This is a genomic window from Embleya sp. NPDC005971 (genome assembly GCF_040629175.1).
In the GTDB taxonomy this organism is placed as follows: Bacteria; Actinomycetota; Actinomycetes; order Streptomycetales; family Streptomycetaceae; genus Embleya.
This window is the reverse complement of the sequence record NZ_JBEXUX010000007.1, coordinates 1-56356: the sequence shown is the minus strand read 5'-3', so window position 1 is coordinate 56356 and position 56356 is coordinate 1. Positions and strand designations below refer to the sequence as shown.

The window sequence follows — 56356 nt, the reverse complement described above, 5'->3', positions numbered from 1 at the left end:
GGCCTCCTGCGGCGGTTGCCCACCGGGCTGCGGCACCGTACCGGCCACCGGGTTCGCCGAGGACTGCCCGCCCGGTCGGACCGGGATCGCGATCGTGAAGGGTGCGGTGCCCTCCTCGACCCGGCAACCGGTCGCTCCCGGTTCGAAGACCACCCGAGGCTGCGGGAACGGCAGGGTCTCCCGGTTGGGCACCGGGTTCCGTCCCTCGGCGTTGTGGCACCGATAGTTGTAGTCGTCGCCGGCGAGCCCGAGTTGCTTACCGTTCTGGTCGAAGAGCAGGACGTCCTTGAGCGGACGCCCCTGTGCGTCGAAGGGATAGATGTTCTTCAGCTGTTGTCCGTCCAGGGTGCCCAACAGGACGCCGGGGTCCAGTGGGTGGCCGTCCCCGGTCGAGCGGTATTCCGAGTACCGCGGGCTGGTGTCGCCCACGTACTGGATCGAGTCGGTTCCCGGCGTCAGTTGTCCCGCGCCGAGGATGCCGACCGCGCCCCCGATCACGAGCGCGTTGACCGGCAGCGCCACCCACAACAGCCGACGATCGTGCGCCGCGCGCGGGCCCAGCCACAACGACCCGGCCAGGGCCAGGACACCGGTGCAGACCGGCCACCACACGCCACCCGCCGCGACCCACGCGAGCGCCGCCACGATCAGCGCCCGAGCGACCCACCACGCGCTTTGCAGACCGATCAGAAAGCGCACCGGTTCCGCCCATCGGCCCGTGCGCAAGGACTCCCCGTAGGCCCCCAGGCGTTGGGTGATCGACAGCGCGGCGATCTCGGGCAGTCCCGGCCCGCGGCCGCGCATCCACAGTGCGTTCAGTGCCTCGACAGCCAGGCCCAGCAGACAGGGAAAGATCCACCACCGGCCCTGCGCGTCGTCCTGCGAACCGATCCCGAAGCCGGCCACGAGCGCCGAGCCGAGCACCACGAGCAGTCCCAGACACAGGAGTTCGACCTTGCCGAAGCGGGCCGAGCGCTTCGAACCGGGCGGCGTCAGCGGCGGATAGCCGGCCGCCGCGCGGAGTTCGGCCGCGTACTCGTGCGGGGTGCCCAGCCGGGTGCGCAGCGACTCGGAGGTGACCGCGCTGTCGAGTTCGGCGACCACCTCGCTCAGGTTCACCTCGACGTCGTCCAGGATCTCCTCCGCCTCGGCGGCCGGCAGGTCGGCCAGAATGCGGGCGACCTCGACGCGGTAGTCCTCCGCGACGGGGTGCAGTGCGGTGTCCTTCATCGGGTCTCCCCCACCAGTTCCGACATCGTCCGGGCGAACGAGTTCCACGTGTCGGTGGACTCCCGGAACCGCTCTCGGCCGGGCTCGTTCAAGGCGTAGTACTTACGGTTCGGGCCTTCGTCGCTGGCCACCACGTAGGACGTGAGGAGCCCGGCGTTGTACAGCCGCCGCAGCGTGCCGTAGACCGACGCGTCACCGACGTCGTCGAGGCCGGCCTTGCGCAACCTGCGCAGTACGTCGTAGCCGTAGCCGTCTTCTTCGCGCAGTACGGCGAGCACCGCGAGGTCCAGCACTCCCTTGAGCAACTGACTCGGATCCATGACCCCTCCAGCTCTTGTGCGTTGCACGGTACCACGCAATGCGTAGTAGTGGTCGAGGCAATCGCCCGGACCCGTTCGGCCGGCCGGCCGCACAGCAAATCGGGCTCCGGCGACGTTTGTTGGGTGTGGAGGCTTCCGAACAAGGGACGGGCAGAATGCGGTTCGAGGACTTCGCGGCGGCGCGACTGCCCGCCCTGCTGCGTTACGCGGTACTGCTGTGCGGCGATCGGGAACTGGCCCGCGACCTCGTGCAGGACGCGCTGACCAAGGCGCTGGTGCGCTGGAAACGCATCTCCGCCCTGGACCGACCGGACGCGTACGTACGCGCCATGGTCACCAACGAATTCCTGTCCCTGCGCCGACGCAAGGCGGTCCGCACCGTCGCGCTGACCCACGAGACGTCGGCCGGCCCCGATGCGCCGACCGTCCCCGACCACGCGCAACGCTTCGGCGTCGGCGAGGACCTGTGGCACCGCCTGGCCGAACTCCCGCGCCAACAGCGCGCCGTGCTGGTGCTCCGTTACTACGAGGACCTGGACGACGACGAGATCGCCGCCACCTTGAACTGCCGTCCCGGCACCGTACGCGGCTACGCCTCCCGAGCCCTGGCGACGCTGCGGCTGGAGCTGACCCGAACCCCGGCCCCGACCCACGGAGACACGACGTGACCGATCTCGAAGATCTCGCAGCCACCTTCACCGACCACGAACACCTCGCGCCGAGCGCCGACGGCCTGATCGAGGCGGCGCAGGCCGGCGCCCGTCGAATCCGCCGACGCCGGCGCACGGGCGTGGGCCTGGCCGCGGTGGCCGCGGTCGCCCTGGGGGCGCTGGTCCCCTGGACCCTGTCCGGATCCGATGGCGGCGACGCGACGAACCGGCCCGGCCCGGCGGCGATGCCCCGGCCGCCGGCCGTCGACATCGACACCGTTCCGGGCGCCGGCTACCTCCGCATCGGGTCGGGCTTCGACGGTCCACGCGCCTACGCCGGCTTCCTGGGCGGGGGTCGATTCCCGAGCGGTCGGGTCACCGTGCAGTCGGCGACCACCCTGGACACCGCGCTGCTGCGGGCCGGCGAACCGATCACGATCCAGGGCCGACCCGCCTTCTACCTACCGGGGTTCGTCTTCGCGGACGACGCCTCCCAGGGCCAGGAGTCCGCGAACAGCGGTCCGCTGCAACCGGGTTCGGTTGTCCCGAGCACACCCGCAGCGTCGCACAGCCGGGTCGCGGGTGCGGCGCCGAAGGCCCGCGACGTCACCGAACCGGTCATCGCGTGGGCCCACGACACCGACACCTGGGTGCTGGTCTTCGGGAGCACGGACCGTACCTCGCTGACCGACTTCGCCGAACGCATCCGAATCGCTCCGGGGCCGCGGACCCGCACCCCTTATCGGCTCGGCGCCCTGCCCGCCGGGTTCGTCCCGACGGCGGGCACGGGCACCCGGGAGTCCACCCTGGCCCTCGCCCCCGCGCCGGACCCGACCGCCGCGCGCCGGACGCCCTGGCAGCCGGGCGCCAACGCCAACCCCGGGACCTTGCAGATCCGGGTCGAATCACGCGGGCCCGACACCGGCCGACGCCCAACCCGCCCGGGGCCGGCGACCCTCGTTGCCGGCCACGACACCTGGTACCTCACCGAATCGGACGACAACACGCGGGTCCCCGCCGACGGCGCCGTGCTCCTCGCCGACATCGGCGCCTGCTCGTACACCCTGACCACGCGGGACCGGACCCTGATCCCCTACTCCGCCCTCACCCGCCTGATCGAGACCACCGAGTACCGCGACTGCGCCGACCCGAACACCTGGGTCGACCCGACGGGCTGATCACCAAGGTCACGCCGAAGACTGAACTCCCTTGCGGACAAGGGAGTTCAGCGAAATCCACCGACCGCGGCCGGCCCCGGATCCCGGTCGGCTTCAGCTCGCGCCCGCACCCACGTACGCGTGCAGCTCCGCCACATACCCGTCCCGCACGTCCTCCGGCAGCCACGAGATCGCGAACGCGTTGTACTCGAAGCGGGCCACCTCGGCGTGGGTCAGGTTCAGCGCAGCCTGGGTGCGCTCCAGGTTCTCCTGCACGTACGCGTCCATGTAGGCGGGGTCGTCCGAGTTGATGGTGACCAGGATGCCCTCGTCCAACATCCGCCGGATCTCCTGCTCCTTGATCCCGTCCACGACGAAGGAGTTCGACACCGGGCACACCGTCAGGCCGAGGCCGCGTTCCTTGATGGCCGCGACCAACTCGGGGTCCTCCAGCGCGTTCGAGCCGTGGTCGATGCGATCCACGCCGATGTCCTCGATCGCCTGGCGGATGTGCTCGACGCTGTTCTCCTGGTCGACGTCGCAGTGCATGGTCAGCCGGTATCCCTCGGCCCGGGCCCGGGCAAAGACCGCGGCGAACTTGGCCGGCGGGTTGCCGCGCTCGTCCGAGTCGAGCCCGATCCCCACGATCCACTCCCGGTACGCCAGCGACTGCACCAGCGTGGCCATCGCGTACTCGGCCTGGAAGTCGCGCAGGAAGCACATGATCAACTGGGCCCGGATGCCCAGTTCGCGCCGCGCGTCCCCGATCGCCCGGGTCAGCCCGCGCACGACCACGTCGAACGGCACGCCGCGGCCGGTGTGCGCCTGCGGGTCGAAGAACATCTCCACGTAGCGCACGTTCTGCGCCGCGGCCTTGCGCAGGTAGGCCATCGCCAGGTCGTAGAAGTCCGGCTCGTGCACGAGGACCCGCATGCCCTCGTAGTAGACGGTCAGGAACGAGGCGAGGCTGTCGAACCGATACGAGGCCCGCATCTCCTCGACCGAGGAGTACGGCAGCTCGATCCCGTTGCGCTCGGCCAGCGCGAACTTCAGCTCGGGCTCCAGCGTGCCCTCGATGTGCAGGTGCAGCTCGCACTTGGGCAGTCCGGCGATGAAGTCGCGCATCTCACGGGCGTCTTGCATGGGAGCAGTCCTTTGGGGTCGTAGTGGTGGTGCGCCGCCGAGCCAAGCACACCACCACCACTACGCGCGCATCACGCGGCCGGGGCGATCCGCACCATGCCGTTGATGATCCGGTCCATCGCGTCGCCGCCGCGCGGGTCGGTCAGGTTGGCCAGCATCTTGAGCACGAACTTCATCAACATCGGGTGCGGCAGGCCGTGCTTGGTGGCGAAGTTCATCACCCGCGGGTCGCCGATCAGCTTCACGAACATCCGACCCAGCGTGTAGTAGCCGCCGTAGGTCTGCTTGAGGATGCGCGGGTAGTCGTACAGCGCCCGCTCCCGGCCCTCGGGGGTGAGCCGGGCCACCGCCTGGGTGATCACCTGGGCGGCGATCTCACCGGACTCCATCGCGTAGGCGATGCCCTCGCCGTTGAACGGGTTGACCATCCCGCCCGCGTCACCGACCAGCAACAGGCCCTTGGTGTAGTGCGGTTGGCGGTTGAAGCCCATCGGGAGCGCGGCGCCCCGGATCGGGCCCTCCTGGTTCTCGTCGGTGTAGCCCCACTCCTCGGGCATGCCCGAGACCCAGCCCTTGAGCAGGTCGCGGTAGTCGATGTCCTTGAACGCGGACGAGGTGTTCAGCAGCCCCAGACCCACGTTCGAGGTACCGTCGCCCATGCCGAACACCCACCCGTAGCCGGGCAGCAGCTTCTCCTGGCCGTCCCGGCGGTCCCACAGCTCCAGCCACGACTCCAGGTAGTCGTCGTCGCTGCGCGGGGACTTGAAGTAGGTGCGCACCGCGACGCCCATCGGGCGGTCCTCGCGGCGGTGCAGTCCCATCGCGAGGGAGAGCCGGGTCGAGTTGCCGTCGGCGGCGACCACGATCGGCGCGCGGAAGACGGTCTCCTCCTTCGAGCCGTTCATCCGCACGTTGACGCCGACGATGCGGCCGGTGCGGTCGTCCAGGATCGGGCCGGTGACGTTGGCCCGCTCGTACAACTTGGCGCCGGCCGCGGACGCCTGGCGGGCCAGGATCTCGTCGAAGTCGGCGCGCTTGCGGACCAGGCCGTGCGCGGGGTAGCTGGCCAGGTCCGGCCAGTCCAGCTCCAGGCGCATGCCGCCGCCGAGGATCCGCAGACCCCGGTTCGGCAACCAGCCGGCCTCGACCGAGGTGTCCACGCCCATCGCGATCAGCTGCTTGGTGGCGCGCGGGGTGAGCCCGTCGCCGCAGACCTTCTCCCGGGGGAACGCGGTCTTCTCCAGCAGGATCACGCTGACCCCGGACTTGGCCAGGTGATACGCCGTGGTCGATCCGGCCGGACCGGCCCCGACCACGATGACGTCGGCCTCATGCGTCGAGTCGGCGCGCTTGGTGGTTGTGACGGGCGCTGCGTCGGTCACGGACGACTCCCCTGGAAGTCTCTGCGGCAGTGCCGAAACCGGGACGGTTTTGGCCGGACAAGTCTATGAGGCGCGGGCGCGAGGCCGGCCTGTGGCACTCGCCGAACGCGTGGCCGGCCTCGGGCTCACTCGGACGGTCGGAAGCCCCGGTGCAGTGCGACCACCCCGCCGGTGAGGTTGCGCCAGGCCGGATGCGCCCAGCCCGCCTTGCCGATCAGCGCCGCCAGACCGGGCTGGTCGGGCCAGGCCCGGATCGACTCGGCCAGGTAGACGTAGGCGTCCGGGTTGCTGCTGACCGCGGTGGCCACCGGCGGCAGCGCCCGCATCAGGTACTCCACGTACACGGTCTCGAACGGGCGCCAGGTGGGCCGGCTGAACTCGCAGACCACCAGTCGTCCGCCCGGCCGGGTCACCCGCAACATCTCGCGCAGCGCGCCCTCGGTGTCGCTGACGTTGCGCAGGCCGAACGAGATGGTCACCGCGTCGAAGGTGGCGTCCTTGAACGGCAGCCGGGTCGCGTCGCCCGCGGTGAACGGCAGCTCCGGGTGCTTGCGCTTGCCCTCGCGCAGCATGCCCACCGAGAAGTCGCACGGCACCACGTCCGCGCCCGCGTCCCGAAAGGGCAACGAGGAGGTGCCGGTGCCCGCCGCGAGGTCGAGCACCCGCTCTCCCGGGCGGGCGTCCACGGCGCGTGCGACGGCCTTGCGCCAGGACCGGTCCTGGCCCATGGAGAGCACGGTGTTGGTCAGGTCGTAGCGCGCCGCGACCGCGTCGAACATCGACGCGACTTCACGCGGTTGCTTGTCCAGGGAGGCTCGGGTCACCCGGCCATCATCTCGCGCCGGGCCGGGCGCGCGTGCCCGGGGCGGGCAACGCGGCGGGCGCGTCGGGTGGAATACCCGACCCGCCCGAAACCGTCGTGCCGTTCGTCGACGCCGCCGGACGGCCGACGCGAACCGCCGACGCCGCCTCGGCCGCACCGCCCTGCCGCGACGATCGTGCGACCACCGCCGACCACCACGCCCGCTCGCCGTCGCCGGCCTCAGCGCCGATGCACGAGCCGCCCGCCGAGCACCGTGGCCACGCACGACCCCGTGCCGTGTGCGACCAACGCCGCGTACGGATCGCCTTCCGTCGGCACGTCGAACACCGCGAGATCGGCCGAACCGCCCGGGCGCAGCGTGCCCACGCCGTCCAGGCCGCCCAGCGCCGCCGCGCCGCCGACGGTGACCGCCTCGACCAGCCGCCGATCCAGGTCGTCCCTGCGGTATCCCTGCCGGATCGCCAACTCCCGGACCGCCGCCGCCTCTTCCCACAGGTCGAGGGACGGCGAGGAGGCCAGCGAATCGGTGCCCAGCGCGATCGGCGCGCCCTCGGCGAGGTAGTCGGCGACCGGCGGCTCCCCCGCAGCCAGGATCGCGTTCGAACGCACGCACAACGCGACCGCCGTGCCGTGCTCGCGCAGCAGCGCACGATCCTCGGCGGCCAGATGCACCCCGTGCGCGACGTGCACGTCGGGGCCCAGCCCGTCGAATCCGGCCAGGTAGGCCGCCGGCCCGCCGCCGCTGCCGCCGTCGAGCAACTCCAGGGCCATGCCGATGGCCCGGTTCAACTCGGCGAACCGGCCGGTGCCGTGCCGGATGAACTCGGCCTCGTGCGCGGTCTCCGCCAGATGCGGGTGCAGCCGCAACCCACGCTCGCGCGCGATCGCCACACACTCCTCGAACACCGCCGTGCCGACCGTGAACGGGGTGTGCGGCGACACGCCCAGCGCGCGCCCACCGCTCGCCCCGTCCAGCGTGTCCAGGAACGCCGCGCGCCGCCCGCCCGCCCACATCGCGTCGTCCGCGATCACCTCGACGTAGCTGATCCCCCGCAATCCGGACCGGCCCACCGGCACGAGCACACACGGATCGGTGACCACATCCGCCGCCGCCGTCGTCCCGGACCGCAACATGTGATGCACCCCGCGCCGCGCGCTCTCCTGCCACATCACCTCGGAAAACTCGGCCCGCCGCGCGGTCAACACGCGAATCCACTCCGGAAAGGCCAGCCCGGACAACGCCAGATCCCCGAAGTCGGTGTACTGCAGGTGCGCGTGCGCGTTCACCAGCCCCGGCGTCAACACCCCACGCCACACCCGCTCCCGGGCCCCCGCCGTCGCCAACTCCCCCCGCGGACCCACCGCGACGATCCGCCCGTCCTCCACGAGCACGGCACCGTCACGAATCGGCTCCGCCCCGACCATCGACAGGACAACGGGCGCAACATGCAGGGTCGACGACATGCACCCATCATCCCAAGCCCCCCTTCGACGCACGGAACCGCCGTCGGGCCGGAGCCCGACGGCGGTTCGTGGCGCGATGTGTCGCGGTTACGCCCGGCGCGTCCCGCGGCGCTTGCGGGCGAAGAGCACGCCACCGGCACCGACCACCACGAGCGCGGCGGCGGCCCCGCCGATCACCGTGATGTCGTTGTCGTCGTCCGCGCCGGTCTCGGCCGGCTCGGGGCGCTTGGTCGGCTTGCTCACCGCGGGCGCGGCCGTGGTGGGCGTGCCCGTCGGCTTCACCTCGGTGGGCTTGGTGCTCGGCCCGGTCGGGTCGACCCGGTTCGACTACACCGTGCGAGTGATTCCCCACCCCTGCGGAAAACGGAAAACCCGCCCATTCGAAGGACCGGCGGGTCGTCCAATGGCAGAAGAAGGTCTACACAGGCCCAACCACCCCGTCAACCCCTGTCAGCGGGCGTCGACGACCTTCAATTCGGTGCGGCCGGTGGGGCCGTCGAGGGCGGTGGAGGAGAGGTGCGAGACCACCTTGTCGTCGACCGGGTCGTTCGCCGGGTCGTCGTGCACGATCAGGTGGTTGTAGGTGGTGTCGCGCTGGGCCGGGATGCGGCCGGCGGCGCGGATCAGGTGCAGCAGCTCCATCCGGTTGGAGCGGTGCCGGGCACCGGCCGAGGAGACCACGTTCTCCTCCAGCATGACCGAGCCCAGGTCGTCCGCACCGTAGTGCAGGGTGAGCTGGCCGGCCTCCTTGCCCGTGGTCAGCCACGAGCCCTGGATGTGCGCGACGTTGTGCAGGAACAGTCGGGCGACCGCGATCAGGCGCAGGTATTCGAGCAGGGTGGCCTGCGTCTGCCCCTTCAGGTGGTTGTTCTCCGGCTGGTAGGTGTACGGGATGAAGGCCCGGAAGCCGCCCGTGCGGTCCTGCACGTCGCGGATCATCCGCAGGTGCTCGATGCGCTCGGCGTTGGTCTCGCCGGTGCCCATCAGCATCGTCGAGGTGGACTCCACGCCCAGCCCGTGCGCGGTCTCCATGATCTCCAGCCAGCGCTCGCCGGACTCCTTGAGCGGCGCGATCGCCTTGCGCGGGCGCTCCGGGAGCAACTCCGCGCCGGCGCCCGCGAACGAGTCCAGGCCGGCCGCGTGGATCCGGGTGATGGCCTCCTCGATCCCCACCCCGGAGACCTTGGCCATGTGCGCGACCTCGGAGGCACCGAGCGAGTGGATGACCAGCTGCGGGAACTCGGCCTTGATCGCGGCGAACGAGCGCTCGTAGTACTCGACGCCGAAGTCGGGGTGGTGCCCGCCCTGGAACATGATCTGCGTGCCGCCGAGTTCGACCGTCTCCGCGCACCGGCGCAGGATGTCGTCGATCTCCCGGACCCAGCCCTTCTCGCTCTTGGGCGGGGCGTAGAACGCACAGAACTTGCACGCGGTGACGCACACGTTCGTGTAGTTGATGTTGCGCTCGATGATGTACGTCGCGATGTCGACGGTGTCCGCGTAGCGCGCACGTCGCGCGGCGTCGGCGGCCCGGCCGAGCGCGTGCAGCGGTGCGTGCACGTACAGGGCGAGTGCCTCGTCGGGCGTGATCCGCCCACCGCCGGCGGCCCGGTCCAGGACCGGCTGGAGATCGCTGATCACGGGGAAGCCTCCGCATGGAACGAATACGAGTGGAACGATCGCGCGTACGACGAGTGCGCATCGAGCGGACGAGCGCCGAGCCGGTGGGCACGGCAGGAATGCTCGGGAACGAGCCTATCCGGCGCGCTCACGAAAGCTGCGGGGCGTCGAGCAGCCGCACCCGCACATCGGCCGCGTATCCGGTGTCGTGCGCGGTCCGCCGGGCGAACTCGGCCATCCCCCGCAGGTGTCGCTCCCCGAGCGAGTAGTCCAGCGCCTCGGTGTAGTAGCGCTCCAGCGTGGCCGCGTCGAACGCCTCCCACCGGGCCACGTGCTCGCAGACCTTGTCCACCTCCTGCATGCACAGGTCGCGCGACTCCAGGAAGGCTTGATGCACCGCGTGCACCTCGTCCGGATACGCCTCCAGGAAGTCCCGGCGCGCGGCCCACACGGCGAACACGAACGGCAGCCCGGTCCACTGCTTCCACTCGTACGCGAGGTCGTAGACCAGCAGCCCCAGCCGCGGCGCGTCGTACAACGTCGCGCGCAGTGCGACGTCGCCGATCACCACCGCCGCCTCCGCCTCCTGCATCATCAGGCCCAGGTCGGGCGCCGAGGTGAAGAACTCGGGTCGCACCCCGTACTTCTCCTCCAGCAACAGCCGGGCCAGCCGAACCCCCGTACGACTTTGCGAACCCAGCGCGACCCGGGCGCCGTCGAGCCGGTCGATCGGCACCTGGCTGACCAACATCACCGACATCACCGGTCCGTCGGCGGCCACCGCGATGTCCGGGAGCACCACCAGGTCGTCCGCGTGGCGCAGGTACTCGACCACGCTGATCGGCGCGATGTCGAGGTCGCCGCGCACGAGGGCGTCGTTGAGGTTGTCCGGAGTGTCCTTGGTCAGGTCCAGATCCACCAACGAGCCCGTGCGGGCCAGGCCCCAGTAGATGGGCAGGCAGTTGAGGTACTGGATATGGCCTACCCGGGGTCGCCGGCGGCCGGCTTGCGGCGCGTTGTCCACAGTGTCCATCCCCGCAGGTTATGCCCGGGTGCGCGGATCGCCGGTACCGACCCGGGTGTCACCGAACAGGCACAACACCGCGCGCGCGGCGGTGGCAGCGGCGTGCGAGTGAGACTCTCGGATGCCGGGCCGATTCCACGGCGGTCCGACTACAACGACGGAGGAAGCGCGATGCACTCGTCCCCGGGCTCGTATCCGGGCCAGGGTGGCGGCTACCCGCCCCCGCCCCCGCCCTACGCGTCCACGCCCGCCCCGCCACCGCCCGCGTACGACCCGGGCGGCCCGTACCAACCGGGCGGCCCGGGCGGTGCCGGCTCCTACGGTCCGCCGCCGCGGCAGCCCGCGCGACCCGCGTACGGCGCGTTGCGCGGCACCGTCGCCGGGATCAGCCTGGTGCTCGCGGTGCTGCTGACCATCCCGGCGTTGTCCGCGCTGTGGTTGCGCTGGGAGGTGGTCTCCGAGCAGGGGTTCACCGACAACGCGGTCGCGCTGATCGACGAGTCGGCGATCCGAACCGAGGTCGCCCGGCTGATGACCGAAGAGGTGATCCGGCAACTCCCGCCGACCGTACGCGGCCAGGTGCCGCGTGACGTGGTGCAGAGCGCGGTGCTGGAGGAGATCGCCAAGCCCTCGTTCAAGGCGATCTGGAAGGACGGCATCTCCACCGCGCACGACGTGGTGATGTCCTCCATCCTCGGCCGGGACAGCAAGAACGTCACGACCGACGGCGACAAGGTGGTGGTCAACCTCAAGAGCCCGCTGGACGCGGTGGTGCCCAGGCTGAACAAGGCCGGGATCCCGGTGTCCAAGGCGAGCCTGCCCACCAGCATCCCGATCGACCTGGCCCAACTGCCGCACGCCTCCGAGGCCAAGCAGGGCCGGGACGCCTTCCAGGCCGTCGACGACGCGGGCAAGTGGCTGCCGATCCTGACCCTGGTGTTGTTGCTGGTCGGCCTCGCCGTCGCGGTGAACCGCTTCCGCGCGCTGATCATGACCGGGGTCGGTCTGTTGGTCACCAGCGGCCTGTTGCTGCTCCTGAGCTCCGCCGCGAGGGGACCGATCGCGGACGAGCTGGAAACCAGGAACACCCTGAACCGGGCCGGCATCGAGGCGATCTACGACGTGTTCACCGATTCGTTGACCACGATGGCCTGGTCGGTGTTGGCGGCCTCGATCGTCGCGATCGTGCTGGGCGCGGTCGGCCTGGGCCTGCGTGGTCGCCGGCGCTGACGAAACACCGACGTTCGAGCGGCACACAGGGCGGGCCCGGGGCGATCCCGGTCCCGCCCTGTGCACGCGGCGCGGCGCGGCTCGGAGCCGCCGCGCCCGGACTCACGCCAGGTTGCGCGAGGACGTGTCGTCGTCATCCTGCTCGATGTGGATGTCGTCCACGGAGATGTCCACCTCGACCACTTCCAGGCCGGTCATCCGCTCGATCGACTCGATCACGTGGTCGCGCACCGCGGCGGCGACCTCGGCGATCGGCGCGCCGTACTCCACCACCAGGCTCAGATCGACCGCGCACTGCTTCTCGCCGACTTCGACGCCGACGCCACGCGCGACGTCCGGACGCCCGCCCGGCACCGCCTTGCGCATCGCGGCGAAGGCCCGGGAGACGCCGCTGCCGAGCGCGTACACGCCCGGGATCTCGCGCGCCGCCAGCCCGGCGACCTTGGCCACCACCCCGTCTGCGATCGAAGTCCGCCCTCGGTCCGTGGCCAGCGCGGCCACCTCGGTGAGATGGCCGGAGCCGCTCGTGGATCGTTCGGTCCGTTCCGAGTGGGCGACGGTGCTCTTGTCGGGCGTGTGGGCGGGTGAGTCTGCCATGGCTGGAACCTCGTCTTTCGCCGCTTCGTGAGAGGTGGGGGCTCCTCTTCACATGAGGTGTGACCCCTTCCCGATCGATTCGTCACGCAATCCGGGCGAATTAATCCGATCGGCCGCGAAAGTGCACTGGAACATGTTTCATTTCACTCCCGGCCAACCGTTCAGGAGGCTTGCTCCTGCGTGTCGGAACCACTTGTGATGGGACCCGTACACCCCGTTCAAGGAGGAAACACTGTGGAGCGGTTCCAGGATCGGCGCATCATCGTCACCGGTGGCGGCTCGGGCATCGGCCAGGCCACGGTGCTGCGGCTGCTGAGCGAGGCGGGCACGGTACACGCGGCGGACGTCAACGCCGAAGGGTTGGAGAAGACCCGCGCGATGGCGGCGGAGAAGGGCGTGGACGCCCGACTGAGCACGGGCGTGCTGGACGTCTCGAACGAGGACGCGGTGGGCACCGGCGTGGCCGAGGTGGTCGAGCGCCTGGGCGGCCTGGACGTGCTGGTGAACGCGGCGGGGATCCTGCGGGCCGGTCACACCCACACGTTCCCGCTGGAGAAGTGGAACCAGATCATCACCGTCAACCTGACGGGCACGTTCCTGATGACCCGCGCCGCGTTGCCGCCGCTCCTGGAGACCGGCAACGGCGTGATCATCAACTTCAGTTCGACCTCGGCGAGCTTCGCCCACCCGTACATGGCGGCCTACGCGGCGAGCAAGGGCGCGATCGACGCGTTCACCCACGCGATCGCCCTGGAGTACAGCCGCCAGGGCCTGCGCGCGGTCAACGTCGCCCCCGGCAGCATCTCCAGCGGCATCGTCGACGACACCCCCAACCAGGTGCCGGACGACGCCGACTGGGAACTCTTCGGCAAGCTCATGCCCATCATCGGCGAAGGCATGGCCCACCCGGACGTCATCGCCGGCATGATCGCCGCCCTGGCCTCCGACGACGGCAAGTTCGTCACCGGCACGTCCCTCCGCATAGACGGCGGCACCCACGCCTGACCCCCTCACCGCCGGCCAGGCCCACCCGGCCCGGCCGGCGCCCGAGGCGAACCCACCCGGCCCGACACACGAGGCCCCCCTCAGCCCGGCCGGCGCTTGAGGCCACCCAGCCCCGCCGGCGCTTGAGGCGAAACAGCCCCGCCGGCGCTTGAGGCCACTCAGCCCCGCCGGCGCTTGAGGCGAACCAGCCTCGCCGGCGTTTGAGGCGAACCCAGCCCGGCCGGCGCATGAGGCCACCCAGCCCCGCCGGCGCTTGAGGCCACCCAGCCCCGCCGGCGCTTGAGGCCACCCAGCCCCGCCGGCGTTTGAGGCGAACCAGCCCGGCCGGCGCTTGAGGCGAAACAGCCTCGCCGGCGTTTGAGGCGAACCCAGCCCGGCCGGCGCATGAGGCCCGAATACACAACCCGAGAACGCCAAAGGGCGCCGCACCGGCCACCCGGCACAGCGCCCCACACGTGCAACCTCAGCCTTGGTTGAGGCAAACGTTCCCGAACGCCGGGTTCACCAGGCCAACGATGTTGACGCTGTTGCCACACAGGTTCAGCGGGACGTGCACCGGCACCTGGATGTTGTTCCCGGAGACGACACCCGGCGACCCGACGGCCGCACCGTCCGCGTCGGAGCTCGCGTTGGCAGCACCCATGCCCGCGGCGAGGATGCCACCGGCTGCGGCGGTGATGAAGGCCGCCTTCTTGACCGTGTTCATTCTTCCTCCATGTCACAGTGCCGCACGAACGGATGCGGCACGTGGGACAACGAAGCCCCCCGCCACCGAGCAACGCCCGACCGCCCGGTTGGCCCATGGTTCACCCCTGCGGGGACAGGCGCCTGCGCCGTACGCCGGCGCCGGGCGCCCCCGCACTCCCCGAGCGAACCCCCACCGCCAACGATCGACGCCCCGCAAAGCCGAGGCTTCGCGGGGCGTGCGGAACGAAAATGCGTACGGGTCTGCACAGGTCGGGGCCGCGCCCGGTCCTCACCCCGGACACGAACCGTCGGGACGTCAGGCGTCCTCGGCGTCCTCGTCGTCGTCCTCGGGCAGGTACTCGGCCCCCTCGGACTGCCAGCCGGCCTCGCTCAGCTCGGTGCCGGCGATGTCCTCGACGAGGCTGAACGGGTCGATCAGGTACGAGACCGACTCGGCCAGGTCGCTCTCGATCGCGGCGGTCGCGTCGGCCCGGTCGCCCGGTGACAGCTCCTCGTCCGCCTTGACGCTGTCCAGCGCAGCGGCCCGCAGCGCGTCGGCGTCGGTGACCTCCAGCACGATTTCGAGGTTGAGCCGGATGTAGCGGGTCGTGGAGTCGGTGGAAGTCGCGTTTTCCATGAGCGCGAGCCTACGGGCCCGCGCCCGACCGCCGGCGCGCTGACGCGCCGCGCACTCAGCGGTGGCCGTAGGTCACCGCGGTGAACATCAGCGCCCCGAACACGACCGAGAATCCGAGGATGTAGATCGCGATCCGGATCCACATCCCGGTCGCCCGGCTCTTCTCGCTCTCCATCACGACGACTCCTCTTCAGACATGCGTAGGGAGGCACGGCGAGAACGCGACCAACGCGGGCGCCGCGTGCACCATCAGAAACTCGACCGGCAGGTACGCGTCGGCGGATTCCATCCGATGCGCCAGGCCCGAGTCGAAGTGCGCCACGTCGCCGGGCGCGAGCAGATGCGTGGCCCCGTCCAGGGTCAACCGGAGCTGACCGGTCAGCACGTACAGCCATTCCTCGCCCGGATGCACCCGCCCCGGCCCGTCCGCCCGGCCCGCCGGCACCCGCACCCGCAGCGCCTGCATGCCGCGGCGCGGACTGCCCACGCGCCAGTAGGTCCAGCCGTGCGCCTCGACCGGCTCGGCGGCGCGCGCCCGGACCACCGGCTCGGCCGAGGCACTGTCCTCGCCGAGCAGTTCGGAGACGGTGGTGTTGTAGGCCCGGGCCAGGGTCAACAGCGCGGGCAACGACGGCTGCCGGCGCTCGTGTTCGAGCCGGGAGAGATAGGCGACGGAGAGCTTGGTCAGTCGCGCGGCCTCGTCGAGCTTGAACCCGTTGGCTCGACGAGCCGCGCGCAATCGATCGCCGAGTCCGGTCGGTACCGTCTCGGCGGATGTCGATTCCGGCTCGTCGGTGTCGTAGCTTGGTGAAGCGACCATGCTTCGAGGTTAGGCAGGCGTTGACCAGAGAGGCAATTAACTTGCCTCTGAGGCAAACTCCACCCTTGTAGCCGCGCCCACCCGCAGATCAGGCGCAGCGCCCCGGCGTGAGCACCCCCGCCGGCACCTCGGCCCGCACCAGCACCACGCCGTCCTCGTACCCGCGCCGACTGACCAGCCCGGCCCGGTCGAACAGGGCGAGCATCCGCCGGTTCCACGGCAACACGTGCGCCCGCAGGTCGCTCACCCCGCGCACGGCCGCGTGCTCGACCAGCGAGCGCAGCAGCGTGGTCCCGAGCCCGTGCCGCTGCCATCCGTCCTCGACCAACAGCGCCACCTCGGCGACCGGCTCGGCCGCCGGGTGGAAGAGGGTGGCCAGCGCCCCGATCGCGCCGTCGGGCGCGACCGCCACCAGGCTCACCCCGTGTTCGGGCACCAGCAACCGGTTCAGCGCGCTTTCCGGCAGCCGCGGCGCCGAGGTGAAGTAGCGCAATCGGCGGGTCTCCGGCGAGCACCGCTCGTGCATCGCGCGCACCCGCGCGGCGTCTTGGGCGCGGGCGACCCGTACCCGTACGTGCGACGGCCACTCGCCCGCGCCGGTCGCGTTCACCACGGTGAGCCGGGCCCGGCCCCGCATCGCAATCGCCGTCATGTCCCTACCGCCTCTCGCCACCGGAGCGGTCCCCTCGCGGTCCGTCCCCGCCGAACCCCCACGGTGTCGAGGCGGTGTTACGCATCGACTACGTGGGCGTGTCCGGAACGAACCGATCCGGTGACGTCGCCGCCCCGGTGGCGAAACACGCCCGACTCAGCCCGCCAGGTGACCCAGCAGGTCCTGCCGGGTGACCACACCCTGCGGCTTGCCGTGCACCAGGACCAACGCCGCGTCGGCCTGCTCCAGCACCCGCGCGAGCCGGGCGATCGGCTCGCCCGAGCCGACCACCGGCAGCGGCGCGGACATGAACTTCTCCAACGGGTCGCCCGCCGACGCCTGGCCGGACACCAGCGCGTCCAGCAGGTCGCGCTCGGCGATCGAGCCGACCACCTCGGCGGCCATCACGTCCGGGTGCCCCGCGCCGGGCTTGACCACCGGCATCTGGCTGACCCCGAACTCGCGCAGGATCGCGATCGAGTCGCCGACGCTCTCCTCCGGGTGCACGTGCACCAGCGCGGGCAGGTCGCCCTGCTTGCGGGCCAGGATGTCGGCCACGGTGGCCACGTTCGGGTCCGCGTCCAGGAAGCCGTAGTCGGCCATCCACTCGTCGTTGAAGATCTTGCTGAGGTAGCCCCGGCCGGAGTCCGGCAGCAGCACCACGACCACGTCGTCCGGCCCGAGCCGCTCGGCCGCACGCAGCGCCGCGACCACCGCCATCCCGCACGAGCCGCCGACCAACAGGCCCTCCTCGCGGGCGAGTCGGCGCGTCATCAGGAACGAGTCGCGGTCGGACACCGCGATGATCTCGTCCGGCACGGCGCTGTCGTACGCGGTCGGCCAGAAGTCCTCGCCGACCCCCTCGACCAGGTACGGCCGGCCGCTGCCGCCGGAGTACACCGAGCCCTCCGGGTCGGCGCCGACCACGCGCACGCCGCCGTTCGAGACCTCCTTGAGGAAACGCCCGGTCCCGGAGATGGTGCCGCCGGTGCCGACGCCGGCCACGAAGCAGGTGATCCGACCGTCGGTCTGCTCCCACAACTCGGGCCCCGTGGAGAGGTAGTGCGACTGCGGGTTCTCCGGGTTGGAGTACTGGTCGGGCTTCCACGCGCCGGGCGTCTCGCGCACCAGTCGGTCCGAGACGTTGTAGTAGGAGTCGGGGTGCTCGGGGTCCACCGCGGTCGGGCAGACCACCACCTCGGCGCCGTAGGCCCGCATGACGTTGATCTTGTCCATGCTGACCTTGTCCGGGCAGACGAACACACACTTGTAGCCGCGACGCTGCGCCACCATCGCCAGCCCGACTCCGGTGTTGCCGGAGGTGGGCTCGACGATCGTGCCGCCCGGACGCAACGCGCCCGACTGTTCCGCCGCGTCGATCATCCGCACGGCGATCCGGTCCTTGACCGAGCCGCCCGGGTTGAAGTACTCGACCTTCGCCAGCACCGTCGCCGACAACCCCGAGGTGACGGAGTTGAGCTTGACGAGGGGGGTGTCCCCGATCAGGTCGAGCATGGATTCGTGGTACCGCACGGAACCTCCGCCATGAGTGCGCATCAGCCGGGGCCGGATGGCCCAAAATCCTCACATTGCGCTTGTCCCAGCCTAGTCGGCGCTTTCGCGCCGGACCGGGCATCACGGCCGGGAGCCGCACCCTCGCCGCACGCCGCACCGCGCCTCGCCGGCCGCCGACGAACCTGACGGTCGGTTAGGGTCGGCGTGGAGTTCGCGACGGGGAGGAGCCCGAGGTCTTGTACACGACGGCCGGCCGCGGTACCCGGCGATGATGCGCACTCGGATGGCCCGTCGGGTGGCGGCCGCCGCGGCCTTCGGTGGCGGTGGCGTGGGAGTGCTGACCGGGGCGATGTTCGCGGTGTTGTACACCGAGGCGAGGATGGCCCGCCGCACGGTGGGCGAGCCCGACGGCGAACCGCCGACCGCCGACGGCATGTACGGCGACCTGCCGGGCGAGCCGATCACGTTCGCGGTGATCGGCGACTCCACCGCCGCCGGCCTCGGTGTCGAGGACCCGATGCAGACCCCCGGCGCGTTGCTCGCCTCCGGCCTGGCCGCCGTCGCCGAGGTGCCGGTACGACTGGTCAACGTCGCGCTCTCCGGCGCCCAGTCCTCGGACCTGGAACGTCAGGTCACCCTCGCGCTGCGGCACGAACTCGACGTGGTCATGATCATGATCGGCGCGAACGACGTCACCCACCGGATGCGCCCGGCCGAGTCGGTGCGCCACCTCGAACAGGCCACCCGCCGGCTGATCGCCTCCGGCGTCGAGGTGGTCGTGGCCACGTGCCCCGACCTGGGCACGATCGAGCCGATCGCCCAACCGCTGCGCTACCTGGCCCGGCAGTGGAGCCGCAACCTGGCCGCCGCTCAGACCATCGCCGTGGTCGAGGCGGGCGGTCGTACCGTCTCGCTCGGCTCGTTGCTGGGGCCCGAGTTCCTGGCCCGGCCCAAGGCGATGTTCGGCCCGGATCGTTTCCATCCCTCGATCGAGGGATACGCGACCGCCGCGATGGCCTCGTTGCCGTCCGTGTGCGCCGCGTTGGACCTGTGGCCGCTGGACGAGGTGAGCCCGGACAGCTTCCGCGGCGAGGGCGTGCTGCCGATCGCCCAGGCCGCGATCGAGGCCGCGGCCGAGGGCGGCACCGAGGTGACCGGCACCGACGTCGGCGGCCGCGAGCGCGGCCCGCGCGGGCGGTGGGCACTGCTGCGCCACCGCCGCCGGCAGCAGATCCCCACCCCCGCGACGGTGGATCCGGACGCCGACCCGGATGCCGCCGACGAGGGTGATTCGAAGATCGAGCGGACTGCGCCAACCCCGGTCGAGGGCACCCGGGGTAATGTGGCCGAAGAAATCTGACTGGGCGTCAGTTACGGCGTGGGGCAGGTCGCATGATCAACCCCTCCCACTTTCGACTACCAGGCAGTAACTTCAGCGTCAGTTGCGCTTCCGCACCGACGAGAGTCCCTGCGGGGTCCTCGTACCGACGGCCGCAAAGACCAACAAGGAGTCCCGATGCCCGAAGCAGTCATCGTCGCCACCGCCCGCTCCCCGATCGGTCGCGCCTTCAAGGGTTCCCTGAAGGACCTGCGGTCGGACGACCTGACCGCGCTCATGGTCCGCGCCGCCCTGGACAAGGTCCCGGCGCTGGACCCCAAGGACATCGACGACCTGATGCTGGGCTGCGGCCTGCCCGGTGGTGAGCAGGGCTTCAACATGGGCCGCAACGTCGCGGTCATGCTCGGCTACGACCACCTGCCCGGAACCACCATCACCCGCTACTGTTCGTCGTCGCTGCAGACCACCCGCATGGCGATGCACGCGATCCGCGCGGGCGAGGGCGACGCCTACATCTCGGCCGGCGTCGAAATGGTCACCAGCACCCGGGGCAAGGGCAGCAGCGACTCGCTCCCGGACACCAAGAACCCGCTCTTCGCCGACGCCGCGGCCCGCACCGTCGAGACCGTCGAGAAGGGTTCGACCTGGTCCGACCCGCGCGAGCAGGGCGTGCTCCCGGACGTCTACATCGGGATGGGCTTCACCGCCGAGAACCTGGCCCAGCACAAGGGCATCTCCCGGACCGAGCAGGACGAGTTCGCGGTCCGCTCGCAGAACCGCACCGAGCAGGCGATCGCGGACGGCTTCTGGGCGAAGGACATCACCCCGGTCACGCTCCCCGACGGCACCGTGGTGAGCAAGGACGACGGCCCGCGCGCGGGCACCACGCTGGAGGGCATCTCCGGCCTCAAGCCGGTCTTCCGCCCGGACGGCACGGTCACCGCGGGCAACGCCTGCCCGCTCAACGACGGCGCCGCCGCGGTGATCGTGATGTCCGACACCAAGGCGCGCGAACTGGGCCTGACCCCGCTCGCCCGGATCGTCTCCACCGCCGTGTCCGGCCTGTCGCCGGAGATCATGGGCTACGGCCCGGTCGAGGCGTCCCGGATCGCGATGGCCCGAGCCGGCCTGACCTCGGCCGACATCGACCTGGTCGAGATCAACGAGGCGTTCGCGGCACAGGTCATCCCCTCCTACCGCGACCTGGGCTTCGACCTGGACAAGGTCAACGTCAACGGCGGCGCGATCGCGATCGGCCACCCGTTCGGCATGACCGGCGCGCGGATCACCAGCACCCTGATCAACTCGCTGCAGTGGCACGACAAGCAGTGGGGCCTGGAGACCATGTGCGTCGGCGGCGGCATGGGCATGGCCATGGTGCTCGAACGCCTCAGCTAGCGGCACCGGCGGTACCACCGGCAAGACGAGACCAAGCCACGCGAAGCCCGTCCGGACATCCCCGGGCGGGCTTCGCCGCACTTCACTCGAACGGGTCGGCCCAAGGTCCCGCCCGGTCGGGACGTCACGCTCTGGCGGCCGGCCGCCGACGGCGCGACCCTGGATGAAGGAAGCTGTTCCTCGGGTTGGCCAAGGGTTGCGGATCACGTCATGCCGAACGCTTACATCGTCCCCGTCCTGCTCACCGCCGCGTGCGCCGTCGCGGTGACCACCGTCGTGCGCCGACTGTCCCGGCGACGCCGTGCCGGTGCGACCGCGGAGATCTGGGACCAGGCGTTCGTCGATCATCTCTTCCGCAGCCGAGACGCCGAACGACCACCGCTGACCGTTCCCGGGCTCGGACGCGACGACTTGCCGGACCCGGGCGACTCGGGCGACCACGACGGCGGCCGACGTCCGCACCCGTCGGAGAACCTGACCCCGCTGCTGCCCACCCACCTCACCGGCGGCTACCTGACCGGCCTGGTCGCGGGCGGCACCCCGATCACGCGTGTGCGCACGGGCTCACCCGGCGGCGGCGGGCTGGACGTGCTCGACTTCGCCGACGGCAGCTCGCTGGTGGTGATGCCGGGCGACCCGGAGGCCGCGTCGCTGATCGACGTCGCGTTGTCCCTGGGCCGGCCGGTGCGCCTGCTCGGCACCTCCGAGGTCGGCGGCGGCTGGACACTGACCTTCGGCCTGGACGAGGACACCACGTACGCGCTGGCCGATCGCCTGTACGTGCGCCCGCCGGCCTAGGGCGGGTCGGCAATCCCCCGCCGAGCGGCACGACTCCCGGCACCGCGTGTCGCTCAGATCGCCGACGACAACTCGCGCACCATCTCCCGCGCCCGACGCACCACGTCACCGGCCGTCGTCGGCTCGCCGTCCTGCAGGATCAGCGCGTGTTCCTCGACCAACGGCGCCAGCGCCGACGCGAGATCGCCGGAGGTCACCGCGACCTGATCGCCCACCACGAACACGCCCAGGTCCGGTACCTCGCGCAGCGGCTCGCCCTCGACCGCGGCCGCCAGGTCGGCCAGACACTGGGCCAACGCGAGGGCCGCACCGGCCCGGCTCGGCGCCGTCTCCTGACGAGCCGTCAGCGGCGCCTTCAACCGGGCCTCGGACAGGTGCCGAAGCCGATCGGCGACCGCGCCGGACTCCTTCACGAAGGGGCCCACGTCAACCGTGAGGGAAGCGGACGGTTTCCCGACCGGGGGGATGGGGATGCGGGACGACATAACCGGAGCGTACCCATTGCGCACACCGCGTGCGGGTCGGCTTCGACCGCTTGCCAACCGTTCGCCCGTCATGCACGCTCGGGTAACGGAACGCTCACCGGAGGCGCTTATGTCCTTGCACTTCTCCGAAGAGACCCACCGGAACCTCGTGGCCCGGGTGCCCGCCTGCACCGGCCGCGAACTCCCCGACTGGTTCAAGGAAATCGAGGCCGGTCCGGCCTTCTCCCGGTTCGAGGACCGGGTCTCCTGGCTCCAGGGCGAGCACAACCTCGGACACGGGCACGCCCTCGCCATCGTCCGCGAGCACGACCGCCGCCGGCACGCGCCGGGTGGAGTGAGCTGATCCCCCGCCCCGAGGCCGCCGCGCCACCGATCCACCACCGAAGACCCCTGCCACGCTGACCGCACCCGACTCCGCCGATCTCCGCAGATCTTCGTGCATCTCCACGCATCTCCGCGCGGCTTCGCGCACACAAAAGTGGCGGTGCCCCTTCGCCGGGGCACCGCCACTTCGCGTTTCAGGCCGTCATGCGGCGCTGTGTCAGTCCCGCAGGATCGACAGCAGGCGCAGGACCTCCATGTAGATCCACACCAGGGTCACAGTCAGACCGAACGCGGCCCGCCACGACTCCTGCTGCGGCACACCCTGGGCGGCCAGTTGCTCGATCTCGTTGAAGTCGAGCGAGAGGAAGAAGGCGCCGATGAGGATGCCGAGGATGCCCATCACGATGCCGAGCGGCCCGCTGCGCAAGCCGAGACCGTCGCCACCGGCGATCAGGATCGCGAGCAGGTTGACGAAAGTGAGGAGCACGAAGCCGATCGCGATCGCCATGCCGATCCGCGCGTAGCGGTTCGTCACCTTGATCCAGCCGGACTTGTACGCCACCAGTACGCCGACGAAGACGGCAGCCGTACCGAGCACCGCCTGCACCACGATGCCGCTGTACTGCTGCTCGAACGCGTGGCTGATCGCGCCGAGGAACACACCTTCGAGCGCGGCATAGGTCAGCACCAGGGCGGGGCTGACCTCACGCTTGAAGGTCACGATCATCGCGACGACGAATGCCGCGAGCGCGGCACCGACCGCCCAGCCGAAGTTCTCGAACGGCAGGAAGGCCCACGACAGTGCGCCGGTGACGACGACCGTCAACAGCGTCATCGCGGTACGCGCGACCACGTCGTCGATCGTCATCCGGCCGGTCTGGAGCGGACCGGCGGACTGCGCCCGGTACATCTCCTGAAGCTGCTCGGGGGTCATCGGCTGCATCGGCGGCTGCTGCGGCCCGCCGTACGGGGCGCCCTGCGGCCCGGGCTGCGGCGCTCCGTAACCGGCCTGCTCCTGCCGGCCGGTCTCGAACGCCCCCCGCCGCGTGAGCACCGGGTTGCTGCTCCTCATGTCATCTCCTCCATGCCCCCGGGGTGGGGGTCCTGGCTTAAGAGAGTAATCCCCAAGTAAAGCGCTTGGGGCTTCCATACTTCCCGTACAACGTGTCCGGACACGCGTTTTGTGCCCGTGGTCACTGTCCGGTCATGAAAAGTCGGCTGGAATCCATCGAGAGGCCGACCGCCGTCCGCCCGACGGTCCCCCGCTACCCGCGCGCGCGAGGGCTGTCGGGCGAGCCCGCAAGGTCATCCGGCCCGCGCCCCGGACCACCGGGCCCCACCGCCCCGAGACACGACGACCTCACCAGCGAGCCACATGACAGGGCCGCCCGCGGCGCCATGGTCATCGTGTCGATCGACCCCGGGATCCGGTCACGGCCGAGGCCCGACACCCACATTCGCTCACCCGTTCCGCCTCGTCACCGCCGACGGCCACACCCTCGACCGCGCTTGGCCGAAATCGCCCTACCGCAGCATTAATACCTGATAAATGATCCGGCGCGAAACCAAATGAGTTTCATGAAGCCATCGATCCTGCGAGCCCTGATCGGCGCGCTGGGCATCCTCGTCCCGGCCGTGACCATGACCACCCCGCCGCGGCGGATCCACCCCCGTCCTCGCAAAGCATCCCGTATGGCCTCACCGACGGGAAGCGGCACACGATTCAGAGCAGATTCTCATATCGATGCCTGGAGATTCGCGGCGATCGTATCGACGACGGAGCACCCGCGAACCAGTGGGACTGCAACCCTTCGACCACGCAGAACCGGTGGGCACGACGCGCCTCCACCGGCTACGAAATCGCCAACGGGAATTCCGGGTTGTGCTTGGAGATTCGCGACGATCGTACAGACGACGGGACGCCCGCGAACCAGTGGACGTGCAATGGATCGGAGACACAACATTGGCAGGACGTGTTATCGGGAAACGCCGGCCGGAAGATAAGGAATGTGCACTCCGGCAGATGTCTTGAAATACTCTCGTGGGGGACCGGTGACGGTGACGCGGCCGGACAATGGGGCTGTCACGGCGGCGCCGACCAGCGCTGGTCCATCAACGTCCGGGCCGGATAACCGGGGTCGTCTCATCTCGCGGAGCCGGTGATTGCTCCGCGCGACCGTGGCCCGACTGCTCGCGGGTCGGACGGTCGAGGAGAAGGACGTCGTGGCCTCGGCAATCCGACGGGACCCGGCCGAGGTCGCCGACCGGCGCCGCGAGTCGTAGCGGCCGGGAGTGGCCGCCGCCGTAGTGGGGAAGTGCGTGCCGCCCGGAGCGTCCGACCTCGGGCCCGAGCGCCGTCGCGGCGACGGCCGAGCCGGGCTTGCCGCCGATGCCGTCGCGTCGGTGCGCGAGACCGCCTCGAACGTGGCTGCCTCGCCCCGGACCGGCGGGCGGAAGTGCGTGGAGATCGTCGGTCGGCGGACCGGGTTGCGCCGGTGCGGCCGTCGCCGCCCCGGAGGGCGCCGACCCGGCCCGAGCCGCGCTCCGTTCGCTTGGCACCACCCCGGAGCGACCCGCGTCGGCGACCTCGCACACCCTCGCAGACCGAGGGTCGGACACCCAGCGTGTCCATGGGTGAGCCCGCTGATGCGTCAGCGATTGTTTTCGCGATGGAACCGATCGAGATTTCTATCGAGAGTCGCAGCCCTGGACTCCTCCGGAACGCGGTTCCGAACGATGCACAGGGGGTGACTGGGAATGATCTTGAATCGCGTGGCCGCCGACAAGCCCGCAACATTGTCGACGGAAACGATCTTGAAACGAGCGTCCTTGCAGGTCAGAGCCCTGACCATTTGGTCCCCGGAGCGGGACTCGAACCCGCACGACCTTGCGGCCAAGGAGGTTTAAGCTCCTCGTGTCTGCGTTCCACCATCCGGGGGCGATGCTGAGCGTAGCGGCACCGGCGCACCGAGTTGACCCCCGAGTTTTCCGGGCCTCCGAGAGCTCTTCCGCCGGCCTGTTCGATTGCGGAGAGCGACCGGAGGCGACCTGTCCGCATGCAGTGCGGATGGTGCCGAATGAGTGTTTTGGGGCGGCTGAGCAGGGGAAATCCCGCATTCGTCCGGCGAACCCCGGGTAGGACCACCGGGTCGAGAGTCCGCTCGGGCCGATCGTCTCCCGGTGATCGTGGTCGCCCGGGTCCGGATCCTCGCCGCATCGAATCCGATCGCGACGAAAGAGGCCCCCTTGACCGCCACCGAACCCAACGCGGGCGTCGGGACGAACGGCGCGCTCGTCGCCGTCGCCACCGACCTGACCAAGGTCTACGGCACGGGTGAGACGCAGGTGATCGCGCTCGACGGCGTCTCGGTCGGCTTCCGGCGGGCCGAGTACACCGCGATCATGGGCCCCTCCGGGTCCGGCAAGTCCACGTTGATGCACTGCATGGCCGGCCTGGACTCGATCTCGGCGGGCTCGGTCCGGTTGGGGGACGCGGAGTTGTCCTCGCTGAGCGACAAGCAGTTGACGCTGCTGCGCAGAGAGAAGGTCGGCTTCGTCTTCCAGTCGTTCAACCTGCTGCCGACGCTGACCGCGCTGGAGAACATCACGCTGCCGATGGACATCGCGGGCGTGCGGCCGGATCCGGCGTGGCTGGACAACGTGATCGACACGGTCGGCCTACGGGATCGGCTCAAGCATCGTCCCAGCGAGTTGTCCGGTGGTCAGCAACAACGCGTGGCGTGTGCCCGGGCGTTGGCGAGCAAGCCGGAGATCATCTTCGCCGACGAACCGACCGGCAACCTGGACTCGCGCTCGGGCGCCGAGGTGCTCGGCTTCCTGCGCGCCTCGGTGCGCGACAGCGGCCAGACGATCGTCATGGTCACGCACGACCCCAACGCGGCGTCCTACGCGGACCGAGTGCTCTTCCTCGCCGACGGCCGAATCGTCGACGAAATGCTCGCCCCCACGTCGGACCTCGTCCTCGAACGCATGAAACGCTTCGAAGCCGCCCGAATCGCCTGACCCCGAGGGCCGTTCGGCGTTCGACGACGACCGCCCCGGGCCGACGCCCCGTCCGCGGGACGAACGCAAAGGGCCCGGTACGCACCCGTGCGCGAACGCGCGAGTGCGTACCGGGCCCGAGCGCGAACTACGCCTTGGCCGCGGGCTCGACCGCCGCCCGAGGCGCCGGCAGCGCCGCCTCGGCGAACTCGTCCCGCGGGTGCTCCATCGCCCCGAGCGAGACGATCTCCCGCCGGAAGAACGCCGACAACGTCCAGTCGGCGAATACCCGGGTCTTCCGGTTGAAGGTGGGCACCATCGCCCCGTGGTACGTGCGGTGGAACAACCAGGCCGGCAGCCCCTTGAGCTTGAACTTGCCGAACATCACCGCGACACCCTTGTGCAGGCCCAGACCGGCAACCGCACCGAGGTTCTTGTGCTTGTAGTCGCTCGGCGGGAACCCACGCATCACCGAGACGACGTTGTCGCCCAGGACCCGCGCCTGCCGCACCGCGTGCTGCGCGTTCGGCGGGCACCAGGCACCCTCGCCCGCGGCGAGGTCCGGCACCTGCGCGTTGTCGCCGGCGGCGAACACGTTGTCCATGCCGACCACCTGAAGGGTGGTGCGCGTGTCGACGTGCCCACGCGGGCCGAGCGGCAGACCGTACTCCGACAACACCGGGTTCGGCTTGACGCCCGCCGTCCACAGGATCGTGGAGGCGTCGAACTCGACGTCGTTCGAGAGCACGCAGTGCTTGTCGACGCAGGACTTGAGCGACGTCTCCAGGTGGAACTCGATGTCCCGGGCCTTGAGGCGCTCCAGCGTCCAGGCGCCGAGTTCCGGACCGACCTCGGGGAGGATGCGGTTGGCCGCCTCCACCATCACGAAGCGCATGTCCTCGCGCTTGAGGTTCTTGTAGTAGCGCACCGCGTCGCGCGCCATGTCCTCGACCTCGGCCAGCGCCTCGATACCCGCGAAGCCGCCGCCGACGAAGCAGAAGGTCAGCGCCTTGCGGCGGATCTCCTCGTCGGTGGTGGAGTCGGCCAGGTCGAGCTGCCCGAGCACGTGGTTGCGCAGTGCGATGGCTTCTTCGATGGTCTTGAGACCGATGCCGTTCTCGGCCAGGCCGGGAATCGGGAAGGTCCGCGATATCGAGCCGAGCGCGATGACGATGTAGTCGAAGCCGAGCTCGTAGGAATCGCCCGCGAGCGGCTCGACGAGCGCCACCTTGCGGTCGTGGTCGACGGAGGTGACCCGGCCGTTGACGATCTCGGCCTTGGGCAGGACACGGCGCAGCGGCACCACGACATGGCGCGGTGAGATGCTGCCGGCGGCCGCTTCCGGGAGGAAGGGCTGGTAGGTCATGTACGACCGCGGGTCGACGACCGTGACGGTCGCTTCGCCGTAGCGCATCTTCTTGAGAATGCGCTGCGCGGCGTACAGACCAACGTAGCCGCCGCCGACGATAAGGATGCGAGGGCGATCCGTGTTGCTCATGTTTGGAAGTATCCACCGATCGAACTCGCCGGTGCTTCGAGGCCGCGCGAAGTACCGAAGGGGCCGTCTGGTACCCTTCGTCCTTTTGCTTGTGCATTTGTGCACGGTGTGCCGTCGAGGGGGATTCACTCGACCCTATTCGGCCGGCTTGTCCACCGACCCGGTCCCGATGACCTGCGTCGATCCTGCCCGAGGACCCCGGGGACGGCGCAATGTGATCTCCACCTCGAACCGGGGGCGACCACCACGTTCGAAGGCGCCGGCGCCGAACGACCGGCCCATCGGGAGGAAAAGCGGCTCACATGGCCAAGTTTTGCCTCCGCGGCCATGTGAAGGGATTCACAAACTTTTCCGGGTGTCCGAACGTTGGACATGGTTCCCGGTCGTCCGGCCGGCCTCCGTCGGCCCGATCAGCCCTCGGCCAGGCCCCAGGCGATGCCGTCCAGAATGTCGTGCTCGCTGACCACGACCTCGGTCAGGCCGGTGCGTTCCATGATCGTGCGCAACACCAGGGCACCCGCGCCGATCACGTCCACCCGCCCCGGGTGCAGCACCGGGATGTTCGTGCGTTCGGCGTGCGTGCTCGCCAGCAGGCGGGCGGTCACTTCGCGGACCTGATCGAGGGTCGGCCGCGCGTGGTGGATGGCGGTCGAGTCGTATTCGGGCAATTCCAGCGCCATGCCGGCGACCGTGGTCACCGAGCCCGCCAGGCCGACCAGGGTGCGGGCACGATCCATCGGGACCACCTCCGCGGCCCGGGCGATCGCGGCCTCGATGTCGGCGATCGCGGCGGCGATCTGCTCCGGCGTCGGCGGGTCCGAGCGCAGGTGCCGCTCGGTCATCCGGACGCAGCCGATGTCCACCGATCGGGCCGCCTCGGGCCGATCGTCGCCCAGTACGAACTCGGTGGACCCGCCGCCGAGGTCGACCACCAGGTACGGCTTCTCGACGGAGTCGGACCCGGCGAGTTCCCGGGTGGCTCCGGCGAAGGACAGTGCGGCCTCCTCGTCGCCGGAGATCACCTCGGGCTCGACACCCAGGATCTCGCGCACCCCGGATCGGAACACCTCCCGGTTCTCCGCGTCACGGCTGGCGCTGGTGGCCACGAAACGCAGCCGCTCGGCGCCCAGTTCGCCGATCACCTTGGCGTACTCGCGGCAGGCGGCGAAGGTGCGCTCCAGCGCCTCGGGGGCCAGTCGGCCGGTCTTGTCGACGCCCTGGCCGAGTCGGACGATCCGCATCCGGCGGTCCAGGTCGACCAATGTCCCGGCGGCCGGGTCCAGGTCGGCGACGAGCAGGCGGATGGAGTTGGTGCCGCAGTCGATCGCGGCGACGCGTCGGGTCATCGGGTCTCGTCCTTCGGGGCTGCGTCGTCGGCGTCGTCGGCCTCGGCGGCCTGGTCCGGCTGGTCCGGTTGGTCCACGCACACGCACGGGCCCTTGGCCCACCAGTCGGGCAACGCGTCCAACGTCTCGTCGCCGAGCGGGTTGACGCCCCGCCCGGCGGCCAGCGCGTGGCCGGCCAGCACGTGCAGGCACTTGACCCGATCCGGCATGCCGCCGGCCGACGGGAAGCCCTCCAGTACCTCGATCGCGTCCCGTCGGGCCAGGTAGTCCTCGTGCGCGGCGGCGTAGCGGGCCGCGAGGTCCTCGTCCTCGGCCAGGCGCGCGCTCATCTCGCGCATGACGTTGTTGGCCTCCAGGGTGCCGATCGCGGAGGCCGCGCGCGGGCAGGTCAGGTAGTACAGCGTCGGGAAGGGCGAGCCGTCCTCCAGGCGCGGAGCGGTCTCCACGACGTCGGGCAACCCGCACGGGCACCGGTGTGCGACGCCGCGCAGACCACGCGGGGTACGGCCGAGCTGCGCCTTGACGGCGTCGATGTCGTGCTGATCCATGAAGGCGAGTATTTCCTGTTTCGCTGAGTGATTCGGACCGACGTTCGATCCGGGTGCCGTCCCGGTCCCGCCCGGACGTGGTGGACGAGTCCGCTATCCGATCGAGGCGGCGGGCGTCGGCGTGGGCGAGGGCGCCACGCTCGCGGTCGGCATACCGGCCCGGTCCGCGTCGCGGGTGGAGTCCCACAGGCCCCGGTACCAGGGCGGCGAACCGGCCCGGGCGGGCGTGGGCGGCGCCGGGTTGCCCGGCTCGCCCGGCTGCGGCACCACCAGGTAGGCGGTATCGCCCGGGTAGACGTAGTGCAGCCGCTCGCGCGCCTGTTGGCGCACGAACGCCGGGTCGTTCCAGCGCTCCAGATCGGACCGCATGCGTTCGGTCTCGGCCTGCTGCTTGCGGGTGCTCTCGCGCAGGTCGTGCACCTCGGCGCGCTGGTCCAGGTATTGCCGCAGCGGGTACACCAGCGCGACGGCCAGGCTCAGCACCACCAGGGTGAGCACGATCCACTTGCCGCCGCCGCGCCGGCGCAGCCGACCCAGGCTCGCCGCCGCGGCCGAGTCCTTGAGGGACCCGACCGCGGCGACGACCCTCGGTGTGGCCGGTGCCGCCGAACGGTCACCGCGTGCCTGACGCGGCGGTGCGACGGCTCGGGACGCGCGCGCGGCCCTGGTCGGAGCGGTCGTCCTGCGGCCGTCCTCGCGCTGCTCGCTCACGCGTCCTCCCGCCGTTCACTCGATGCGGCGTCGGCGGTGTTCCGCTCGACCGGGTGTCAGCCGTCGAAGCGCGGGAACGCGCCGCGGCCGGCGTACTCCGCCGCGTCGTCGAGGATCTCCTCGATGCGCAGCAGCTGGTTGTACTTCGCCACCCGGTCCGAGCGCGCCGGGGCGCCCGTCTTGATCTGGCCGCAGTCCGTGGCCACCGCGAGGTCCGCGATCGTGGTGTCCTCGGTCTCGCCGGACCGGTGACTCATCATGCACCGGTAGCCGTTGCGGTGGGCGAGCGACACGGCGTCCAGGGTCTCGGTCAGCGTGCCGATCTGGTTGACCTTCACCAGAAGGGCGTTGCCCGCCTTCTCCTCGATGCCGCGCGCCAGCCGCTCCGGGTTGGTGACGAACAGGTCGTCGCCGACGAGCTGGATCTTGTCGCCGAGCTGCGCGGTCAGCGCGACCCAGCCCTCCCAGTCGCTCTCGTCCAGCGGGTCCTCGATCGACACGAGCGGGTACGCCGCGACCAACTCGGCGTAGTAGGCCGACATCTCGGCCGAGGTCTTCTTGCCGCCCTCGAACACGTACGCGCCGTCGGTGTAGAACTCGCTCGCGGCCACGTCCATCGCGAGCGCGATGTCGCTGCCCGGGGTGTAGCCGGCCATCTCGATCGCCTCGACGATCAGGTCCAGCGCGGCGCGGTTGTTCTCCAGGTTCGGCGCGAAGCCGCCCTCGTCGCCGATGCTGGTGGCCAGGCCGCGGGCCTTGAGTACCGACTTGAGGCAGTGGTAGACCTCGGTGCCCCAGCGCACCGCCTCGGCGAAGGTCTCCGCGCCGATCGGCGCGATCATGAACTCCTGGACGTCGACGTTGGTGTCGGCGTGCGCACCACCGTTGAGGATGTTCATCATCGGCACCGGGAGCACGTGCGCGTTCGGACCGCCGACGTAGCGGAACAGCGGCAGGTTCACCGATTCGGCGGCGGCGTGCGCGACGGCGAGCGAGACGCCCAGGATCGCGTTGGCGCCGAGTTCGGCCTTGTTCTCGGTGCCGTCCAGGTCGATCATCGCCTGGTCGATCAGCCGCTGGTCGTCCGCCTCGGTGCCGGCGATCTCCTCGTAGATGCGCTCGTTGACCGCGTCCACGGCCTTCTGCACACCCTTGCCGCCGTAGCGGGCCGGGTCGCCGTCCCGCAGCTCGACGGCCTCGAAGGCGCCGGTGGAAGCGCCGGACGGCACGGCGGCACGGCCCGAGCTGCCGTCGTCGAGGACGACCTCGACCTCCACCGTGGGGTTCCCTCGGGAGTCCAGGATCTCCCGGGCGTGGATGACGTCGATGGACGGCACGAGTTTCTCCTTGATCAAGGGGCACGCTGGTCTGCTCGGCCAGCCTAGTAGCAGCCTGCGGTGCGGTTCGCCCGGGAACGGGTAGCTGTGGGCAACCGATCGGTGACGCGCGGGCGAACACGGGCGCCGGGGTGACGCTCGGTCGAGGGGCGGGGGCGCACACATGACCGAGCCGGAGCGCGAAGGCGCGGGAGCCGCACGGGATGCCTTGCCGCCGGCGCGGGAGATCTCCGGTGCGGTTGCGGGCGAGTCGGTGGAACGGCGAGCCGGAGACGACGGAGACCCCGGGTGGGTGACGACGGATTCAAGGTCGACAGCGCGCCGGCGCGCGGCGCGAGCACCGAGTCGATCGACGCGCTGCCGGTGGCGCGCGAAATCGCCCGGAAGCAGCAGCCGTTGCAGGAACAACCGGCGGCGCCGCAGAAGTACCAGGGCGCGTATCGAGTCGTGATCATCGGGTGGTCCTGGTGAGGTCTTCGATCCGGATCATCGAGGCGCGCAGCGTGGAGACCGGCGGGGTAGCCGTCCGGAGTCTTGTCGTATCGGGTGTCCCACCGTCCCGGTTCCGGCCTCCCGGTACGTCACGCTCTGGGGCGGGTGAGGCACGTGGTGGCGACCCGAGCCGACCGGTGCACTGATGTCCGGGCGGGGACTCATGGGAGACGACCCGGCACCCGGCTCAGGTTCCGGGGATGATGCGGCGCGTTTCGTAGGCCCACATCGCGATCTCGACCCGGTTGCGGGCGCCGAGCTTGGCCATCAGGCCGGCCAGGTGCGTTTTCACCGTGCTGAGGCTGATGTGCAGGGCATCGGCGATCTCGGTGTTGGTGAGCCCGCGAGCGACGGCGAGGAGCACCTGCTCCTCGCGGGCGGTGACGGGAGAGACGGGCTGGGCTGCGGGCCGGCCGGCGGGGAAGTCCGCGAAAGTCTGGAGCAGACGGACGGTGACGCTCGGCGCGATGAGCGCCTCACCGTCGGACGCCGACCGAACAGCCTGCGTGAGAAGCTCCGGTCCCGTGTCCTTGAGGAGGAACCCGCGGGCGCCGGCGCGCAGCGCGCCGTAGACGTATTCGTCGAGGTCGAACGTGGTGATGACGACCACGGCCAGCGGGTCGGCGACGCCCGGGCCGGCGATCAGCCGGGTGGCCTGGAGCCCGTCGAGCACGGGCATGCGGATATCGAACAGACAGACGTCGGGGCGCAGTTCGCGGGCCATACTTACCGCTTGCCGTCCGTCGGCGGCCTCGCCGACCGCCTCGATTCCGGGCTGCGCGTTGAGCATGATCCGCAGCCCGGTGCGGATGATCGCCTGGTCGTCAGCGACGAGAACGCGGATGGCCACCGCTCTCGGTCCTCCCTCGTGGCAGCTCGGCTTCGACATGCCAGCCCTCGTCGGCGCCTGGGCCGGCTTGCAGCCGGCCGCCCAGCAGGGCCGCGCGCTCGCGCAGCCCCGCAAGGCCGAATCCGTCGTGGCCACGGCCGGTGCGTTGGCCATTGTCGCGCACGTTCACGCGTACCTGGTGGCGCTCCGCGGTGACCCGGACGACGACCTCGGTCGCGTTGACCGCATGGCGCCTGGCGTTGGTCACCGACTCCTGCACGATGCGGTAGACGGCCGCGCCCACGGCCGGGGGCAGTGAGTCCATCTCGCCGTCGAGCCCCAAGTCGACCCTGAGGTGACCACCCGGGGTACGCAGCAGCCGCTCCAGATCCGCGACGCCGGCAGGCGGCGCCGGCTCTGCGCCCGCTCCCCGGTCGCGCAGCGCGGTGACCATGGCGCGCATTTCCTCCAGGGTTCGCGCCCCTTCCTCCTCGATCCCCTCCAGCGCCTCGACGGCGGCGGACGGGTCGGTACCCGCGAGCACCCGGCCCGCCTGGGCGCGGATCACGATGGCCGAAACGTGGTGCGCCACCGTGTCGTGGAGTTCCCGAGCGAGCTGCTCGCGCTCGCGGGAACGTACTTGCTCCAGCTGCCGCCCGCGAGCGGTGGCCCGGAACCGCACGGCGGCCCCGGCCAAGCCGGGCAGGAACAGGAAGACGAAGCCCACGATCTGTTCGGCGGCCGGCGTTTCGTCCGTGACGGCACACGTCGCGAAGGTCGCGAGGATCACCGCGCCGCCCAGCACGATCTCCCGTCCCGATCCCCACCGGGGCAGCGCATACACCAGCACGAGCACGATCACGCCGGTGTTCAGGCCGACGAACTCGTGGAGTGCGGCGACCAGCGAGGCCACCTGGAGCAGGATCGTCGAGCCGAACGCGAGCACGACCGTCGTCAGCGGGCGGGTCCGGCGCCACAGGAGCAGCACGCACAGCCAGACGGCCGGCACCACTGCCGCCGGCCGCCACACGACGTTCTCGCGCAGCGTGGCCTCCAGCAGCACACCGCCCAGGCCCGCGGCGAGCAGTGCCCAGTCCCGCCAGACCCGGGCGGGCGCGTCGGGCGGCCGGGGTTCGGTCCACAGGGTTCTCACGTCGTCTCGCAGCACGATTCCCAGCCTAGGGATCGCGCCGTGCCGCGCATCGGCCGAAAGGACGGGACGTCACCCCGCCCTGGGGCCGAGGGATCCGCGGCCCGCCGGCCGATGCCGCGGAGCGCCGTGGCAACGAGCCTCGTCATCGGCGGCCGTACAAGGACGGCCGGCGAGGTGGTTGGAGGACCCGATGCTCTCGAAAGCCCTCTTGTTCGTGGGCGCAAGCGCCGCCCGCCATCCCTGGCGGGTGATCGCGGCATGGCTGATCGCCGCCACGCTTGCCGTACTCGCCGCGATCGCTTTCGGCGGGCGGACCGCGGACTCGATGACCGCTCCGGGACTGGACTCCCAACGGGCCGCGGAACTGATCGAGCGGGCCGGCACCGGTCAGGAGGGGATGACCGCCCAGGTGGTCGTCACCCCGCTCGACAGCGGTGCGACGTTCTTCGACCACGGCAGCGCGCGCACCGCTCTCACGCGGCTGCAGAGCGAGGTGGAGCGGCTGCCGCACGTGCTCGGTACGAGCGACCCGGTGGGGGCGCTCGACGCGGGCGGGGACGCCGCCGTGCGCGGCGGGCCTGTCTCGGCCGACGGGCGGATCGCGGTCGTCCGGGTGCAGTACCCCGACCAGAGCCGGCTGTCGGCCGAGGACCTCGACGCCCTCGTCGGTCTCGGCGACCGGCTGCGCGCCGAGTTGCCCCTGCGCATCGAGATGGGCGGGAACCTCTTCTACGCCTTCTCCGACCCCGACGGCGGCGCAAGCGAGTTGATCGGCATCCTCGCCGCGGCCGCGATCCTGTTCCTGGCGTTCGGTTCGCTCGTCGCCGCCGCGCTGCCGATCGGCATGGCGGTCTTCGGGCTGACCGTCGGGGTTGCCACGATGACGCTACTGGCGGGGGTGACGGACGTCCCGACCTTCGCCCCTGTCCTGGGCAGCATGGTCGGGCTCGGAGTGGGCATCGACTACGCGCTGTTCGTGCTCGCCAGGCACCGGGAATACCTTGCGCGCGGGCTCGATCCCCGCGAGGCGGCGGGGCGAGCGGTGGCCACGGCGGGGAGGCCCGTGGTCTTCGCCGGCGGCACCGTCGTCGTATCGATCCTCGGCCTGGCGGTCGCGAACGTGCCGTTCATGACGGTCGGCGGGTTCGCCGTCTCGATCGTCGTTCTGATCATGGTGGTCGCGTCGGTGACGCTGCTGCCGGCCTTCCTCGGCGCCGCCGGCCCACGCCTGGCCCGGGCCGGCCGGATCAGCCGGGCTCTGCAGACCAGGAAGCCGGGCCGACTCGCACGGCGGCGGGACCCGGCGGCGGGCGCCGCCCCCGCCGCCGGGTGGCGGCGCTGGATCGGGCACGTCAGCCGGCACCCGGTGCCGTACGCGGTCGGCGCGGCGGGGCTGCTGCTGACCGCGACGCTGCCCGTACTCGGCCTGCGCGTCGGCCTGCCCGACGACGGCTCACTGCCCGACAGCCGTACCGAGCGCCGCGCGTACGACCTCGTCGCCGAAGGGTTCGGCCCGGGCACCAACGGTCCCCTCGTCATCGCCGCGGACCCCGCCGGTGATCCGGGAGTGCTGGACCGACTCGTCGCAACGGTCGCGGCGGATCCGGGCATCGCATACGTCGCGCCGACGCATGTCGATCGGGCCACCGGCATCGCGACCCTCGTGGTGTTCCCGACCACCAGCCCCCAGGACAAGGCCACGACCGACACCATCGCCCGGCTGCGCACCGACGTGCTGCCCGCGGCGATCGGGCACGGCCCGGCCAGGGCCCACGTCGGCGGCGCCGCCGCGAGCCTGTCCGATGTGGGCCAACGCACCAGCCAACGCCTGCCGGTGCTCGTCGCCGCCGTGCTGGCGATGTCGTTCCTGCTGCTGATGCTGGTCTTCCGCTCGGTACTCGTACCGCTCAAGGCGGTACTGCTGAACCTGCTGAGCATCGGCGCGGCCTACGGCATCATGGTCGCGGTCTTCCAGTGGGGCTGGGGAGGCGCACTGATCGGGCTGGAAGCGACGGTTCCGATCGTGTCGTTCATCCCGATGTTCCTCTTCGCCATCCTGTTCGGCCTGTCGATGGACTACGAGGTGTTCCTCCTCTCCCGCGTACGCGAGGAGTACCTGCGCACCGGCGACAACGGCACGGCGATCGTCGAGGGCGTCGCGGGCACCGCCCGGATCATCACCTCGGCCGCCCTCATCATGGTGGCGGTCTTCCTGTCCTTCGCCGTCGCCGATGATCCCTCCATCAAAATGTTCGGACTCGGCCTGGCCACCGCGATCTTCATCGACGCCACGGTCGTACGCATGGTGCTGGTACCGGCGACCATGACGCTCCTCGGCCGGGCCAACTGGTGGCTGCCGAGGTGGCTGGACCGGATGCTTCCGCGCGGCCCGGTCGGCACCGACGACACCGCCGCGGAATCCACGGGTGCGGCCCTGCGGCCACGGCTGGTCGACCGTTGACTCGACTCCTGCCCACCCTTGGCGTCCGGCACCTCGGCGCGGCGCCCGGGGGGCACATCGAGTCGTGATCATCGGGTGGTCCTGACGAGGTCTTTGACCCGGATCACCGCCGGATCACGCCCTCGAACTGCTGCCGCAGTCGCTCGGGATACGGGCCGTAATCGCCGATCGGCAGGTACGACTCGATGAACTCCCGATCCGGATCGGTCGGTTGCACTCGCGTCACGTAAGACCGTCGATCGGACCGTGCCACGAAGGCACATTCCGCACATGGATCACGACTCGATACGCGCCCCAATCCTCGCCGTAGCGGGCCGGCGCGATCGTGCCGAAGTCCGGTCGGGCGATGGCCGCCCCGGTCAACCTCGGCGAGAACATCGCGATCACGCCGGAGATGGCGGCCCGGCAGTACAAGACGGCGGAACGGGGCGCCGCGGCCCGGTTCTTCGCCCCCGGCGGCGCGACGGCCCGCAGCACTTGTGTGCGAACCCGGGACGTCGGTGCGCTCACGAGTGGTGCCGCCGCCTCGGCCATCGCACTCGGCGCGATGCACGACATCCGCGAAGTGCCGCCTCGGGTCGCGCTGTTGTACCGGGCCTGGGTGTCGGTGGCCGAGGCTCCGGATCGGATCGCCTTCGGGGCGCCTGCGGCGTTCGACTCGCCCGGCCCCGCTGACCTTGCGATGGGTCGAGGCTCGAACTCAGCGCGCTGCCAGGGTGATTCGTCGAAGCGCGTCCGCTCGGGGGACGTATCCGCCGGGATACCGGTGACGGGGCGTCAAAAAACGGTTGGTCGCTCGATCGGGTGAAAGTTGGGCATCGGCGATTAAACGGCCGTTACGGTTCGACTACGGAAAGCGGCGATCACCCCTCAGAAGGTGATCGCCGCCGGTCAACTCGCTGTAAGGCAGCGAACCGACAGAAAGGCAACGCCGTGGTACCGGCGCATCCTCAAGCCCAAGCATGCCTGAACTTCTCTTCCCCGACCACCGATCCCGCCACGATTCCCCCATATGCGCGTCGCGCCAGGTGGCAGGAGGTCGTGCGGGGTGATCCGGGGATCGAGCGAACGCTGCTGCTGTTCGCACTGTTGCTCGCATCCCACGCGAAGTCCGACGGCACCGGTATCCGCGTCACGCACGCCATACTCGCCGCCGACGGTGGCTTCCACCTCTCCACCGTTCGTCGCGCACTCGACACGTTGCGGCAGCGTGGGCTCCTGCTCCAGGTCCACCGCGGCCATCGACTCGGGGACGGCAGCTCGTCGTTCAGCGAGTACGCCCTGCTGCTGCCCTCGACGGCTCATCCGGATGAACCGTTGAGCGTCGACTCAACCGCTCACCGGGATGAGCCGTTGAGCCCTTCGCCGAACACGACCCGCAGGCGCTCGACCGCTCACCACAGCGCCTCAACGGTTCATCCGGATGAGCCGCTCCCTGTGGTTACCTCTATCAGGGAAGGAACGGGGTCTCCCCCCACTCCCTCCCGCGCGAGCCCGCCGGACAACGCGTCGTTTCGAGCGGCGAAGGTCCTGGTCGAACAACTCCCGCCCGAGTCGCACGAATTCCTGATGCCCGGCCTGCACCGCGTCGCCCTCAAACTCGCCCGACGCACCAACCGAGACATCCTGATCCACGACCTCGCCGACACCATCCGCACCCGAGGACCCCTCACCGGCCCCGGAATCCGCTCACCGTTGGCCGTGCTCCTCTACCGCCTCGACGAGGCGATCGAAATACACACCGTGATGCGCGAGACGTTCCGCCGATCCGTGAGCGGCGACCCGCAGCCCGAGCCCCCGTCCCCCGCCTGCGGCTGCCAACACGGCTGGCGCGGCGAGGATCGGGAGGGCCGCCCCATCCCGTGCACCACCTGCAAACCACGCTACGGCGCACCGACCCCACACTTTTGATCCCCCTCTCCGCGCCCCGGGAGCCGAGATGCCACCCACGAAACTTGTACAACCGTTCCGCGTCACCGGTCTCGTCGACCACGAGCACGAACACCGCCCGGGTCCGGTGAGGCGCCCGGTGGGTCCTTGATCGTCTCCCGCCGGGCGGTCGCCGCGTAGCGTGCGGCCATGATTCTCTTCCGCGAGGCCGTGTCCGGGGACTTCGAAGCCGTCCTGCGTCTCTACCGGCAACTGCACCCGGAGGACCCGGTTCTGCGGGACGGGTCCGACGCGGCGGCCTTCGCGCAGATTCTGGACTCGCCCGGCCTGCACATCCACGTACTCGAAGCCGATGGGCTCGTCGTCGCCACGACGTACCTGAACGTGATCCCGAACCTCACCCGATCCGCGTCGCCGTACGCGGTCGTCGAGAACGTCGTCGTCGAAGAGACCCTGCGGGGCTCGGGTCTGGGCAGGCAGGTCGTGGCCGGCACGCTCCGAGCCGCGTGGGACGCGGGCTGCTACAAGGCGATGTTGCTGACGGGTTCGCGCGAGCCCGCCACTCACGCGTTCTACCGAGCGTGCGGCTTCTCGCCCGACTCCAAGACGGCGTACCTCGCGCGCCCGTCCTGACGCCAGGTGGGAACGAAGGGACGGTCGTCTTCGTGTCGGATGTCGACCCGGCCGCGCTGTTACGCGTGGTCGTGGGTCACCGGCGTGGGCCGGGCAGCCCTCGAACCACCGCTCTCGGGCGGGTGGTTCCCCGGCACACCACCGGGAACTCGGCCTCGGCCCGATGCAACCCCGCCCGTGGGGACCCGAGTTCGCCATGCATGTCCCCCGACATGGCCGAATCCGCACGAGGGACTGTTGTAACACCGTCCGCCGGCCACGGCCGCGAGGGGTGTCACCAGGGCAAACGTGCTGTTGCCGCAGCGTGGAACGGGGGCGCGCCGGCCTTCGTCGTTCCCTTTGGTGACCATGTCACCGGCCTGTGACAGCGCCGTCGTGGTACGACGACTCCCATATCTTCCCGGTCCGCGACCTCGCCATAGTGATCGAGCAAGCACCGCGGAGCCCAACCGGCTCCGGGCTTCAATCACCACATACCAAGGGGTCGTTCATGTTCGGGAACCGCAGCAGGGCCTTCCTCCTCTCCGCCGCCGTCGTCGGCGGCGCGATGATGATGACGGCATGCCAGGGCACCGACTCGGGCAACGCCGCACAGGGCAACACCCCCGCCGCACAGGGCGCACCCGCCGCCGGAAACCCCGTGGCCCCGCCCGCCGCGGCCACCACCGGCGGCCAGGCCGGCGGGGGCGGCTCCACCGGGAGCACGACCTCCACCAAGGACTCCGCCGGGAGCACCACCTCCGTCACACCGAACAAGTCCACCAGGACCGGTTCCGGGTCTGGATCCGGTTCCGGTTCCGGTTCCGGCAACAGCGGCGGTCCCGCCAAGTGCCGTACCGACGACCTGAGCTTCCTCGCGGACGACGCCACCATCGACGGCGACGGCGACCGCACCGTCGTGGTCACCCTCAACAACCTCGCCGGCGACTGCTCGATGCTCGGATTCGCCGGTATCGACCTCAAGACCAGCCAGGGCCCGCTGTCGGCCAAGCGCACCAACGAGCCGGTCTTCCCGATCGTCCTCAAGCGCAGTACGTCCATCTCGTTCGGCATCCACTACCCCGACAACGACTCCGGCGGCTCCGGCGTCCGCATCACCGGCCTGCTCGTGACCCCGCCCGGCGAGACCAAGGCCGCCGACATCCCCTGGCCCGGCGCCGCCACCCTCCCCGTCACCGACGGTTCCGGCTCCCCCGTCACCGTCGGCCCCATGGGCAGCGCCGGCCAGGGCGGCTGACCCGGCTCACCCTCCCGCGCACCGGTACAGGCGAGGACGGTCGTTCCTCGCCCGCGCCCGGCGCAGCGGGAACGGACCCTCCGAAAGTGAATGAGCGGGACAACTTTCGCTCTCTTACCGGGTGTTCGCCCAGTGTGAATACTGACGGCGTGGATCCCAGCGCCGCGTTACGCGACTTCCTCGTGTCCCGTCGGGCCCGCCTGCGTCCCGAGGATGTGGGACTGGCCGAGCAGGGCCCTCGCCGGGTGGCGGGCCTGCGACGCGAGGAGGTGGCCGCGCTCGCGGCCGTCAGCCTCGACCACTACATCCGGCTGGAACGCGGCCAGGCTTCGCGGGTGTCGGACACCGTCCTGCAGGCGGTCGCGAGCGCGCTGCGGTTGACGTCGGGCGAGCGCCGCTATCTGTTCGCCCTCGCCCGGTCCGGCGCCGCACGCGGTGCGGATGCGAAGGTCGACGCGGACGCGGGCACCGGAGTACGGCCGAGCGTGCAGTCGATCCTGGACTCCCTCGCCGACACGCCCGCCTACCTGGTCGGTCGCAACGGCCTGTTGCTGGCCTGGAATCGTCCGGCGGTCGAGGTGTTCCTCGATTTCGCCGAGATCCCCGCTCCTCGTCGCCTGATCGGCCGGCTGGTCTTCGGCGACCCACGCTCGCGGTTGTTGTACGCGGACTGGGAGGCCAAGGCCCGGGAGGTGGTGGGATTTCTGCGCACCCAGGTCGGCAATCGCCCGCACGATCCGGCGCTCGCCGCGCACATTCGGGAACTGCTCTCGATCAGTGCGGACTTCCGCCGACTCTGGTCGGCACAGGACGTTCTCGAACGCGCGCACGGCTCCTGTTGCATCCTGCACCCCACGGCGGGACCGCTGATGCTGAACTACGAGACGCTGCAACCGTTCGACACACCGGAGAAGCTGCTCGTCGTCTACGCCGCCGAGCCCGGCTCCGCCTCGGCGGCGGCAGTACGGGAGTTGTGCGCACGAACCCGAGTGGACCAGTGATCGCGGACAGCCCTTGATCGGGATCGGCGGGCACACGCGCGGGAGTTCTGGTTTGCTGGAGGCTTCCCTGTCGGCGTGGTTGGCGGAAGGCCGTTTTACTGCTGTGGAGTTGCTCGCGATCGGTTTCGTGGCCGTGGTTGGTGGTGGCGTGCTCGTGCAGGCCGGGCGGGTCGCTCGGATGCATGAACTGGTGATCTGGCGAAGGCTGTTGCCACTGGCCCTCGCACTGCTCGGAGTGGCCACGAGCCTGCTGAGGGCGGAGGACGTCGTGCTCGTCGCCGCGTTGATCGCGTTGCCCTGCTACGTGGCCTCGGTGTTGTTCGCGCAGGCGGAGATCCACCGCGAGGACGACGAGGCCCTGCGCGGCTGATCCCCCGGCCGAGGCCGGCCCGTCACGAACCGGGCCCCGGGCCCAATCCGAGACCGAAGACCCGCCATCGCTTCGGCGTGACCACGCCCAGGCTGGTGCCCTCCCGCGACAGCGGGCGGCGCTGTTGCGCCAGACCCGCCTCGCCCAGGATGTGTCGCATCGCGAATTCCCAGCGCTCCTGCGCCCACTCGTCCTCGCGCATGGTCACCTCGCCCCACACGATGACGTGCGCGATGTCGCCGTCCCGCGCCATCGACAGGCACACGCGCGGGTCGTGCTCCAGGTTCGCCTTCTTGGTGCGGCCGGTGAGGCTGAGGTAGAGGTACTCGTCGTCGTACGCGAGCATCACGGGTGTCACGTGCGGCTCCCCCGTCGGGGTCACCGTGCCCACGTGCACCCAGTGCTCCGGATCGCCGAGCATCGCGTCCAGAGCCGTCCTCAGTTCGGGGTCGATCATGGAGGATCCGCCTTTCGCAGCACAGGGGCCTCATGGCCACCGTACTGCGCCCGTCGCCCCACCGGTCACGCGATTACCGCCCACCGGATGGCAGGAAACCATCCGGCGGTTGTATGAATACATCCGGAAGTCGTTCGAGTACGTCCGGAAGTCGTTCGAATATGCCTAGAAGTCGTCCGGATATGGCGCCGACAACACCTCGGCCCCGGCCGGCTCCGGCGTGGTGTAGCCCGGCAGCAGCTCGGACAAAAGCGCCCGCACCGCGTTCGTGTCGTTCACCGCCGCCGCGTCGTACAGCTCCGGCAGCCGCACCACCGCGTCCAACGCCTGCCCTGGCGGCACGGTCGCCTGGATCCGCCGATGTTCGGTGGGCAGGCGTTCCTCTGCGGACGAGAACAGTGCCTCGTTGAGCTTCTCGCCCGGCCGCAGGCCGGTGAAGCGGATCGGCACGTTCGGCAGGTTCACCTGTTCGGCGAACTTGTGCACCAAGTCCACGATCCGCACCGGCTCGCCCATGTCGAGCACGAAGATCTCGCCGCCCTGGGCCATCCTCCCTGCCTCCAGGACCAGCCCCACGGCCTCCTCGATGGTCATGAAGAACCGGGTGACGTCCGGGTGGGTGACGGTGACCGGGCCGCCCGCGCGCAGCTGTTCGGCCAGTACGGACAGCAGCGAGCCGCGGCTGCCCAGCACGTTGCCGAACCGGACACCGGCGAACACCCCCGGCGCCTGCGTGTTCGCCTGCACGATCAACTCGGCCAGCCGCTTGGTCGCGCCGAGTACCGAGACCGGGTCGGCCGCCTTGTCCGTGGAGATCAGCACGAAACGCTCGACCCCCACGTCGAGCGCGGCCCGAACCAGGTTCTCCGTGCCCAGCACGTTGGACTTGACCGCCTCGCACGGATGCCGTTCGAGCAACGGCAGGTGTTTGTGCGCGGCGGCGTGGAAGACCACCTCCGGCTTGAGGTCGTGGAAGAGCTGTTCGATCCGCGGCCGATCCCGGATGTCCGCGATGACCAGCGTCTCGTCGTCGAGCAACGCCTCGCCCCACACGTCGAGTTGGAGACGATGCAGGTTGGATTCGTCATGGTCGAGCATGTACATCCGGCTCGGCCCGAAGCCGTAGACCTGCCGGCACAACTCACTGCCGATCGACCCGCCCGCGCCGGTGATCAGCACCCGGCGGCCCGCGATCACCTCGCGCACCGACGCCGAGACCACGTGCAGTTCCTGCCGCCCGATCAGTCGGTTGACGTCGAGCATGCGCATGTCGCTGCCGACCACGTCGCGCCGCAACGCGACCAGGAAGGACGGCAGATACCGTACGGCGGCGCCGATCGCGGCGGCGCCGGCGGCCACTTTGCGAAACTCCTCGTGCGGCAGCCCCGGGATGGCCAGCACGACCACCTCGATGCCATGCTCCAGTGCCACATCGGTCAGGGCGGCAAGACCGCCCAGGACCGGAAGCAGATGTTGTGGGTTGTCCGCGTCGGCGACCCGGATCCCGTCCTTGTCGGGGTCGTCGTCGAGAAATCCGATCGGGCACAACCCGAAATCGGGTGTCCGCAACAGATCTCGCGCCAACGCGCTGCCCGCCGACCCGGCCCCCACGACCAGGGTCCGCAGACCCGCTCCCGAACTCTCCGTCGCTGCTGAACTCCGACCCATCAAGCCCCCCTTGGTCAGGTGCAGCGTGATCGGCATGGATCGTGCACCGACCACACGCGGCACCGACACACCGATACGGGTGAGCGCCCCCATCGCACCACGCCCACCCCGGCGGTCGTACGCGACTGCCCCAATTACCCCCACGACCCCGGTGGTCCCACAGTCGCCCCGTCACTTGTGGCCCAGGCGTATCGCTCGGACCAACAGCCGCGCAGGCAACCACCGGCACTCGGGATTCAGCGTAAGGCCCACCTTCGGCCCCCGTCGCGGTTTTGCCCAAACACCCGCAACTTCGCCTTTTCCGTGTCCACAAAGGATCACCGGGTAATCGTCGAGGCTTTCCCGGCCCGTTTCCCGGCCGTCATCGCGCCATGCCCGCCCACCACACACCCCGAGGTGGGCACGTGTCGAGTCTCCCGAGCAACCTCGAACGCCCGGCCGGAGCCGGGCAACACCACGAGCATCGCCGCGGCAACACCACGCGGCACCACGGATCATCACCGCGATACGACGAATCGGCCCCACTCGCGAAGATCGCGAATGGAGCCGATTCCGAATCCCTGCCGGATCAACGGTGTCCGACCGCGCTCACCCGGAGCAGTCGCCGCCCCGCCCGATTGCGGTCACGCGGTCACCCGTCAGTCCACCACCGGCGGAGCCGACGTCCGGTTGCCCGTCCACGTCTCCTCCTCCTCGTGCAGGTAGTCCGCGCGCTGCCGCCGGTTGCGCTCGTCGCGACCGCCGCCCGCGCCCATCCCACCGCCGCCGCGCATGCCCGCGCCGCGCGCACCGCCGACCTGGCTGCCCGCGCCCGCTCCGGGCCGACCGGCCAGGCCGCTGCCGCCGGAGGAGAACTGGCCCGAGGCGCCTGCGGTACGCGGGGTGCCGCCGACCACGCCACCGCTCTGCCCGGTGAACCGCCGACCGCCGGCGCCGCCACGCGGGCCGGTGCCGGGGGGGTTGTTCTGGCCGGTGCCGCCGCCGGTCGGGCCGCGCCCGGTCGGCTTGCCTCCGGTGAGACCCTCGGTGTTCGAGGTCATGTTGGGACCGCGCCCGTTGTTCAGCGGATTCGAGGTCAACTGCGCCTTCGAACCACCGGACTTGCCGGGCGGGAAGCCACCCGTCTTGCCGCTGGGCGGGAATGCGTTGGTCTTGCCACCGGGGAACATCGGCAGTCCGTTGGGCAGCCCCTGCTGACCACCGGGGGGCGTGCCGACAGGACCCTGCCCCGGAGCGATCGGACCGGGATCGGGCAACGTCGCCGGGCCGTTCTGGAACGGGCCCGTGCCGAGCAACCCGGTGTCCTTCGGCGGCACATACCCGCCGCCGCCGGCACCGCCGGCGACCGAACCGACGCCGCCCGGACCGACCGAGCCGTCGACCTGGTTCGTGCCGCCGTCGCCCGAGGGACCGTGGCCGGGGATCAGCGTGCCGCCGTCCTTGCCCACGCCGGTCTTGACCGTCGAGTAATTCGAGGTCCGACGACCGCCGTTGGTCGTCCCGCCGCCACCGCCGTGCGACACGGTCGGCAGCGCGGGCAGCGGCGGGAAGTCGACCGCCGGCGCCTTGGCCAACGTCTCGGTGGTCACCGTGTAGGTGCTGCTCAGGCTTTCCATCCGGCGGATGGCTTCCTGACGCGCCTTCTCCAGCTCGGTCTTGGCGGAGGCCACCATCGCCTTCTTGTCCGGGGTGTCCCCCGGCTGGCAGACCAGCCGCTTGTCGCCGTTGCTGTCCACGATCATCTTGGCGTTCGCCGGCACCTCCGGCATGGTCAGCAGCGCGAAGCTCAGCTCGCTGCCCGCGTGGTCCATCGCGGTGCCGACCGCGCCCGAGTGCTGGGCGAACTTACGGGTCGCGACCATGACCTTGCCGGTCCACTCGCGAAAGCTCTCCGCCGACTTGCCGGTCCACTCGAGACGACTGATCCGCGTCTCCAGCGCCGTCGTCAGCGTCTCCAGCGTCTCCTTGGCATCGAGCAACGCCTTACCCGATGCCGTCAGTTCGGCAGGTCGTGCGCCGTCGATCATGCCCTTCAGCGCTTCGTGCGAAAAGTCCTCGAAGTTGGTGGGTCCGCTTCCCCACCCGCCGCCACCGCCACCGCCATCCAGCATGTCGTCACCCCGTCCCCGTAGTTCCCGTCACGTCGAATCTCGAGCCGCTCAGGGCTTCTTCGCCGGCGGTGCGGGAGCCGGCACGTTGTTCGCGTAGTCCTCTTGCAGTGACTTGTACTTGGCGGTGAACTCCGCCTCGTTGCCCTCGTACGTGCCCTGCACGTACTGGATGGTCATCTGCATCGCCTCGATCTGGCGCTTGAGCTGGGTCGACAGGTCGATCAGCTCCGAACGCACGTCGACGTACGCCGACCACAGCCTGATCGCTTCCCCGAAGTTGCCCGAGGCGTCGAGTTCGACGCGGTTGTCGACCAGCTTGTGCGGTGCCGCCGTGGACGCGTCGAGGTCGTCCAGAGCACGCTGGACGTCCTTCTGGAACTGCCGCATCGATTCCAGCCCGGCGGACATCGCCTGCATGTCCGACGCGGAGACCCCCGTGGGTCCGCCGTCCCCGATATCCGCTATGAGCATCTGCCACACTCCCCCGTGCGTGGAGCCGATACCTCACCCCGTCACCACGCAGCTAGTTACCAACGCGCCGCACGTTGCCCCGTTTGCCGAGGCGGCGCATCGCGGCACACCCGTATCAGTGTCCCCAGACTACATAGCCGATGTGACCGATGGGTACGGGGTAACCCTCGGATCGGCCCTGCTCCGGGTATCGATCGGATGAACCATCGCGGCCCGCATCACCCGAAACATCGGCTCGTTGAAGCCGCCTCCGGCCGCCGCCAAGGCCGCGGCCCGCGCTACTCGGTCTCCTCCGCGAGTTCGAGCCAGCGCATCTCCAACTCGTCCCGCTCGTCCCGGATCGCGCGCAGTTCGGCGTCCAGCGTGGAGACCTTGTCGAAGTCGGTGGCGTGCTCGGCCAGGCCGTCGTGCACCTTCTTCTCCCGATCCGCCAGCTTGGACAACTGCCGCTCCACCCGCTGGAGTTCCTTCTTCGCAGCTCGGGTGTCGCCGCCACCGCGCCGGGTCGGCGCGGCGGTTGCCCCCGCCTCGACCGCGTCCCGGCGACGCTTGAGGTATTCCTCGATGCCGCCCGGCAACATCCGCAACGTGCGGTCGCCCAGCAGCGCGAGCACGGTGTCCGTGGTGCGCTCGATGAAGTACCGGTCGTGGCTGACGATCACCAGCGAACCGGGCCAACCGTCCAGCAGGTCCTCGAGCTGGGTCAGCGTCTCGATGTCCAGGTCGTTGGTCGGTTCGTCCATGAACAGCACGTTCGGCTCGTCCATCAACAACCGCAACAACTGGAGCCGGCGCCGCTCGCCACCCGACAGGTCGGAGACCGGCGTCCACTGCTTCTCGCCGGTGAAGCCGAACTGCTCGCACAGTTGACCGGCCGTCATCTCCTTGCCCTTGCCGATCTCGACCCGCTCGCGGATCTGCGACACCGCCTCCAGGACCCGCAGCGTGGCCGGGAGTTCGGCGACCTCCTGGGAGAGGTAGGCGAGCTTGACGGTACGACCGACCACGACCTTGCCGGCGGCCGGCTGCTTCTCCTCGTACGCCGCGTCCTTGAGCGCGCGCAGCAGCGAGGTCTTGCCCGCGCCGTTGACCCCGACCAGGCCGATCCGGTCGCCCGGGCCCAGGTTCCAGGTCAGGTGCTCCAGCAGCGTCTTGGGGCCCGCCTCGATCCGCACGTCGAGCAGTTCGAAGACGGTCTTGCCCAGCCGCGCGTTGGCGAAGCCGCGCAGCGCCTGGGTGTCGCGCGGCGGCGGCTCGTCCGCGATCAGCTCGTTCGCCGCCTCGATCCGGAACTTGGGCTTGGAGGTACGTGCGGGCGCGCCGCGCCGCAACCAGGCCAGCTCCTTGCGGACCAGGTTCTGCCGCTTGGTCTCCTCGGTGCTCGCGATCCGCTCGCGCTCGGCCCGGGCCAGCACGTACGCCGAGTAGCCGCCCTCGTAGTCGTGCACCCTGCCGCCCTGCACGTCCCACGTGCGGGTGCAGACCTCGTCCAGGAACCAGCGGTCGTGGGTGACCACGACCAGCGCGGAACGCCGGGTCTTGAGATGGCCGGCCAGCCACGCGATGCCCTCGACGTCGAGGTGGTTGGTCGGCTCGTCCAGGATGATCAGGTCGTGCTCTTCGATCAGCAGCTTCGCCAGCGCGATCCGGCGTCGCTCACCGCCCGACAAGGGGCCGATGACCGAGTCGATGCCGCTCTCGAAGCCCGGCATGGCCAGCCCGCCGAACAGCCCGGTCAGCACGTCGCGGATGCGCGCGTCGCCCGCCCACTCGTGCTCCGGACGGTCCCCGACGATCTCCTGGCGCACGGTCGCCGCCGGATCGAGGTCGTCCTGCTGGCTCAGGATGCCCAGGCTGAGCCCACCCACGTGGGTGACCCGGCCGGAATCGACCGGCTCGCGCTGGGCCATCACCCGGATCAGCGTGGTCTTGCCGTCCCCGTTGCGGCCCACGACCCCGATCCGGTCGCCTTCGGCGACGCCGAGGGACACCTCGTCGAGCAGGGTGCGCATGACATACGCCTTGCCGACTGACTCAAGATTGACCAGGTTCGCCATCAGACCGAACCGCCATACCGCAACGCTCGCATTCGACCAACTCTAACGGTCCGCGCTACACCGTGTTCTCGCGCTCCACCGGAACGACCCGACGCGGCAACACCCGGGCCCCGGGCACCGCGCCGAACGCCACCCGCGCGGCCCGGCAGGTGCCCGATTCGATCAGCCGCTCGGCCACCACCTGCGCGGTATCGCGGTCCGGCGCCAGGAACGCGCACGTGGGCCCGGACCCGGACACCAACGAGCCGACCGCCCCCGCGGCCATCCCCGCGGCCAGCGTCGCGGCCAGTGCGGGCCGCAGCGACAGGGCCGCCGGTTGCAGGTCGTTGACCAGGCCGGCGCCCAGCGCGTACGCGTCGCCGGCGCGCAATGCGGCGATCAGCTCCTCACGCGGCGCGGGCCGCTCGACCCGCACGCCCGCCACCTCGCGCAACCGGTCGCACTCGCCGTACACGGCCGGCGTGGAGAGCCCACCGTCGGCCAGCGCGAACACCCAGTGGAACCGCGCCGTGGTCGGCACCGAGGCCAGCCGCTCGCCGCGCCCGGTGCCGATCGCGGTACCGCCCAGGTCGGAGAACGGCACATCGCTGCCCAACTCCGCGCCCAACCGGCGCAACATCTCCCGAGGCGTGTCGCCGCGCCACAACGTGTCGCACGCGAGCAGCGTCGCCGCCGCGTCCGCACTGCCGCCCGCCATCCCGCCCGCGACCGGAATGCCCTTGCGAATGTGGATCCGCACGTTCGGCTCACGGCCGAGCCGGTCGGCCAGCAGGATCGCCGCGCGCGCGGCCAGGTTGCCGTGGTCCAGCGGGACCTCGTCGATGTCCTCGCCCTCGCAGGTCAGGCTCAGCCGATCCGCGGGCGTGACGGTGACCTCGTCGTACAGGGACACGGCGTGGAAGACGCTGACCAGCTCGTGGAAGCCGTCCGGCCGCACCCCACCGACCGCGAGCTGCAGATTGACCTTCGCGGGAACACTGACGGTGACGGAAGACACGGCGCGTGGAACTCCTTCGTGGCCCTGCCAGGCCTCTTCGGACGGGTGCCGTGCGAACTCCCCGGCACCGTCGCCGATGGTATCGACGGCGGCAGCGTCCCCTCCGTCGCGGGTCAGTCGCGGGGCTCGTTCGGGCGATCGCCGGGTTCGTTCGGCGCGGCCTCGGCGGCTTCGCCCGGCGAGGTGCGACCGGTCGGGTCGGGGCGGTGCTCGGCGATCCTGGCGAACGCCTCGACACCCAGTGCCTCGCCGCGCGTGCGCGGATCGATCCCGGCCGCGCGCAGCGCCTGCTCGGCACCCGCGGGGGAGCCGGCCCACCCCGCCAGGGCCGCCCGCAGCGTCTTGCGGCGCTGGGCGAACGCGGCGTCCACGACGGCGAACACCTCCTGGCGGGTCGCCGTGGTCTTCGGCGGCTCGCGGCGCACGAACGAAACCAGGCCCGAGTCGACGTTGGGCGCCGGCCAGAACACATTGCGCCCGATCGCACCCGCGCGCTTGACGTCGGCGTACCACGCGGCCTTGACCGACGGCACGCCGTAGACCTTGCCACCGGGCGTCGCGGCGAGCCGGTCGGCCACCTCGGACTGCACCATCACCAGGAGCCGGTCCAACGACGGGAAGGTCTGCAACATGTGCAGCAGCACCGGCACGGACACGTTGTACGGCAGGTTCGCCACCAGCGCGGTGGGCGCCGGGCCGGGCAACTCGGTCACCGTCATCGCGTCCGCGTGCACGAGGGCGAAGTCGGCCGCCCGTTCGGGCATCCGGGCCGCGATGGTGGTCGGCAGGTGCCGGGCGAGCACCGGGTCGATCTCGATCGCGACCACGCGGGCGGCGCTCTCCAGGAGGGCCAGGGTCAACGAACCGAGTCCGGGGCCGATCTCGACGACGACGTCCTCGGGCCGCACACCGGCGGTGCGCACGATGCGCCGCACCGTGTTGGCGTCGATCACGAAGTTCTGGCCGAGCTGCTTGGTCGGGCGTACACCCAGGGCCTCGGCGAGCGCACGGATGTCCGCGGCACCGAGCAGTCCCGGTCCCGCGGGAAGATCACTCACGAGTAGAGCCTACTGCCGCACAGCGGCCACGGACTCGACCCGCGCTGGACGAACATGAGCTTTGCCCGATATGTCTGTTCCGATGCCGGTGCCTGACTCGCCACCCCGGTACCGCCCATCGACTGCCAGGTCTGCGCGTCGAACTGGTAGAGCCCGTGATAGGTCCCCGAGGCGTCCACCACGTTGGCCCGGCCGCCCGACTCGCACTGCGCGAGCGCGCCCCAGTTGAGCTGGTCCGCCCCGGCCACCGAGTTGGGCATCTCCTTGGTACCGATCTTGATGAGCTGGTTGACCGGCTCCTTGACCACCTTCTCGGAGACCTTGCGCGGCTCCTGCCGGACCCCGTTGATCGTCTCGTACGAGTAGGTGATCTGACGCAGGCCGGTCTCACCCTTGGTGACGACCGTGTCGGTCCCCTTGTACTGGGTCGGGTCGTCCTGCTTCGTGGTCTTGAACGGGATCTTCTCGTCCTTGGTCACCGTGCTGCCGGTGACCCGCAGGATCGAGACGGTCTGCCCCTGCTGGGGGTAGGAGTCGGTCGGCGTGTCCACCCGGTCCTGCGGCCCTATCGAGATCCCGGCCTGCTCCAGCGCGGCCTGCACGGTCTGCGCGTTGGTCCGCAGCGGGATCGTCTTGCCGTCCACCAGGAAGGTGATCGCCCGCTCGGTGCGCACGTCCAGGTTGAGCCCCTGCCGACCGATCGGCAGATCCCGGGAGACCGACAGGTACGCGCCGTCCGCCCGCACGCCGACCTGCTCCAGCGCCTCGGCCACCGACTTCGCGGTCACCCAGACCTGCTGGGGTCGGCCGTCGACGGTCATCGTCAGCAGTCGGCCGTAGCGCACCGCGACCCGGTCGCCGTCCTCCAGGCTCGCCTTGCGCCCGGGCGCGACGATGTCGTGCTCGCCGACCTTGATCTCCTGACGGCCGAGCAGCCCGGAGACGTCCGAGGCGAAGGTGTGCACGGTGCGCTCCTCGCCGTCCACGACGAGCGTCACCGTCTTGTCGTAGGCGACGAAGGCCGTGGTGCCGCCGACCAGGACGGCGACCACGAGGGCCTGGGGAACAAGGGTGCGCAGCGAGGGTCCGGGGCGACTGCCGCCCCGACCCGCCCGGGCGGTGTTGCGCCTGCGGGCGGAGCCGGCGGAACGACTCAACGGTGCTCCTGGGGGATTCCGAGGGGGCTGGTCCGGGGGTGTTCTCCGGAGGCCGGGCCGCTGTTCCACCCGACGAGCATCGGACTGTACACGGGCGCGGACCGGGCGCCGCCCGTCCCCCGGTCGTCCGGGGGACGGGCGGTCGCGGCGAGCAACTACGCGGGGGCGAAGGTACGTTCGGCGTTGGCCGCGAGCGCGGCGGCCAATTCGTCCTCGGTCAGGCCCTTGACCTCGGCCATCGCGCGCACGGTGATCGGCACCAGGTAGGGCGCGTTCGGCCGACCGCGGAAGGGCACCGGGGTCAGGAACGGCGCGTCGGTCTCGACCAGGAGCAGGTCGATCGGCGCGACCACGAGCGCGTCCCGCAGTGGTTGCGCGCTCGGGTAGGTCACGTTGCCCGCGAAGGACATCACGTAGCCGAGTTCGGCGCAGGTCTTCGCCATCTCCGCATCACCCGAGAAGCAGTGGAAGACCACCCGTTCCGGTGCGCCCTCCTCGGCCAGGATCCGCAACACGTCCGCGTGCGCCTCGCGGTCGTGGATCACCAGCGGCTTGCGGTGCCGCTTGGCGATCTCGATGTGCCTGCGGAAGGACTCCTGCTGCGTGGCCACGCCCTCGTCGCCGGTGCGGAAGTAGTCCAACCCGGTCTCGCCGACCCCGCGCACGTGCGGCAACGCGGCCAGCCGATCGATCTCGGCGATCGCCGCGTCCAGGGCCTCGGCGCCCCCGGGCGCCCGACGCTGCCCGGACCAGCCGTCCGGGTCGCCGAGCACGATCCGCGGCGCCTCGTTCGGATGCAGTGCCACCGTCGCGTGCACCCGCTCGTGGGCGGCGGCGGTCTCGGCCGCCCACACCGAGGACGGCACGTCGATGCCCACCTGGACCAGCGTGTCGACGCCGACCGCGGCGGCGGCCGACAATGCCTCGGCCGGCGTCGTCTCCTGCAGGTCCAGGTGCGTGTGGGCATCCCACACCGGCACCCGCAGTGGCTCGGGCGCGGGCGGCGCACTGGTGTCGCGGGCTCCGCCGTCCCGGCGCTTGCGCTTGCTCAAGGGTCAGGCGTCCTTCTTCTCTTCGAGGCGCGGGAACAGGATCGCGCCCTTGGTGACCGTCGCCCCGGCCGGCAACTGCCCCCAGCGGCCCGCGTCCTGCACGTGCTGCGCGGCCAGCGGGCCCAGCTCCGGCTCGGCGCCGAGCGAGTCCCACAACTTCTGCGCGGTCGCCGGCATCACCGGGTTGAGCAGCACGGCGAGCGCGCGCAGCGACTCGGCCGAGGTGTACAGGATCGTGGCCAGCCGCGCCCGCCCCTCGGGGCTGTCGTCCTTGGCCACCTTCCACGGCTCCTGCTCGGTGATGTAGCCGTTGACCAGCTTCACGTAGCCGAACACCGCGTCCAGACCGGCCTGGAAGTCCAGCGCCCGGACCCGGTCGTCGGCGAGCGACACGGTCTCGATCAGCGCGCTGTGCAGGGCGCCCTCGGCGTCCCCGTCGGCGGTGGAGGCGGGCAGCGTGCCGTCGAAGTACTTGCCGACCATGGCCGCCACGCGCGAGGCGAGGTTGCCGAAGTCGTTGGCCAGCTCCGAGGTGTAGCGCGCGGAGAAGTCCTCCCACGAGAAGGACCCGTCCTGGCCGAACTGGATCGCCCGCAGGAAGTAGTAGCGGTAGGCGTCCACCCCGAAGTGGTCGGTGAGTTGCTGCGGCGAGATGCCGGTCAGGTTCGACTTGCTCATCTTCTCGCCGCCGACCATCAGCCAGCCGTTCGCGAACACCCGGCCGGGCACCGGCAGGCTGTTGGCCATCAGCATCGCGGGCCAGATCACCGCGTGGAAGCGCAGGATGTCCTTGCCGACCAGGTGCACATCCGCCGGGAAGGTGCTCTCGAACTTCGCCTCGTCCGCGCCGTAGCCGACCGCGGTGGCGTAGTTGAGGAGCGCGTCGATCCACACGTAGATGACGTGCTTGGGGTCCCACGGAACCGGGATGCCCCAGTCGAACGTGGACCGCGAGATGGACAGGTCCTGCAGGCCCTGCCGGACGAACTGGAGCACCTCGTTGCGGGCCGAGGCCGGCTGGATGAAGTCCGGGTTGGCCTCGTAGAACTCCAGCAGGCGGGGGCCGTACTCGGAGAGCTTGAAGAAGTAGTTCTCCTCCTTGAGCATCTCCACCGGGCGCTTGTGGATCGGGCACAACTTCTGCCCGTCCTCGCCGTCGAGCAGGTCGCCCGGCGCCTTGTACTCCTCGCACGCCACGCAGTACGGGCCCTCGTAGCCGCCCTTGTAGATCTCGTCCTTGTCGAACAGGTCCTGGACGAACTCCTGGACCCGGTCGGTGTGCCGCTTCTCGGTGGTGCGGATGAAGTCGTCGTTGGCGATCTCCAAGTGCTCCCAGAGGGGCTTCCACGCCTCCGTGACCAGCTTGTCGCACCACTCCTGCGGAGTGACGCCGTTCGCCTCGGCCGTGCGCATGATCTTCTGACCGTGCTCGTCCGTGCCGGTGAGGAACCACACCTTCTCGCCGCGCTGGCGGTGCCAGCGGGTGAGCACGTCGCCTGCGACGGTCGTATAGGCGTGGCCCAGGTGCGGGGCGTCATTTACGTAGTAAATGGGCGTTGTGACATAGAACGCCTTCTCGCGCTCGCCCGCAGTGATGTCAGTGGTTCCAGTGGCCGCCATACCCGGAATCCTACGGCCGGCGTGACGGCGCCCGCCCCCGAGTATCGGCGGGGGCGGGCGACGACGGGCGTGCGGCCCGGAGCGGGCTCAGGCGGAGCGGTGCAGCGACGGCAGGTGCCACCGCGAGGCCCCGCGCGGGGCGGGCACCTCGGCCGCCTTGTCGGCCTTCGCGACCTTGACCGGCTTGACCGGCTTGACCGCCTTGGTGGGCCCGACCCCGGAGCCGCGGGTCACCGAGGTGACCCGGCCGGCCGGGAGTATGCGCAGGCGGGTGCCCTCGCAGTGCTCGCAGGCGGGCTTGGTGAACGGGGACGGGACCAACGCCCCCTCCGAGTAGTAGCGGCAAAGTCGCGAACCGTGCAGATCGGTCGCGTGGTGAATCTCGTAGTCGCGCTCCCACCCTCGACCACACGACAAACAAACGAAGGCGTAGGACTCGTGCACCACCGTCGGGTTCTCCATGACGACCTCCTCACACGGGCGCGCCCACCGACTGGTTCAGGGGGCTTCCCGTGACCGGTATCCATGGAATGCCCGAACGGGGCCTTCCGTATCGGCACATACGGTTCCTTGACGGGCGCCAACACGGAATATGGATAACCGGAAAGACTCATCACCCAATCGAGTGCAGTGCCGTACCTGCCCGTTGCGTGCGCTTGACCGTCCGTCCACCTCGATCCGCGCGGGCCCGAATCGACGAGAACACGCTGCGTTGCAGTCCTCGCACACAGCGTCCCCAAACCGCCTCCACGCGTGGCGGGTCAGCCCTTCTTGGCCGCGACCACCGCGTCGAACACCACCCGCTTGGGCACGCCGACCTCCGCGGCCACCGCCGCGATGGCCTCCTTGCGCGGTTGGCCGGCGGCCTCGCGCCCGGCCACCCGCTCGACCAGCTCGGCCGGGCCGATCTTCGAGGGGTCGGCGGGCGGCGCGCCGGCGACCACGACGGTGATCTCGCCCCGCACCCCCGGCTTCGCCCACTCGGCGAGCTCGGCCAGGGTGTCCCGGCGGACCTCCTCGTAGGTCTTGGTGAGCTCGCGACACACCGCGCCGCGGCGGTCGGCGCCCAACGCCTCGGCCATCGCGGCGAGCGACTCGGCGAGCCGGTGCGGCGCCTCGAAGAAGACCATCGTGCGCGGCTCGGCGGCGAGCTCGGCCAGCCGCCGCCCGCGCTCGCCCGCCTTGCGCGGCAGGAACCCCTCGAAGCAGAACCGGTCCACCGGCAGACCGGACAACGCGAGCGCGGTCAGCACCGCGGAGGGTCCGGGTACGGCGGTCACCCGGATGTCCTCGGCCACTGCCGCCTCCACCAGCCGGTAGCCCGGGTCGGACACCGACGGCATGCCGGCGTCGGTGACCAGCAACACCCGCTTGCCCTCGCGCAGCGCCTGGACCAGTTCCGGCGTGCGCGCCGCCTCGTTGCCCTCGAAGTACGACACGACGCGCCCGGGCACCTCCACACCGAGCGCGCCGGCCAGTCTGCGCAGCCTGCGGGTGTCCTCGGCGGCCACCACCTGGGCCGTGCCGAGTTCGACGGCGAGCCGCGCGGGCGCGTCGTTCACGTCACCGATGGGGGTGCCGGCCAGTACGAGTACGCCGCCCTGAGTGCTCTGCTCTTCGTGTTCCACTGCGCCATCCTCCCCTTTGCCGCGCCCCGGTCGGTCCGCGCGTCAATACGATGCACGGGTGACGAGTGACGTGGCGACCGATCAGCCGACCCGAAAGCACCCCCCGGAGGGGGCAGCGGAGTCTCCCGGCAGCTCCGGGCCCGCACGTCCGGAGCCGCGCGGGTGGGCCTGGTCGCTGGCTCGGTTCGGGTATCGGGATCGGCCGCCGACGTCGTTGCGCGAGCGGTTGGTGCCCTCGTACACCGACAACAGCCCCTACACCGGCGGCGGCT

The 56356-nt window shown here is 70.6% G+C and carries 56 protein-coding genes, 1 tRNA gene and 1 pseudogene (1 of these 58 cut by a window edge); 19 read left to right on the top strand and 39 right to left on the bottom strand.

Annotated features, from left to right (window positions below):
* Both ABZ374_RS09185 and ABZ374_RS09180 read right to left on the bottom strand, forming a co-directional pair.
* On the bottom strand, positions 1 to 1230 hold the 5' portion of the coding sequence (locus ABZ374_RS09185; RefSeq protein ID WP_360308536.1) for a hypothetical protein. Its footprint begins 156 nt before the window's first position; 1230 of the gene's 1386 nt are visible here — the first part of the coding sequence; its start codon is at positions 1228 to 1230; its stop codon lies off the left edge, out of view.
* Positions 1227 to 1550, bottom strand: coding sequence for a PadR family transcriptional regulator (locus ABZ374_RS09180; protein WP_020549346.1), 324 nt, complete (start codon positions 1548 to 1550; stop codon positions 1227 to 1229). Before ABZ374_RS09180 ends, ABZ374_RS09185 begins: the two co-directional genes overlap by 4 nt.
* A gap of 155 nt (positions 1551 to 1705) precedes the next feature.
* On the opposite strand from ABZ374_RS09180, the gene ABZ374_RS09175 reads away from it, so the two are divergent.
* Together ABZ374_RS09175 and ABZ374_RS09170 are read left to right on the top strand one after the other, a co-directional pair.
* Entirely contained in the window at positions 1706 to 2218 is a 513-nt protein-coding gene (locus tag ABZ374_RS09175) for a SigE family RNA polymerase sigma factor (RefSeq protein ID WP_360308533.1), read from the top strand.
* A complete protein-coding gene (locus ABZ374_RS09170) occupies positions 2215 to 3378 on the top strand; it encodes a hypothetical protein (protein WP_360308530.1) in 1164 nt (387 codons plus the stop codon). Before ABZ374_RS09175 ends, ABZ374_RS09170 begins: the two co-directional genes overlap by 4 nt.
* Positions 3379 to 3471: 93 nt before the next feature.
* On the opposite strand, the gene add is transcribed toward ABZ374_RS09170, so the two are convergent.
* From add to ABZ374_RS09135, 7 genes are all read right to left on the bottom strand, one after another.
* Positions 3472 to 4500: an adenosine deaminase gene (gene add, locus ABZ374_RS09165; protein ID WP_360308527.1), complete on the bottom strand. Its 1029-nt coding sequence runs from the start codon at positions 4498 to 4500 to the stop codon at positions 3472 to 3474.
* A 71-nt stretch (positions 4501 to 4571) separates the two neighbouring features.
* Positions 4572 to 5882 (bottom strand): geranylgeranyl reductase family protein, encoded by a 1311-nt coding sequence (locus ABZ374_RS09160; protein WP_360308524.1) that lies wholly within the window; start codon positions 5880 to 5882, stop codon positions 4572 to 4574.
* Between the two features lie 125 nt (positions 5883 to 6007).
* Entirely contained in the window at positions 6008 to 6706 is a 699-nt protein-coding gene (locus ABZ374_RS09155; protein ID WP_360308521.1) for a demethylmenaquinone methyltransferase, read from the bottom strand.
* Positions 6707 to 6924: 218 nt separating this feature from the next.
* Complete coding sequence (locus tag ABZ374_RS09150; protein ID WP_360308518.1) at positions 6925 to 8169, bottom strand: amidohydrolase family protein; 1245 nt, start codon at positions 8167 to 8169, stop codon at positions 6925 to 6927.
* A gap of 87 nt (positions 8170 to 8256) precedes the next feature.
* Positions 8257 to 8451: an LPXTG cell wall anchor domain-containing protein gene (locus ABZ374_RS09145; RefSeq protein ID WP_360308515.1), complete on the bottom strand. Its 195-nt coding sequence runs from the start codon at positions 8449 to 8451 to the stop codon at positions 8257 to 8259.
* A 168-nt stretch (positions 8452 to 8619) separates the two neighbouring features.
* Positions 8620 to 9810 carry a cyclic dehypoxanthinyl futalosine synthase gene (gene mqnC, locus ABZ374_RS09140; protein ID WP_360308512.1) on the bottom strand — a complete coding sequence of 397 codons (1191 nt, stop codon included), beginning with the start codon at positions 9808 to 9810 and terminating at the stop codon, positions 8620 to 8622.
* 127 nt (positions 9811 to 9937) lie between these two features.
* Positions 9938 to 10822: a menaquinone biosynthesis protein gene (locus ABZ374_RS09135; RefSeq protein WP_360308509.1), complete on the bottom strand. Its 885-nt coding sequence runs from the start codon at positions 10820 to 10822 to the stop codon at positions 9938 to 9940.
* Positions 10823 to 10984: 162 nt separating this feature from the next.
* Between ABZ374_RS09135 and ABZ374_RS09130 the strand changes: the two genes are divergently transcribed.
* A complete protein-coding gene (locus tag ABZ374_RS09130) occupies positions 10985 to 12043 on the top strand; it encodes a hypothetical protein (RefSeq protein ID WP_360308506.1) in 1059 nt (352 codons plus the stop codon).
* A gap of 102 nt (positions 12044 to 12145) precedes the next feature.
* Here ABZ374_RS09130 and ABZ374_RS09125 read toward each other — a convergent pair whose 3' ends face one another.
* A complete protein-coding gene (locus ABZ374_RS09125) occupies positions 12146 to 12640 on the bottom strand; it encodes an Asp23/Gls24 family envelope stress response protein (RefSeq protein ID WP_360308503.1) in 495 nt (164 codons plus the stop codon).
* 234 nt (positions 12641 to 12874) lie between these two features.
* Here ABZ374_RS09125 and ABZ374_RS09120 point away from each other — a divergent pair, with 234 nt between their 5' ends.
* The gene (locus ABZ374_RS09120; RefSeq protein WP_360308500.1) at positions 12875 to 13645 is read left to right on the top strand and encodes an SDR family oxidoreductase; all 771 of its coding nucleotides are present in this window, start codon (positions 12875 to 12877) and stop codon (positions 13643 to 13645) included.
* 463 nt (positions 13646 to 14108) lie between these two features.
* Here the strand turns inward: ABZ374_RS09120 and ABZ374_RS09115 are convergent, their stop codons facing one another.
* The 6 genes from ABZ374_RS09115 to ABZ374_RS09090 all read right to left on the bottom strand — a co-directional run bounded on the left by ABZ374_RS09115 (position 14109) and on the right by ABZ374_RS09090 (position 17974).
* Positions 14109 to 14351 carry a chaplin gene (locus ABZ374_RS09115; protein WP_360308497.1) on the bottom strand — a complete coding sequence of 81 codons (243 nt, stop codon included), beginning with the start codon at positions 14349 to 14351 and terminating at the stop codon, positions 14109 to 14111.
* Positions 14352 to 14648: 297 nt separating this feature from the next.
* Entirely contained in the window at positions 14649 to 14969 is a 321-nt protein-coding gene (locus ABZ374_RS09110) for a hypothetical protein (protein ID WP_360308494.1), read from the bottom strand.
* 55 nt (positions 14970 to 15024) lie between these two features.
* Positions 15025 to 15147, bottom strand: a complete 123-nt coding sequence (locus tag ABZ374_RS09105) for a hypothetical protein (RefSeq protein ID WP_268812492.1) — start codon at positions 15145 to 15147, stop codon at positions 15025 to 15027.
* Between the two features lie 12 nt (positions 15148 to 15159).
* The gene (locus ABZ374_RS09100) at positions 15160 to 15789 is read right to left on the bottom strand and encodes an XRE family transcriptional regulator (protein WP_360308491.1); all 630 of its coding nucleotides are present in this window, start codon (positions 15787 to 15789) and stop codon (positions 15160 to 15162) included.
* Positions 15790 to 15877: 88 nt separating this feature from the next.
* A complete protein-coding gene (locus ABZ374_RS09095) occupies positions 15878 to 16441 on the bottom strand; it encodes a GNAT family N-acetyltransferase (protein WP_360308488.1) in 564 nt (187 codons plus the stop codon).
* A 156-nt stretch (positions 16442 to 16597) separates the two neighbouring features.
* Positions 16598 to 17974: a cystathionine beta-synthase gene (locus tag ABZ374_RS09090; protein WP_360308485.1), complete on the bottom strand. Its 1377-nt coding sequence runs from the start codon at positions 17972 to 17974 to the stop codon at positions 16598 to 16600.
* Positions 17975 to 18239: 265 nt separating this feature from the next.
* Here ABZ374_RS09090 and ABZ374_RS09085 point away from each other — a divergent pair, with 265 nt between their 5' ends.
* From ABZ374_RS09085 to ABZ374_RS09075, 3 genes are all read left to right on the top strand, one after another.
* Complete coding sequence (locus ABZ374_RS09085) at positions 18240 to 19316, top strand: SGNH/GDSL hydrolase family protein (RefSeq protein ID WP_360308482.1); 1077 nt, start codon at positions 18240 to 18242, stop codon at positions 19314 to 19316.
* Between the two features lie 156 nt (positions 19317 to 19472).
* The gene (locus ABZ374_RS09080; protein WP_360308479.1) at positions 19473 to 20693 is read left to right on the top strand and encodes an acetyl-CoA C-acetyltransferase; all 1221 of its coding nucleotides are present in this window, start codon (positions 19473 to 19475) and stop codon (positions 20691 to 20693) included.
* 210 nt (positions 20694 to 20903) lie between these two features.
* On the top strand, positions 20904 to 21491 hold the full coding sequence (locus ABZ374_RS09075) for a hypothetical protein (protein WP_360308476.1): 588 nt from the start codon (positions 20904 to 20906) through the stop codon (positions 21489 to 21491).
* A 53-nt stretch (positions 21492 to 21544) separates the two neighbouring features.
* Here the strand turns inward: ABZ374_RS09075 and ABZ374_RS09070 are convergent, their stop codons facing one another.
* Positions 21545 to 21916, bottom strand: coding sequence for a hypothetical protein (locus tag ABZ374_RS09070; protein WP_360308473.1), 372 nt, complete (start codon positions 21914 to 21916; stop codon positions 21545 to 21547).
* Positions 21917 to 22085: 169 nt separating this feature from the next.
* On the opposite strand from ABZ374_RS09070, the gene ABZ374_RS09065 reads away from it, so the two are divergent.
* Positions 22086 to 22319 (top strand): DUF4287 domain-containing protein, encoded by a 234-nt coding sequence (locus ABZ374_RS09065; protein ID WP_161360502.1) that lies wholly within the window; start codon positions 22086 to 22088, stop codon positions 22317 to 22319.
* A gap of 198 nt (positions 22320 to 22517) precedes the next feature.
* On the opposite strand, the gene ABZ374_RS09060 is transcribed toward ABZ374_RS09065, so the two are convergent.
* Entirely contained in the window at positions 22518 to 23372 is an 855-nt protein-coding gene (locus ABZ374_RS09060) for a Bax inhibitor-1/YccA family protein (protein ID WP_360308469.1), read from the bottom strand.
* A 514-nt stretch (positions 23373 to 23886) separates the two neighbouring features.
* On the opposite strand from ABZ374_RS09060, the gene ABZ374_RS09055 reads away from it, so the two are divergent.
* A complete protein-coding gene (locus ABZ374_RS09055) occupies positions 23887 to 24432 on the top strand; it encodes an RICIN domain-containing protein (RefSeq protein WP_360308878.1) in 546 nt (181 codons plus the stop codon).
* Positions 24433 to 25153: 721 nt separating this feature from the next.
* Here ABZ374_RS09055 and ABZ374_RS09050 read toward each other — a convergent pair.
* A tRNA-Leu gene (locus ABZ374_RS09050) sits at positions 25154 to 25238 on the bottom strand.
* A gap of 308 nt (positions 25239 to 25546) precedes the next feature.
* On the opposite strand from ABZ374_RS09050, the gene ABZ374_RS09045 reads away from it, so the two are divergent.
* On the top strand, positions 25547 to 26323 hold the full coding sequence (locus ABZ374_RS09045; protein WP_360308466.1) for an ABC transporter ATP-binding protein: 777 nt from the start codon (positions 25547 to 25549) through the stop codon (positions 26321 to 26323).
* A 127-nt stretch (positions 26324 to 26450) separates the two neighbouring features.
* Here the strand turns inward: ABZ374_RS09045 and ABZ374_RS09040 are convergent, their stop codons facing one another.
* The 5 genes from ABZ374_RS09040 to eno all read right to left on the bottom strand — a co-directional run bounded on the left by ABZ374_RS09040 (position 26451) and on the right by eno (position 31742).
* Positions 26451 to 27800: an NAD(P)/FAD-dependent oxidoreductase gene (locus ABZ374_RS09040; RefSeq protein ID WP_360308463.1), complete on the bottom strand. Its 1350-nt coding sequence runs from the start codon at positions 27798 to 27800 to the stop codon at positions 26451 to 26453.
* Between the two features lie 410 nt (positions 27801 to 28210).
* A complete protein-coding gene (locus ABZ374_RS09035) occupies positions 28211 to 29146 on the bottom strand; it encodes a Ppx/GppA phosphatase family protein (RefSeq protein ID WP_360308460.1) in 936 nt (311 codons plus the stop codon).
* Positions 29143 to 29694: a DUF501 domain-containing protein gene (locus tag ABZ374_RS09030; protein WP_360308457.1), complete on the bottom strand. Its 552-nt coding sequence runs from the start codon at positions 29692 to 29694 to the stop codon at positions 29143 to 29145. Before ABZ374_RS09030 ends, ABZ374_RS09035 begins: the two co-directional genes overlap by 4 nt.
* Positions 29695 to 29787: 93 nt before the next feature.
* Positions 29788 to 30405: a septum formation initiator family protein gene (locus ABZ374_RS09025; RefSeq protein ID WP_360308454.1), complete on the bottom strand. Its 618-nt coding sequence runs from the start codon at positions 30403 to 30405 to the stop codon at positions 29788 to 29790.
* A gap of 56 nt (positions 30406 to 30461) precedes the next feature.
* Positions 30462 to 31742 carry a phosphopyruvate hydratase gene (gene eno / locus ABZ374_RS09020; RefSeq protein ID WP_360308451.1) on the bottom strand — a complete coding sequence of 427 codons (1281 nt, stop codon included), beginning with the start codon at positions 31740 to 31742 and terminating at the stop codon, positions 30462 to 30464.
* A gap of 288 nt (positions 31743 to 32030) precedes the next feature.
* Here eno and ABZ374_RS09015 point away from each other — a divergent pair, with 288 nt between their 5' ends.
* A complete protein-coding gene (locus ABZ374_RS09015) occupies positions 32031 to 32213 on the top strand; it encodes a hypothetical protein (RefSeq protein WP_360308448.1) in 183 nt (60 codons plus the stop codon).
* 208 nt (positions 32214 to 32421) lie between these two features.
* Here the strand turns inward: ABZ374_RS09015 and ABZ374_RS09010 are convergent, their stop codons facing one another.
* Together ABZ374_RS09010 and ABZ374_RS09005 are read right to left on the bottom strand one after the other, a co-directional pair.
* Positions 32422 to 33084, bottom strand: coding sequence for a response regulator transcription factor (locus ABZ374_RS09010; RefSeq protein ID WP_360308445.1), 663 nt, complete (start codon positions 33082 to 33084; stop codon positions 32422 to 32424).
* Positions 33059 to 34231, bottom strand: coding sequence for a sensor histidine kinase (locus ABZ374_RS09005; protein WP_360308442.1), 1173 nt, complete (start codon positions 34229 to 34231; stop codon positions 33059 to 33061). The genes ABZ374_RS09010 and ABZ374_RS09005 overlap by 26 nt, the downstream gene beginning before the upstream one ends.
* Before the next feature lie 175 nt (positions 34232 to 34406).
* On the opposite strand from ABZ374_RS09005, the gene ABZ374_RS09000 reads away from it, so the two are divergent.
* Complete coding sequence (locus ABZ374_RS09000) at positions 34407 to 36677, top strand: MMPL family transporter (protein ID WP_360308439.1); 2271 nt, start codon at positions 34407 to 34409, stop codon at positions 36675 to 36677.
* Between the two features lie 103 nt (positions 36678 to 36780).
* Here the strand turns inward: ABZ374_RS09000 and ABZ374_RS08995 are convergent, their stop codons facing one another.
* A complete protein-coding gene (locus ABZ374_RS08995; protein ID WP_360308909.1) occupies positions 36781 to 36903 on the bottom strand; it encodes a hypothetical protein in 123 nt (40 codons plus the stop codon).
* A gap of 120 nt (positions 36904 to 37023) precedes the next feature.
* Between ABZ374_RS08995 and ABZ374_RS08990 the strand changes: the two genes are divergently transcribed.
* The 6 genes from ABZ374_RS08990 to ABZ374_RS08965 all read left to right on the top strand — a co-directional run bounded on the left by ABZ374_RS08990 (position 37024) and on the right by ABZ374_RS08965 (position 41808).
* The gene (locus tag ABZ374_RS08990; protein WP_360308436.1) at positions 37024 to 37485 is read left to right on the top strand and encodes a hypothetical protein; all 462 of its coding nucleotides are present in this window, start codon (positions 37024 to 37026) and stop codon (positions 37483 to 37485) included.
* A 125-nt stretch (positions 37486 to 37610) separates the two neighbouring features.
* Positions 37611 to 38588: a hypothetical protein gene (locus tag ABZ374_RS08985; RefSeq protein WP_360308433.1), complete on the top strand. Its 978-nt coding sequence runs from the start codon at positions 37611 to 37613 to the stop codon at positions 38586 to 38588.
* 168 nt (positions 38589 to 38756) lie between these two features.
* Positions 38757 to 39200: a GNAT family N-acetyltransferase gene (locus ABZ374_RS08980; RefSeq protein ID WP_360308430.1), complete on the top strand. Its 444-nt coding sequence runs from the start codon at positions 38757 to 38759 to the stop codon at positions 39198 to 39200.
* A 490-nt stretch (positions 39201 to 39690) separates the two neighbouring features.
* Complete coding sequence (locus ABZ374_RS08975) at positions 39691 to 40437, top strand: DUF4232 domain-containing protein (RefSeq protein ID WP_360308427.1); 747 nt, start codon at positions 39691 to 39693, stop codon at positions 40435 to 40437.
* A 149-nt stretch (positions 40438 to 40586) separates the two neighbouring features.
* Positions 40587 to 41438, top strand: coding sequence for a helix-turn-helix transcriptional regulator (locus ABZ374_RS08970; protein WP_360308425.1), 852 nt, complete (start codon positions 40587 to 40589; stop codon positions 41436 to 41438).
* Between the two features lie 52 nt (positions 41439 to 41490).
* Positions 41491 to 41808, top strand: a complete 318-nt coding sequence (locus ABZ374_RS08965; protein ID WP_360308422.1) for a hypothetical protein — start codon at positions 41491 to 41493, stop codon at positions 41806 to 41808.
* A gap of 22 nt (positions 41809 to 41830) precedes the next feature.
* Here ABZ374_RS08965 and ABZ374_RS08960 read toward each other — a convergent pair whose 3' ends face one another.
* From ABZ374_RS08960 to rsmI, 12 genes are all read right to left on the bottom strand, one after another.
* Positions 41831 to 42265, bottom strand: coding sequence for a pyridoxamine 5'-phosphate oxidase family protein (locus tag ABZ374_RS08960; RefSeq protein WP_360308419.1), 435 nt, complete (start codon positions 42263 to 42265; stop codon positions 41831 to 41833).
* Between the two features lie 165 nt (positions 42266 to 42430).
* Positions 42431 to 43969 carry a nucleoside-diphosphate sugar epimerase/dehydratase gene (locus ABZ374_RS08955; protein WP_360308416.1) on the bottom strand — a complete coding sequence of 513 codons (1539 nt, stop codon included), beginning with the start codon at positions 43967 to 43969 and terminating at the stop codon, positions 42431 to 42433.
* A gap of 602 nt (positions 43970 to 44571) precedes the next feature.
* Entirely contained in the window at positions 44572 to 46044 is a 1473-nt protein-coding gene (locus ABZ374_RS08950) for a hypothetical protein (protein WP_360308413.1), read from the bottom strand.
* Positions 46045 to 46092: 48 nt separating this feature from the next.
* The gene (locus ABZ374_RS08945; protein ID WP_360308410.1) at positions 46093 to 46515 is read right to left on the bottom strand and encodes a hypothetical protein; all 423 of its coding nucleotides are present in this window, start codon (positions 46513 to 46515) and stop codon (positions 46093 to 46095) included.
* A 278-nt stretch (positions 46516 to 46793) separates the two neighbouring features.
* Positions 46794 to 48575, bottom strand: coding sequence for an ABC-F family ATP-binding cassette domain-containing protein (locus ABZ374_RS08940; protein WP_360308875.1), 1782 nt, complete (start codon positions 48573 to 48575; stop codon positions 46794 to 46796).
* A 52-nt stretch (positions 48576 to 48627) separates the two neighbouring features.
* Positions 48628 to 49569 (bottom strand): 4-(cytidine 5'-diphospho)-2-C-methyl-D-erythritol kinase, encoded by a 942-nt coding sequence (locus ABZ374_RS08935; RefSeq protein ID WP_360308407.1) that lies wholly within the window; start codon positions 49567 to 49569, stop codon positions 48628 to 48630.
* 113 nt (positions 49570 to 49682) lie between these two features.
* Positions 49683 to 50627, bottom strand: coding sequence for a 16S rRNA (adenine(1518)-N(6)/adenine(1519)-N(6))-dimethyltransferase RsmA (rsmA, locus tag ABZ374_RS08930; RefSeq protein WP_360308404.1), 945 nt, complete (start codon positions 50625 to 50627; stop codon positions 49683 to 49685).
* Positions 50624 to 51784 (bottom strand): ubiquitin-like domain-containing protein, encoded by a 1161-nt coding sequence (locus ABZ374_RS08925; protein ID WP_360308401.1) that lies wholly within the window; start codon positions 51782 to 51784, stop codon positions 50624 to 50626. Before ABZ374_RS08925 ends, rsmA begins: the two co-directional genes overlap by 4 nt.
* Before the next feature lie 155 nt (positions 51785 to 51939).
* Positions 51940 to 52836: a TatD family hydrolase gene (locus ABZ374_RS08920; protein ID WP_360308398.1), complete on the bottom strand. Its 897-nt coding sequence runs from the start codon at positions 52834 to 52836 to the stop codon at positions 51940 to 51942.
* Between the two features lie 3 nt (positions 52837 to 52839).
* Entirely contained in the window at positions 52840 to 54456 is a 1617-nt protein-coding gene (gene metG / locus ABZ374_RS08915) for a methionine--tRNA ligase (RefSeq protein WP_360308395.1), read from the bottom strand.
* A gap of 87 nt (positions 54457 to 54543) precedes the next feature.
* On the bottom strand, positions 54544 to 54918 hold the full coding sequence (locus tag ABZ374_RS08910; protein ID WP_360308392.1) for a hypothetical protein: 375 nt from the start codon (positions 54916 to 54918) through the stop codon (positions 54544 to 54546).
* 299 nt (positions 54919 to 55217) lie between these two features.
* A complete protein-coding gene (rsmI, locus tag ABZ374_RS08905) occupies positions 55218 to 56084 on the bottom strand; it encodes a 16S rRNA (cytidine(1402)-2'-O)-methyltransferase (protein ID WP_360308389.1) in 867 nt (288 codons plus the stop codon).
* 58 nt (positions 56085 to 56142) lie between these two features.
* On the opposite strand from rsmI, the pseudogene ABZ374_RS08900 reads away from it, so the two are divergent.
* Positions 56143 to 56356 (top strand): annotated as a pseudogene (locus ABZ374_RS08900) (phospholipid carrier-dependent glycosyltransferase); the annotation flags it as partial.

Excerpts from the sequence above, each read along its gene's own strand:
- ABZ374_RS09095 (WP_360308488.1), bottom strand. The coding sequence starts at position 16,441 with ATGACGGCGATTGCGATGCGGGGCCGGGCCCGGCTCACCGTGGTGAAC.
- ABZ374_RS09040 (WP_360308463.1), bottom strand. The coding sequence starts at position 27,800 with ATGAGCAACACGGATCGCCCTCGCATCCTTATCGTCGGCGGCGGCTAC.
- ABZ374_RS09035 (WP_360308460.1), bottom strand. The coding sequence starts at position 29,146 with ATGACCCGACGCGTCGCCGCGATCGACTGCGGCACCAACTCCATCCGC.
- ABZ374_RS09100 (WP_360308491.1), bottom strand. The coding sequence starts at position 15,789 with ATGGTCGCTTCACCAAGCTACGACACCGACGAGCCGGAATCGACATCC.
- ABZ374_RS09130 (WP_360308506.1), top strand. The coding sequence starts at position 10,985 with ATGCACTCGTCCCCGGGCTCGTATCCGGGCCAGGGTGGCGGCTACCCG.
- ABZ374_RS08975 (WP_360308427.1), top strand. The coding sequence starts at position 39,691 with ATGTTCGGGAACCGCAGCAGGGCCTTCCTCCTCTCCGCCGCCGTCGTC.
- ABZ374_RS09125 (WP_360308503.1), bottom strand. The coding sequence starts at position 12,640 with ATGGCAGACTCACCCGCCCACACGCCCGACAAGAGCACCGTCGCCCAC.
- add (WP_360308527.1), bottom strand. The coding sequence starts at position 4,500 with ATGCAAGACGCCCGTGAGATGCGCGACTTCATCGCCGGACTGCCCAAG.
- ABZ374_RS08980 (WP_360308430.1), top strand. The coding sequence starts at position 38,757 with ATGATTCTCTTCCGCGAGGCCGTGTCCGGGGACTTCGAAGCCGTCCTG.
- ABZ374_RS08945 (WP_360308410.1), bottom strand. The coding sequence starts at position 46,515 with ATGCTCATAGCGGATATCGGGGACGGCGGACCCACGGGGGTCTCCGCG.
- ABZ374_RS08990 (WP_360308436.1), top strand. The coding sequence starts at position 37,024 with ATGGCCGCCCCGGTCAACCTCGGCGAGAACATCGCGATCACGCCGGAG.
- ABZ374_RS09150 (WP_360308518.1), bottom strand. The coding sequence starts at position 8,169 with ATGTCGTCGACCCTGCATGTTGCGCCCGTTGTCCTGTCGATGGTCGGG.
- ABZ374_RS09075 (WP_360308476.1), top strand. The coding sequence starts at position 20,904 with ATGCCGAACGCTTACATCGTCCCCGTCCTGCTCACCGCCGCGTGCGCC.
- ABZ374_RS09030 (WP_360308457.1), bottom strand. The coding sequence starts at position 29,694 with ATGGATCAGCACGACATCGACGCCGTCAAGGCGCAGCTCGGCCGTACC.
- ABZ374_RS09175 (WP_360308533.1), top strand. The coding sequence starts at position 1,706 with ATGCGGTTCGAGGACTTCGCGGCGGCGCGACTGCCCGCCCTGCTGCGT.
- metG (WP_360308395.1), bottom strand. The coding sequence starts at position 54,456 with ATGGCGGCCACTGGAACCACTGACATCACTGCGGGCGAGCGCGAGAAG.
- ABZ374_RS09085 (WP_360308482.1), top strand. The coding sequence starts at position 18,240 with ATGGCCCGTCGGGTGGCGGCCGCCGCGGCCTTCGGTGGCGGTGGCGTG.
- ABZ374_RS09110 (WP_360308494.1), bottom strand. The coding sequence starts at position 14,969 with ATGGAAAACGCGACTTCCACCGACTCCACGACCCGCTACATCCGGCTC.
- ABZ374_RS09065 (WP_161360502.1), top strand. The coding sequence starts at position 22,086 with ATGTCCTTGCACTTCTCCGAAGAGACCCACCGGAACCTCGTGGCCCGG.
- ABZ374_RS08955 (WP_360308416.1), bottom strand. The coding sequence starts at position 43,969 with ATGCCGATCACGCTGCACCTGACCAAGGGGGGCTTGATGGGTCGGAGT.
- ABZ374_RS09115 (WP_360308497.1), bottom strand. The coding sequence starts at position 14,351 with ATGAACACGGTCAAGAAGGCGGCCTTCATCACCGCCGCAGCCGGTGGC.
- ABZ374_RS09080 (WP_360308479.1), top strand. The coding sequence starts at position 19,473 with ATGCCCGAAGCAGTCATCGTCGCCACCGCCCGCTCCCCGATCGGTCGC.
- ABZ374_RS09180 (WP_020549346.1), bottom strand. The coding sequence starts at position 1,550 with ATGGATCCGAGTCAGTTGCTCAAGGGAGTGCTGGACCTCGCGGTGCTC.
- ABZ374_RS08950 (WP_360308413.1), bottom strand. The coding sequence starts at position 46,044 with ATGCTGGATGGCGGTGGCGGTGGCGGCGGGTGGGGAAGCGGACCCACC.
- ABZ374_RS09135 (WP_360308509.1), bottom strand. The coding sequence starts at position 10,822 with ATGGACACTGTGGACAACGCGCCGCAAGCCGGCCGCCGGCGACCCCGG.
- ABZ374_RS09000 (WP_360308439.1), top strand. The coding sequence starts at position 34,407 with ATGCTCTCGAAAGCCCTCTTGTTCGTGGGCGCAAGCGCCGCCCGCCAT.
- ABZ374_RS08960 (WP_360308419.1), bottom strand. The coding sequence starts at position 42,265 with ATGATCGACCCCGAACTGAGGACGGCTCTGGACGCGATGCTCGGCGAT.
- ABZ374_RS08910 (WP_360308392.1), bottom strand. The coding sequence starts at position 54,918 with ATGGAGAACCCGACGGTGGTGCACGAGTCCTACGCCTTCGTTTGTTTG.
- ABZ374_RS09060 (WP_360308469.1), bottom strand. The coding sequence starts at position 23,372 with ATGAGGAGCAGCAACCCGGTGCTCACGCGGCGGGGGGCGTTCGAGACC.